Raw genomic sequence first — 57,671 nt, 5'->3', positions numbered from 1 at the left:
TTAAAGGGTTACTATTTACGCATAAAACACAAATAGTGTTAACAATAAGAAGAGTTATGATAGAAAACAAAGACCCAATAAAATCAGATAATTTAACGGCTCGCTTGATAGAAGCGATCGTCAATGGAGAATATCCGCCGGGAAGTAAAATATCTGAACCAGAGTTAGCGCGTGTCTTTGACGTGAGCCGAGGCCCTTTACGTGAAGCAATGATGCGCGTTGAATCATTAAATTTAGTGGAACGCGTTCCTCATGTAGGTGCTCGCGTTGTCACACTGAGCTTAGACAAACTAGTAGAAATTTATGCAGTACGTGAAGCACTAGAGGGAATGGCGGCGAATCTTGCTTGTAAATATATTACCGATGCTGAAATAACAGTATTAGAGGATTTATTAAATCGCCATCAATCACATATAGAACAGGTTGATGGTGCTTCATATTTTTATCAACAAGGCGATTTTGATTTTCACTACTTGATTATTCAAGCCAGTAAGAATCACCAATTGATTGCATTATTATGCGACCAGTTATATCACCTAGTGAGAATGTATCGTTATCAATCGCCTCGTTCGCACGCACGCCCTGAAAAAGCCTTATACGAACATTTTGCTATTTTGAACGCAATCAAAGCACGCGATCCGGAATTAGCGGAAATGTTAATGCGCAGACATATTAAAAACAGTCGACTATTAATTGAAAACGAATTGTTAGAGGAGTAACACCATGAGTCCAGGTAAAAAATTTAGACAAGCCATTAGCAATAATAAACCACTGCAAGTAGTGGGCACCATTAATCCATATTGCGCAATGATGGCAGAGCAACTTGGTCATCAAGCGATTTATCTTTCAGGTGGCGGTGTCGCTAATGCCTCTTACGGCTTGCCTGATTTAGGCATGACCTCTTTAAATGATGTGATTGCAGATGTGCAGCGCATTACGTCAGCCTCTAGTTTGCCTCTATTAGTGGATATTGATACAGGCTGGGGCGGCGCATTTAATATTGCAAAAACTATTCGTGATATGGAAAAAGCAGGTGCAGCAGCGGTTCATATTGAAGACCAAGTAGCTCAAAAACGTTGCGGACATCGTCCTAATAAAGAGATTGTTTCAACGCAAGAGATGGTTGACCGAATTAAATCAGCCGTTGATGCTCGTACTGATAAAGATTTCTTCATCATGGCGCGTACCGATGCGTTCGCTCAAGAAGGGTTAGAAGCAGCCATTACACGAGCACAGGCTTATGTTGCTGCAGGCGCCGATGGCATTTTTGCTGAAGCGATAAAAACTGAAGAACATTACCGTGCATTTGCAGCCGCATTAGATGTGCCTATTCTCGCCAATATTACTGAATTTGGTGAAACTGAATTATGGAATAAACAGCAGTTAGGTGAATGGGGTTGCGCAATGGTGTTGTACCCACTGTCAGCTTTTAGAGCGATGAATAAAGCCGCTGAATTAGTCTATAAAACACTATTAGCAGACGGTGACCAAAAAGCAGTGATCGATACCATGCAAACACGCATGGAGCTTTATGATTATTTAGGTTATCACGATTACGAACAAAAGTTAGATGCCCTCTTTTCTAGTGAAAAGTAGCAATTAATAAGTAGCAAAGAACAAATACGGCGAGTTTATATAGACGCAATAAGTAAGTAATACCAACTATTAAGGAAAATATGATGAGTGATAAAAATATTGGCGGTGCAGGATTACGTGGTCAAAGCGCTGGCGAGACAAAGTTATGTACAGTCGGACAGTCTGGAAGTGGTTTAACTTATTGCGGTTATGATGTGGCTGATCTTGCTGAGAATACTACCTTTGAAGAGGTCGCATATTTATTATTTAATGGCGAACTACCAACCCAAGCGCAACTCGATGAGTATAAAAAAACATTATTTGCAATGCGTGACTTGCCAGATGCATTAAAAACAGTATTAAAGCTGATACCAGCCGATACACACCCGATGGATGTAATGAGAACCGGTTGTTCATTTTTAGGTAACCTAGAGCCTGAACAGGATTTTTCTCAACAGACACATGCCGCTAACCGTTTATTGGCGGCTTTCCCTGCGATCATGTGTTACTGGTATAAATTCTCACATCAAGGGATTGAAATAGATTGTGTCACTGATCAAGACAGCCTGGGTGGACATTTTCTAAAATTGCTTAATGGTGAAACTGCCTCTAAGCAACATCAGCGCGTGATGGATGTTTCCCTCATTTTATATGCTGAGCACGAATTTAATGCATCTACCTTTGCAGCTCGTGTTTGTGCATCAACGTTATCAGATCTATTTTCATGTGTGACAGGTGCTATCGGTACCTTACGTGGCCCCCTTCATGGTGGAGCAAATGAAGCGGCAATGGATATGATTGAAAAATTCAGTTCGCCACAGGACGCTAAAGTAAAAATGGCAGAAATGTTAGCTCGCAAAGAGAAAATTATGGGCTTTGGCCATGCCGTATACAGAACCTCAGATCCACGCAACATCATTATTAAAAAATGGTCTGAAAAACTCGCTCAAGAAAATGGCGACAGTAGCTTATATGATATTTCCGTCGCCTGTGAAGAGTTTATGTGGGATACCAAAAAGCTATTTTGTAATGCCGATTTTTTCCATGCTTCAACTTATAACTATCTCGGCATTCCTACCAAATTATTTACACCTATTTTTGTTTGTTCACGTTTAACAGGATGGGCGGCTCATATTATGGAGCAACGTTCAAATAACCGTATTATCCGCCCAAGTGCAGATTATACGGGCAGTGAACCACGCGTCGTCACTCCTATTGAAACACGTGAAAAAGCAACCGTAATGCAAGGATAAATGTGATGAACAATACTCAATATCGCAAACCGCTAGCAGGCAGCAATATAGACTATTTTGATACGCAACAAGCTGTGGATGAGATTAAACCTGGCGCTTATCAAAAATTACCTTATACCTCACGGGTATTCGCTGAAAATTTAGTTCGCCGTTGTGATCCTAAGGATTTGCATGATTCGCTATTACAGCTAATAGAACGTAAACAAGATTTAGATTTTCCTTGGTACCCAGCGCGTGTTGTTTGCCATGATATTTTAGGTCAAACAGCCTTGGTTGATCTGGCCGGTTTACGCGATGCGATTGCAGCAAAAGGTGGCGATCCCGCTAAGGTTAATCCAGTAGTACCGACTCAACTGATTGTGGATCATTCATTAGCAGTTGAACACGCGGGCTTCGAAAAAGATGCCTTTGAAAAAAACCGAGCGATAGAAGATAGACGAAATGAAGATCGCTTTCATTTTATCAATTGGACCAAAAAAGCCTTTGAAAATATTGATGTGATCCAACCCGGCAACGGCATTATGCATCAAATTAATTTAGAAAAAATGTCGCCGGTTATTCAAAGCCGAGACGGTGTTGCTTTCCCCGACACGCTTGTAGGAACAGACAGTCATACACCACATGTTGATGCACTGGGTGTCATTGCAGTGGGTGTGGGAGGCTTAGAAGCAGAAAGCGTTATGTTAGGTCGCCCTTCTTATATGCGCCTACCTAATATTGTAGGCGTTAATTTATTTGGTAAACGCCAAGAAGGCATTACAGCTACGGACATTGTTTTAGCGATCACTGAGTTTCTTCGCCAACAAAAAGTAGTATCTTGTTATTTAGAGTTTTATGGTGAAGGTGCTGCTGATTTAACGTTAGGTGATCGAGCAACTATTTCCAACATGACCCCTGAATTTGGGGCTTCTGCTGGCATGTTTTATATCGATCAGAAAACTATCGATTACTTACGTTTAACAGGTCGAGAAGAAAAACAGATAAAACTCGTTGAAAACTACGCAAAACAAACAGGCCTTTGGGCTGATGCATTAAAAGAAGCGCAGTATGAACGTGTACTGAACTTTGATTTATCTGCCGTTGGACGCAATATCGCAGGACCTTCTAACCCGCATCGTCGCGTTGCCACTGCAGACCTTGTTAGCAAAGGTATTGCAGGTGTAATGGATAAACATGAGGATGGAAGTACTAAGATGCCCGATGGTGCTTGTATTATCGCGGCCATTACCAGTTGTACTAATACCTCTAACCCACGCAATGTGATTGCGGCAGCGTTGTTAGCAAGAAATGCCAATAAGTTAGGATTAACCCGCAAACCTTGGGTTAAAACCTCTTTAGCACCGGGTTCAAAAGCGGTGCAGTTGTACCTTGAAGAAGCAAATTTATTAACTGAATTAGAGCAGCTTGGTTTTGGCATTGTTGGGTTTGCTTGTACTACTTGTAATGGTATGAGTGGCGCGTTAGATCCTAAAATACAGCAAGAAATTATTGATCGAGACCTGTACAGCACCGCGGTGCTTTCCGGTAATCGTAACTTTGATGGACGTATTCATCCCTATGCTAAACAAGCATTTATCGCTTCCCCTCCCCTTGTAGTGGCTTATGCGATTGCAGGCACGATACGTTTTGATATAGAAAAAGATGCGCTAGGTGTTGACGCTCAAGGTAATAACATCACTTTAAAAGATATTTGGCCAAGTGATGCTGAAATTGATCAAGTGATTAAAGAAAGTGTTAAACCGGAGCAATTTAGAGCCGTCTATGAGCCGATGTTTGATATTAAAGTTGATTACGGTAATGACGTTGCCGCTATTGACCCACTTTATGATTGGCGACCTCAAAGTACCTATATTCGCCGCCCTCCATATTGGGAAGGTGCATTAGCAGGTGAGCGCGCTTTAAAAGGCATGCGCCCATTAGCTGTGCTTGGAGACAATATCACCACGGATCACTTATCGCCTTCTAATGCCATTATGTTAGATAGTGCAGCGGGTGCTTACCTCGATAAAATGGGATTACCTGAAGTAGATTTTAATTCCTATGCAACTCATCGAGGTGACCATTTAACAGCGCAACGTGCCACCTTTGCGAATCCTAAATTATTTAACGAAATGGTCACTAATAATGGTGAAGTAACACAGGGTTCACTGGCACGTGTTGAGCCTGAGGGTGAAGTAAAACGCATGTGGGAAGCGATTGAAACCTATATGCAACGTAAACAACCTTTGATCATTGTCGCCGGTGCAGATTATGGACAAGGTTCTTCTCGCGACTGGGCAGCCAAAGGGGTTCGTCTAGCTGGTGTTGAAGTAATTGTTGCTGAAGGATTTGAGCGTATTCATCGTACCAACTTAGTGGGTATGGGTGTGCTTCCAGTAGAGTTTATTAATAATGAAAATCGCCATACCTATGCCATTGATGGTACTGAAACCTTTGATGTGATTGGCGACCGTAGCCCAGGCGCGCAACTTACTTTAGTGATTAACCGAGTTAACGGTGACGTTGTAAATGTTCTAGTAAAATGTCGTCTTGATACCGCTGAAGAAGTGTCTATTTACGATGCGGGAGGCATTTTACAACGTTTTGCCGAAGATTTTCTGCAATCATCGCAGCAAGGAGCCGAACATGAGTAATACGTTAACAAGCGCTGCAAAAACATTTCAACCTCAGATCAAAATAGCAGCGACTTATATGCGTGGGGGCACCAGTAAAGGATTATTTTTTAACCTGCATGACCTTCCTGAAGTTGCACAGCAAGCAGGACAAGCACGCGATGCATTGTTGTTGCGTGTTATCGGTAGCCCAGATCCCTACGGCAAACAAACAGATGGCTTAGGTGGAGCAACATCTAGTACCAGTAAAACGGTCATTGTTTCTGAAAGTGATAAAGCCGATCACGATGTTGATTACCTATTTGGTCAAGTTGCAATTGATAAAGCCTTTATCGACTGGAGTGGTAATTGCGGCAATTTGTCTGCTGCCGTGGGTGCATTTGCTATCCATGCGGGCCTGATTGAACCGGCTAATATTCCTTACAATGGTTTTGCAGTGGTACGAATATGGCAAGTTAATATCAGTAAAACTATTATTGCGCATATCCCTATTTGTAATGGCCAAGTACAAGAAATTGGTGATTTTGAATTAGATGGCGTGACCTTCCCTGCCGCGGAAATTGTAGTGGAATTTGTCGATCCCTCAGATGCTGATAATGCCATGTTTCCAACCAATAATTTGGTGGATCAATTACATGTTCCTGATATTGGTACTTTTGAGGCGACCATGATTAACGCAGGTATCGCTACGGTATTTTTAGAGGCCAAAGCTTTGGGTTATCTCGGTACTGAAGGACAAGATGCCATTAATTCTGATGCTGATGCATTACAAAAATTTGAAACGATTCGTGCCCATGCGGCTATGAAAATGGGCTTAATTAAGCACTTAGATGAAGCGGCTTCACGTCAACATACGCCAAAAATAGCATTTGTCAGCCCTGCTCATGATTATGTTGCTTCAAGTGGCAAACAGATCAGCAAGGCGCAGATTGACCTCAATGTACGAGCGTTATCAATGGGTAAATTACACCATGCGATGATGGGGACAGCTGCCGTAGCAATTGGTACCGCAGCTGCGATACCTGGCACATTAGTGAATATTGCGGCAGGAGGAGGCGAGCATCAATCAATCACTTTTGGACACCCTTCGGGAACTTTAAAGGTAGGAGCAAAAGCGACTCAACAACAGGGTCAATGGATTGTTGAGAAAGCAACAATGAGTCGTAGTGCTCGAATATTAATGGAAGGTTGGGTAAGAGTGCCTGCATCAACAATATAAAAGGCGCTTTAGCATCAATCGACTGCTAGCCACTATCAATAATGGCTAGCATGCAAAGGAAACGTATCAACAGAAAATTAGGCCAGATAAAAGAGGTCGTTGTCATCGCTATCTGATGTTAATGACTATTGCGTGGTTAATCTCTAGCTATTGAATAGTTATTAAGTAGTTATTGATGATAACGCAATCACAACACCTCTTTATCATGATTAATTAAAAGGAAGATAATTATGTCTGCATATCAAAAAGAATTTGAGCAAGCGAAAAATAATCCAGAAAAATTTTGGGAAGAGCAAGCAAAAGCAATTGAATGGTATAAATTTCCAAAAACTATCTTACAAAAAGATGAAAACGGCATCGACCGTTGGTATGCAGATGGCCAATTAAATACTTGTTTCCTTGCCTTAGATTATCACGTTATTAATGGTCGAGCAGAGCAAACAGCCTTGATCTATGATTCGCCGGTCACTGGGAAAAAGCAACATTACAGCTATCAACAATTAACCGATCAAGTGGCTCGTACCGCAGGTATGCTTGCTGATCTGGGTGTTGTTAAAGGGGATCGCGTTATTATTTATATGCCAATGATCCCAGAAGCAGTAATGGCGATGCTTGCCTGTGCCCGCTTGGGCGCAATACATTCAGTGGTATTTGGTGGTTTTGCTGCAAATGAATTAGCGATTAGACTCGAAGATGCAGAGCCAAAAGTGATTATGACAGCGTCCTGTGGAATCGAAGTACAAAAAATCATTCCTTATATGCCAATGGTCAATAAAGCGATCATGGACAGTCGCTGGAAACCTGAAAAAGTGATCGTATTGCAGCGTGAACAATGCCCTGCTGAGCTTAACAGCAACCCAGGAGTAGAAGATCGTGATTTAGATTGGTCGTTACAATTAGAAAAATCCATGGCACATGATTGCGTGCCCGTGAATGCAAACGATCCGCTTTATGTATTATATACCTCTGGTACAACCGGAAAACCGAAGGGCGTGGTACGTGAACATGGCGGACATGCAGTCTCAATGAAGTACAGTATGTCGACAATTTATAACGCAAAACCAGGTGACGTATTTTGGGCGGCTTCGGATGTTGGTTGGGTAGTAGGACATTCTTATATCGTTTACGCTCCGCTTATTCACGGCTGCACCACCGTATTGTATGAAGGAAAACCAGTTAGAACACCTGATCCAGCGGCTTTCTGGCGAGTGTGTGAAGAACACCATGTTAATATTTTATTTTCTGCTCCGACTGCATTTAGAGCGATTAAAAAAGAAGATCCTGAGGGCGAATTGATTAAGCAATATCCGATGCCTGCATTACGTACCATCTTTATGGCCGGCGAGCGTTTAGACCCACCCACGTTAAAATGGGTAGAGCAAAAAACGCAGCGACCAGTGGTCGATCATTGGTGGCAAACGGAAACGGGTTGGGCTATTTCAGGCAATCCCCTTGGTTTGGAAAAATTTCCATTGAAACCTGGTTCTTCGACTAAACCAACCCCAGGTTTTGATGTGCAAATTTTAGATGAACTAGGTGATCAAGTTCCCGTCAATACACAGGGCATTATTGTTATAAAATTACCCTTACCACCGGGTTGTTTAGCAACGGTTTGGCGTAACCATGATCGCTTTCAAAGTGGTTATTTAACACAGTTTCCTGGTTATTATGTTTCCGGTGACGGTGGCTATATTGATTCCGACGGTTACTTGTTTGTGATGGGCAGAACCGATGATGTAATTAATGTGGCAGGGCATCGTTTATCTACCGGTGAGATGGAAGAAATCTTGAGTGCTCATGATGATGTCGCCGAATGTGCCGTAATTGGTGCGCATGACGAATTAAAAGGACAGATCCCCTTTGGCTTTGTAGTACTCAAAGATGGCCACTATTCAGTAGATGGTAATGTGGAAAAAGAGTTATTACAAAAAATGCGCGATGAAATAGGCGCGGTGGCGAGCTTTAGAAAAGTAGTGATTGTTAATCGCTTGCCTAAAACACGCTCGGGGAAAGTATTACGTCGAACAATTAAACAGGTTGCAGATGGAGAAAAATACGTCACGCCATCAACCATTGACGATCCAACTAGTTTGACTGAAATAGAGAATGTGTTTAATCAAAACAGACAAATTTAGATTCACGTAAATACGAAGAAAAACTAAACAATAAACGCTGTAGTAGTTGCTATTATATTTATTGTTTAGAGCTTATCTTCTTTACCCTTGGTGCCTTCGTGGTTCATTGCCTTTTGACTTTAAAAACTCAAGCAACCACGAAGCGCTTCACGAAGAACACGAAGCAAAAAACTAAAAATAATTCCCTTGTATTTATTGTTTTGCTCTTACTTCTTTACTCTTCGTGCCTTCGTGGTTAATTTGCTTTTTATTTTTGATTTTAAAACACCGAAGAGCATAAGCAACCCAACCACGAAGCGCTGCGCTTCACGAAGAGCACGAAGAAATCCTAAAAAGAGTAAAAATTATTGTTTCGACCTAACCTCCCTTCGTGCCTTCGTGGTTATTTGGCTTTAAAAGTAAAAAATACCGAATATGACCATCAAAAAGTGTCAGTTATTTTTACACTATTACTAATACTTAATATAAAGTTAAATTTAAACTCATAAAATCAGACGCTTAAAAAACAGGAACAATAATTGCATTAGATATTACTATTAGGGTAGAAATTAAAGCCAAGGAATTAAAATATGAATAAAATTATAAGCATGTTTGTTTTGTTATTTGCTAGCATAACTGCTAATGCAGGCATTTTATTAGATACAGGTGCACCAGATGACGACTCTGGTCTATGTGTAGCACAGGGCTGTGGCGCAGAGCAGTGGACGGCAATGTCAGCTTTTACAGCATCTACTGACTGGACTATTACTGGTTTTGAATTTTTTGCAGTTGATAGGGCAGCGGTAGGTAATGCAAATTATCAATCAACAACTTGGAAAATATTTGAAGCACCAAGTACAACCGGTATCGCTGATTTAGGTGCGGCAACTTATGAAGCTACAATTAAAGCATCAACATCTCAATCTCTATTAACGACCCCATTCGGTGACACGGTTAATATCACTTCATTTTTAATTTCAAATTTAGACATCGAATTATCTGCGGGTAATTATTTTTTAGCTCAACATCATGATTTTTCACAAGCAACAAACTTGACTATTGTAGGGCCAGCAACTGCTTCACTTTTTTATAATACTGATTTTGATGGGTCAGTTAATACATCGACTTATGGCATAGCACAAAAAATATTTGGTAAAGTATCGTCGATTCCTGAGCCTGCTTCAATTGCATTATTTGGTATTGGTTTACTTGGTTTAGGCTGGTCTCGTAAAAAAAAAGCAATCTAAATAAAACTGAACTTATTATGCGAATCTAGAAATTAATAATATTATTTAGCCTCGTTAATTAACGGGGCTTTTTTATGTCTACTGTTTAATATAAAAAGCTCTCGCTTTATTCTACTTTATCCACGAGACTGAAAAGGCAACATTTACAGAGTAATTGTTACCTTGGATTCCGCTTATAAGCGCAACCAATTCCGAAATAATAATTTGAAAGTAATAACAATGTAAATTACTCTTTGTATATGATTTAGGTTTAAACTTAAGCTGATTTAAAATCATAACTATATCCCTCGTATCGGTAACATAAAGAACAAAATAAAAAGGAAGTAAACAATGAATGGAGCAGGAGGAAACTCTGGTGGTATCGGGCATTTTTTTATTGGCTTAATCATGATGTGTGGAGGCTTTTATATGTTACTTAATGCAATCACTGTCTCATCAAATTTTGGCTTAAGTTCGCGCATTTATAGCTTACATAGTTTCGGTAGTGGCATTGGCATTACGGGTGGAACGATTATGATCCCTTTTATACTAGGTATTGGCATGATCTTTTATAATGCTAAAAACATCCTAGGCTGGTTACTTGCCATAGGCTCTATCACCGCTTTAATTTTTGGTGTTATTTCATCAATTCGCTTTAGTTTACATAGCATGTCATCTTTTGACCTGATTGTAATTCTAGTGTTAGCGGTCGGCGGTTTAGGCTTGTTTCTTCGTTCTTTAAAATCACTCTCTTAATTTAGATTTCATATCCATATTAATATTCGTAAGCCGGCAACAATCAACTAACAATAATATGGATAGCAATATTCTAAGTTAATACTTTTACCTAGCATTTAGTCCATAGCCCAATTAATAGAGCCCTTCAATATAGGCCGAATAAATATGCACACATTTAATCCTTTATTTGAGTGAAATATTTGCTGGAATTGATTAACGATATTAGTTAAAGGTATCGGTTAATATTATTGGTTAGTGATAGTGGTTAATGATCTTGATTGTCTGGCTTTTTATTTCAAATTACGGATAGTTAGACATAACGACATAGAGGTCTTGTGCAGACCTGTATATAATCATCCCTCCATTAATTACTAAGATAGCCTTTCTATGAGCATGAATACACTGACTGATTTTTTAGAACAAGCCCAATGCCAATATCGAGCGTATGATTTAGGACGTATTGTGCAAAAAATTAATAACAGCGAATTCCAAAAAATAGCTAAAAATGAAATGGCCTACCCTTTCCCGATTCAGCAGCATGCTTTCATTGCATTAACATTTTGGCAAGTCGCGGCTCAAAAAGAACATTTTATTTGGTTTTTAAAAATGCCTTTAGACGAACAAGGGCTAATAAAAATAACCGCGCAGACAAGCTTTATTCGCATGGTCGTTGAAGCGATGGGCGAAGATCTCACGGCAGATGTTAGTGATAAATTACAAGAAAGGCTGGCTAGTAACCCTTTTGTATTTAAACCAAGCGCAGAAAAACTTGCCATTTTCAATGCCAATATAAACAGCGCTTTTATTCGTCCTGCGTCGTCTTTTTATGCACCTATCCAACACTATTTTTCAGGACAAGGTGACTGGCAGGATTGGCAAAACTTAGGTTTACAAGGTTTTGCTGATTTAGCAGCTCGTTTAGATCATGAGAATAACCAGCAGAAAATAATTGATGCCTTGGATTATCTACCTGAGCAACCTCTACAAACTCTATCTTTGTGCCTTGAGAATCAAACACAAATAAGTAATGAACTGGCTACCAGCATTGCACAGCAAGCCAATAAACGTTTGCAACAAGGGCAAGAAACTAGTGCTATCTTATTATTAAGAGCATTAGCAAGCAGCACAGCAAGTAAGCAAGAAAGTGACATAGAAAATAGCTCTGCAAGTAGCTTAGAAAATAAAAATGAGCAGGCGATGATTAAACAGCTTTTAAATGATCAGTTTTCATCGCAATTAGTACATCAAGCAGACTGGTACATCACTATAGCAGGACGCTGTTGGACACAATTAGAAGATGAAACCTTATTAAACCGATACTTTGAATCGTTAGCGAATCACCATAAAGCACTATTTCCACAACTTTTTGCTGATTTGGTCGCTATCCCCTCATTAAGAGATAAAGTATTAAAACAATTACGTTTAACTGCCCGTTCGCCTGCGTTATCAGAGGCTATTGGTTTATTATTTTCAGGCCTAAAAGCAAACACTTAAAAGCGAGTTAAGAATGATTATGTGGGATTTGTTGTTTATTCTTGGCATGGTGTTGATTGGTACCACCGTATGGCGGTTGCGCCAACAATCTGAACTTGCTAAAACGTTAATAGAACAACACTGTAATAAACTTGATTTACAGCTTCTTTCCGTCGCTCGTTCTCGTTTTAATTTCAAATTAGGCAGCGATTTCTTACAAGCGAGTTTCATTTTTGAATTCAGTAGCGATGGAACCGATAGCTACCAAGGTACATTAACATTGAATGGTTTAGTGAAACCGCGCTTTCAACTGCCCGCTTATCGTTTTGTAGACGATGAAAATACATTATATTAAAAAGGTCACTTCATGGATCGCATTATCTTAGTTGCCCAACAACTTGCTAAAGAAGGCAAAACACCTAATACCGCTTTAATTAAAGCGCGTTTACCTAAAAACACCCCCTTGCCTGCAATTATACAAGGTTTAAAGCTATGGCAAGATAACCCTAATAAACAAATAGATATTCCTACTGAGCCTTCCTTAACGGGAGCAACTTCTCAATCCGTAAATGGTAGTATTGATGAGATTATCAATAGTAAAATAGCACTGGCCATTAACCCGCTCAAAGAAGAGATCAATACGTTAAAAGTACAAATTGACACACTTAAAGAGCGTATCAAAAATACTTCTGATATTGCGATGGAAGAATAATAGTGTTTATTAAGGAATTAAGCTTTGAATGTTACCAGGATACACAATATGCAAGCGTTGAACGGGCCATTAATAATTATTTAGACATGTTACGGTATAATGGACAAATTCTCGGTAGGGAGTTTCCTGTTGCTATGCAAGGCGCTATATTTACCACACGATTGGTTTGCCCAGAAGAACAGAGTTTAAGTGCCGGCTTTAATAGCCCGCAGGTTAATCACGCATTAGAGGGACTCACCAAAGCAGGTTTACTTTCACCTAAAATCAAAACTATTGCCGAAGATTTAAACTCGCAACAGTGCGCGACTAACTTTACGCCTAGTTGGCAGATTTTATATACCACTTTTTTAGATACATGCTCACCGATTCGCTGCGGTGAAACATTAGCCCCTATTCCACTTTATCGAACGCCTGAAGAGATTAGTAATGGCGACCGTAAAAGCGCGATAAAGTGGCAAGAAGAGTGGGTGAATTTAGATGAATTACAAATGAATGGCTCCGCAGTTTCTAGTGCAGCCTTAAAAGAATTAGGTGATATTAGTAGTAAATTTTTCCATCGTGGCAGCAATTTATGCAAACGCATTCAATATATAACTAAAGTACCTACTTATTATTATTTGTACCGTGTTGCAGGCGAATCTTTAAAGCAAGAACAAGAAAGACCTTGTCCAAGCTGTGGTGGAGAGTGGCGATTAAAAATACCGTTATTTGATATTTTTGATTTTAAATGCGATCAATGCCAGTTAGTATCTAATCTATCTTGGGATTTCAAAAAATAGGAAATAATATGTTAAAAAAATTAAAATTAGTGGCAATGATACTAGTGCTGATCGTGGTCGGCTTCTTTGTATTAAGAGGCTGCTCGCAAGATGAAGTCGGTGATGTCAGCTTAGGTTTATTCACCACTCAAGATATTAAACTCAATATGTTAAAAGATCCTATTGTCTCTGGTGTGACTTGTCATGTTGCGTCAATAGAAGCGGATCTAAGTTTTTCAGATCCAAGTGATAGTGCAATATCATGTAGACAAACGGGCCCTATCACCTCAGCGATGATCGCTGAAATAGATAAAAGTAAATCGGGTGATGTTGTGTTTAAAAAATCAAAAAGCATCTTTTTCAAAACCATGAAAATTAGACGTGTATATGATCCAGAAAACCAAACCCTAATGTATGTTTCTTACTCTACTAAGGAAACATCAGGCAGTTTCAAACATAGCCTTTCAACTGTGCCGTTATGGGGTACAGATGCTTACCAAATGACAAAAGAAGTGGCGGCAAAACAAGAGCCAACAGAAAAAGCACTATAACAATATACAAGAACAAACCTTAGAAATACAAAAACCTCAATGAGCGATCACTCATTGAGGTTTTTTATTAGTGTATTATTTACGAGTACTTTTATTAATGCAGTGTTTACAACTTAGTGGGTAATTCTTGTTACGATTTAACTTTTTTCATTAACAAACACTTTTTATTTAAACAAATAAATACTAAAAAATAGAGACTAAAGAACTTCTGTTACAGATTTGGTTTTAGTATGTCTAACATTGCTTCGATATGATCATCTCGGTCATTTAAAGCGGCAATATATCGGTATTTTTCACCACCAGCATGTTCAAATATTTCTCTATTTTCACTCTCAATCTCTTCTAATGTTTCTAGGCAATCGGCACTAAAAGCTGGGCTGATAATTGCGATATCTTTAATGCCTTGCTCAGGAAAGCCTTTCAATGTTTCATCAGTGTAAGGTTTTAACCATTCAGCTTTGCCGAAGCGACTTTGGAAAGTACTAATCACCTTGTCTTTATCTAACCCTAACTTTTCAACAACTAAACGTGTCGTTTGTAAACATAAACAATGGTAAGGATCGCCATTGTCTAAAAACAGTTTTGGCATGCCGTGATAAGAAAAGACTAGTTTTTGTGGCATTCCATTTTTCGCTAAATCTTCACTAATGCTATTAGCAAGAGAGTCAATATAAGCTGAGTTTTTATGATAGCCATTTATAAAGTGCAACTCTGGTACCCAACGCCATTCACGTAATACATTGGCGACGGCATCAAATGTGGACCCCGTTGTTGGGCTTGAATATTGAGGGTATAAAGGTAACACGACAATACGAGTAAAACCTTTCTCACGCAGTTCCTCTAAACCCGACTTAATGGAAGGATTACCATAACGCATGCTCATCACTACTTCTGTATTTTCATATCCCTGTTGCTTTAAAAGAGCACTTAACTTATCTCTTTGTAAGCGGGTAATATGTGTTAGCGGCGACCCATTCTCGGTCCAAATACTTTGATACAGCTTTGCTGAACGTTTAGGTCGTATTCGTAAAATAATACCGTGTAAAATCATCATCCAAATTAAGCGTGGAATTTCTACAATTCGACGATCAGATAAAAATTCGTTTAGATAAGTACGCACCGAACTTGTTGTTGGCGCATCGGGACTTCCCAAATTAGTCAGTAAAATACCTGTTTTTTGATGGAAGCGGCCTTCTTGGTGAGGGTTATCGGTAATGCCTGAAAAACGTGACACAAAAAGCTCCTTTTGAGCATATAAATTTTAACGATGACTCGTTTAAACGAATAGATAATGATATTAGATCACTTTCTATTTAAGTTTATGATGATGGTTAATAATAAATCAAATGATATGATAACAAGTATAAAATAAAGCTTTAGATTAAAACATCTATAAAAAACACGTGAGTTAACCCTTAACTATGTTGTAGCTTATTTTGGCTGAGTTATTGAAACTTAATTATTGATAGTTAGTTATTAAGGTTTAGTTATTAAGGTTTAGTTATTAAGGTTTAGTTATTAAGGTTTAGTTATTAAGGTTTAGTTATTAAGATTTAGTTATTAAGATTTAGTCACCGCCATAACATAATTAACAGATAAATCTGAGCCTGATAGTGACCAACGCCATAATACCGGGTTAAAAACAAATCCACTCTTATCATTCAATGACAGACTTGCCACTTTAAACATATCTGCAAGCTCTGGTGGTTTAATAAACTTATGCCATTGATGTGTGCCGATAGGTAGCCAACGCATCACTCTTTCTGCCCCAATAATAGCGACTATATAGCTCTTGGGAGTGCGATTGATAGTAGAGCAAAGCATTATCCCATCCTTTTTCAACAAGGCTGCACAAGCATTAATTAGCATTTGTGGTTGTGCAACATGCTCGATGACTTCCATATTGAGGATCACATCAAACAGTTCGCCTTCATCAACCAACGCTTCAGCCACCGTATTACGATAGTCTATTGTTAAACCTGATTGTTTGGCGTGAGCTTGGGCAACTGGAATATTTTTGGGTGCAACATCTGCTCCTATCACTTCAGCGCCTAAACGGGCCATGGGTTCACTTAACAAACCGCCGCCACACCCAATATCTAATAGTCGTAAGCCTTTGAAAGGCATTAAGCTATTTAAGTCTCGATTAAACTGTGTAGCAATCTGCCCAACGATATATTGCACTCGTAAAGGGTTGAGCATATGCAACGGTTTAAACTTTCCTTTTGGATCCCACCACTCTTCAGCCATTGCTTCAAACTTAACAACTTCCGATGCATCAATCGTATTGTTGGATGTTAATTTACTCATGCTATGCCCTATAATAGAAAGGTTTAGTGGTTAAATTTAAAGCGAATTAAAGAATGTATTGATAAATTTAATCTTCACATCTATTTTTTTAGATTTTTTCTTAGATTGTTAGTTAGATTGTTAATTAAATCGTTGAGATAATCAGAAACTGTCTTTATCAGCTAACATATTAGATATTTTTTTAAAAAATGCTTTCTGTGTGTCTTCGTCCTCATAATCCATATCAAAAGCACCGTGGAATAATAAAGTCACCGTTAAATCTTTAAATGATAACCAGCATGTATAACCATCAAAATCCTGAGATGCTTTTACACCTGATAGCTCATACACTCCGTCTGTCTTTATTCCCTTAGTGGTGACTAAATCAAAAGCCTGTAGTAAGTCTCGTTTTTTTAATTTATTTACGTCCACAACTCGTGCCCCTATGGTTATTGAATACCGACATTATTTAGTTCAGCGATAAAGGCCTTAAAATTAGTAAGTTTATTAACTTTTCTAGCCTTATCTAACTAACATAATAAACATATTTGAGTTAATTAAGCACTATCGTAATTAATACGAATCAACAAAGAAAAAGATCAGCGAGTTAAATTGAAACTTTATACGCAAAAAAAATGCCTCAATGATCGCTCATTAAGGCATTTATTAAATGCTATTGCTTCGATATAAATCGTTCAATCAAAACTTATACAAATCAATTCTTATATAAATTAATACTTACGTATATTAGTCTTCGGAATCATCAACAATAATTCTTTTCTTACGACGCATTGGTGCAGCACCCACATCGATAGACTCATGAAAAACATGTTCTTGCTTTTTAGTACTTACTTTGGCTTTTTTAGCCATTGGTTTTTTCTTATCTTCAAGCACTTTTTTAGCTTTAACAACTTTCTTCTGTACTGGTTTTAAACCTTTAAATTTTGGGTTAATACCTTCTACTTTGTCAAAAGTGATAGTTTGTGCAACAAAGCTTTCTACTTTTTTAAAGTTGTCCCAATCTTTAGGACCAATAATAGAAATGGCATCACCTAATTCACCTGCACGTCCAGTTCGGCCAATACGGTGTATATATTCTTCAGTATGCTTTGGAATATCAAAGTTAAAAACGTGGCTAACATGGATTAAATCTAACCCACGTGAAGCGATATCCGTAGTCACTAATATTTTATTTTTACCGCGTGAGAAAGCATCCATTATTTGGTTACGATTACTCTGGGTAAGATCCCCATGTAAAGCGGCCGCAAGCATACCTTTCTCTATTAAAATAGCACTTAGACGTTCAGTATCAGCACGCGTAGCCGTAAAGATAATTGCTTGATCGATTTTTTCTTCTTTCAGAAAGTGAAACAATAACTTTTCTTTTTGGTTTAGGTTATCAGCCAAATAAAAGCGTTGCGTAATTTCACTGTGCTGCTGGTTTTCTTCACCCACTGCGATACGAATTGGTGACTTTAATAAATGTCCTGCAAATTCATTCACTTCACCATGACCGAGAGTTGCAGAAAACATCAACGTTTGGCGTAGACGATGATTTGCAGCTTCATTAATCGCAGTTAATTGCTCTGCAAAACCTAAATCAAGCATGCGATCCGCTTCATCTAAGATCAGTAATTCTAAGCCGGGTAAATGTAATAACCCTTTTTTAAGGTGATCAACAATACGTCCCGGTGTACCAACAATAAAGTGAGGGTGTTTATCAATCGCTTTCACTTGATCGTTAAAGTTTTCCCCACCCAACACTAGAATAGACTTAATACTGGTATTAGAGACTAACAAACGTAACTGCGAATAAACTTGTTTTGCAAGTTCGCGGGTTGGTGTCAGGATAAGTACACGAGGATCTCGACGAGTTAAAGCGCGTGTTTTTAATACACGCTGCATTGCCGGTAATAAATAAGCTAGCGTTTTACCTGAGCCCGTTTTAGATGATGCTAAAAGATCTTTCCCAGATACAGCAATCGGCACAGCTTCAGCTTGAATTTGTGTTGTTTCAGTAAAACCTAAATGTGAAACAGAAGTGATCAAACGCTGATCAATGGGTAAATCTTTAATTAGCAATGTATGCTCCAAGGAAGTAAAAATAGAAAATAAGTGCGTAGTATAACGATTAAGCGGAAAAACAAGAAATGAAGTTTGTAATAGCGGGTAAAAAAATCCATTAATTTAAGGATTAAATAAAAAAAGGAACAAGCAAACGCTTATTCCTCTCTTAAATTGGGATAATAATGGCTAATTCGGTAATGGAGTTTAATAGAAAAGTTGGAAGGAATTATTTACAAGGTCCTGTACTTCATTGGCCCTACTTATCCTAGTTTTCCAAAATAGCTAGATTGCACTTAAACCCATTTCAAAAATAAGTTTTTCAGCGGTACATTCAAACTGTAGTGAGACTTTGCTTTCAACACCGTCATTAGTTTGTTGAAAATCCACGTCTACTTTTACTGTTGCAAAACGTGCTTTTGCCGCTTTAATATATTTATCTGCTAACTGTTCAACACTGGCTTGATCTGGTCCGCTAAAAGGCAACACAAGTAGTGTGTCATTTTCTGCGATAACACTGCCTAGCTCAACAATAGTACCACATGCTTCGCATACATCGTTTTCTTGAGTTTGGATATTGTCAGACATATTTACCTCTGTGTTTATTATACAAGTGGTCAGATTGTAGCTCGCTTTAAACAAAAAAGGCGACATATAAAATGTCGCCTTTTACCTTTTAATGATTTAAATCATTAAGCTGCAGGAAATTTTTCTAATTTCCAAATTTTGCTTGCATAATCTTCAATTGAGCGGTCAGAGTTAAATTTACCCATTGCGCCTGCATTCAGAATAGCCTTTTCAGCCCAAGCTGACTGGTCACGATAAAGTGTATCGATATCTTGATGAGCAGCAACATAAGATGCGTAATCAGCAAGACATAAATATTCATCGCCCCATTCCAATAAACTACGTTTAATATCAGACAATAAGCCAGCATGCCCAGGTGTAAAGAAGTCAGTATCTAACCAATCAAGTACTGCTTTTAACTCTGGATTTTTGTAGTAATAATCGTATGGATTATAACCACTTGCTTTTAATGCTTTTACTTCATCAACGCTTAAACCGAAGATAAACATATGTTCAGCACCAATCTCTTCAGCCATCTCGATATTTGCACCATCCATGGTACCGACAGTTAACGCACCGTTTAATGCGAACTTCATGTTACCTGTACCCGATGCTTCTAGGCCGGCTGTTGAAATTTGCTCAGAAATATCTGCTGCTGGGAACATTTTTTCTGCCAATGAAATACGATAGTTTGGTAAGAAGACAACTTTTAATTTGCCTTGAATACGCTCATCGTTATTCACTTTGTCTGCAATTTTATTCAATGCAAAAATAATTTCTTTGGCCATGTGGTAACCAGGAGCGGCTTTAGCGCCAAATAGGAATACACGCGGTACCATGTCATAATCAGGATTTTCAAGTAAACGTTTGTATAGCGTTAAAATATGGATCAAATTTAACTGCTGACGTTTGTACTCGTGTAGACGTTTGATTTGCACATCAAAAATAGCATCAACAGAGACTTCAACACCGGTTGTATCTTTGATGATTTTAGCTAGCTCTACTTTATTTTCTTTTTTAATGTCCATAAAGCGTTTTTGGAATGCAACATCTTTAGCTTTTGGCAGAATGCCTTTCAACTTATCTAAGTTAAGCACCCAATCATCACCAATTGTTTCATCTAATAACGTCGCTAAACCTTCATTACAAGCTTTCAACCAACGACGTGGCGTTACACCATTCGTTACATTAACTAATTTACCTGGGAACAATTCATGGAACTCAGGGAATAGATCTGTTTTAACAAGTTCTGAGTGAACCGCGGCAACACCATTGACTTTATACGCAGTGATAACACAAAGGTTAGCCATGCGTACCATGCGCTGTTGCGACTCTTCAATGACAGATAATTTTTCTTTTTTAAGGTCATCCCCAGGCCATTTTTTCTCAACAACATTAGCTAAGAATTGAGAGTTAATTTCATAAATTATCTCTAAGTGGCGCGGTAATACTTTTTCAAACAGTGCAACAGACCATTTCTCTAGTGCTTCTGGTAATAAAGTATGGTTGGTGTAAGCAAAGGTTTCTTGACAGATTTTCCAAGCAGAATCCCAATCTAATCCCTCTTCATCAACTAAGATGCGCATTAATTCAGGAATAGCAATCGTTGGGTGAGTGTCATTTAATTGAATTGCCACTTTTTCAGGTAATAACGATAAATCTTTATTTGCACGTTTAAAACGACGCAAGATATCTTTTACTGAACAAGCACAGAAGAAGTATTGTTGAATTAAACGTAACTCTTTACCTGCATCCGTTGAATCATTTGGATAAAGTACTTTAGACACAGTCTCTGCTTTTGATTTTTCAACTTGTGAGTCGACATAACCACCGGCATTAAATACGTCCCAATCAAAGGCTTCATGGGCACGACTTTCCCATAAACGTAAAATATTAACCGTTTTAGCACCGTATCCTACGATGGGAATATCCCAAGGAACACCTTTTAATTTTTGTCCCGCATGCCAAACTTTACGAGAACCTTCTTTTTGATCAAACACAGTTTCAACATAACCATATAAAGGAATATGTTGAATAGATTCAGGACGGCAAATCTCCCATGGGTTGCCGTATTCACGCCATGTATCAGGACGCTCAATTTGACGACCATCTTGGAATTCTTGTTTAAATAGTCCGTGTTCATAATGGATACCGTAGCCAATCGCAGGGTAACCAAGTGTTGCTAGTGAATCAATAAAACAAGCAGCAAGACGGCCTAAACCACCATTACCTAATGCCATATCCGGCTCTTCATCGCATATTTCATATAGGTCTTTACCTAGACCTTTTAACGCTTCTTCAGTAACTTGGAAAACTTGCAAGTTTTGTAGGTTATTAGACAACAAACGTCCCATTAAAAACTCAAGGGACAAATAGTTCACTGCGCGAGTGTCATGCTCTGAGTGAGTTTGTTGTGTTTTTGTCAGTTTCTCAAAAACTAATTCGTTGACAGCCTGACAGGTTGCATTCCACCACGCTTTATTATTTGCTTTATGTTCATCAGTCCCAAGGCCTTTATGTAGGCGGTCGATGATTGCTTTTTGCATTTCAGCACTGCTAACCGTAGGCACTGCTACAGAATCCTTTGCTGCCGATTTTTTAGATTTTTTAGTCGCCATGTTATACCTATTAGTTAAGTGAGGATAAAGTTTTATTCCATATAAAACTCTTTGAAAATGTGATTGAGAAAGTACTAATATTTAAAATAATACCTTAACACCCCTCTAAAGTAATGCTTTAGAAAGTATGCCCTCAGTTTGGGTCGCAAGTTTAATAAATTGCTATTGAAACTAAGATTCAAAATAAACATTGTGATATATATCACAATAAATGGTCATGTAAAAATAAATTTTATTTTGAAATATAGTTTAAAAAACAAACAAACACTATTTTTTGGCTCGATATGATTATTAAATTCCAAATTAAAATTTTGGAAAATTAAAGGGGATATGTAACTAATCAAGGTAACTAATTGTTCTAATTAAAATAAAATCTGTAGGTATTATTTTTTAAATCAAGAAGCTGATTATTGAAGGGACATAAAAAAGGCAAAGTAAACACTTTGCCTTTTTTATTTGAATCTAAATTATTTTATCAATTCCTAAAATATATTTATATTTTTAATTAAAGACCAGCTTTAGCAAAAGCTTGAGCCACAATCTCTTGTGCTTCTTTTTGAATTAAAGCGATATGATCTTCACCTAAAAAGGATTCAGAATATATTTTATAAATATTCTCTGTACCCGATGGACGTGCTGCAAACCAACCATTTTCAGTGGTTACTTTTAACCCACCAATAGCGGCACCATTACCCGGTGCATGGGTTAATTTAGCAGTTATTTTTTCACCGGCAAGTGTTTCAGCTTCCACCATTTCAGGCGTTAAGTTTGCTAAGACTTGTTTTTGTTCAGGTGAAGCAGGCGCATCAAAACGCTGGTAAACTGGTGCGCCAAATTTTGCAGCAAATTCAGCGTAGTGTTCGCCCGGATCTTTTTTGGTCACGGCAATAATTTCAGCGGCTAATAATGCCAAAATAATACCGTCTTTATCTGTGCTCCAAACGGTACCGTCTTTACGTAAAAAAGAAGCCCCTGCACTTTCTTCACCACCGAAACCAAACTTACCTTCAAAAAGTCCATCTACAAACCATTTGAAGCCAACAGGTACTTCAGACATTTCGCGACCTAATTGATTTACAACACGGTCAATCATTGAACTTGATACTAGGGTTTTACCTACAATCGCTTTATCCGACCATCCAGTTCGATGCGTAAATAGGTAATTGATAGCAACCGCAAGGTAATGATTTGGATTTAACAACCCAGAAGATTTAGTCACAATACCATGACGATCATAATCAGGGTCATTAGCTATCGCCACATCAAAATGGTCTTTCAGTTTGATCAAACCTGCCATGGCATAAGGTGATGAACAATCCATACGGATCTTGCCATCTTTATCTAGTGTCATAAACGAAAAAGTAGGGTCGACACGGTCATTAACAACTTCAATATCAAGACCATAGGTTTTAGCAATCACAGGCCAGTAAGCAACACCTGAGCCACCTAGTGTATCCACACCAATTTTAACACCCGCTTTTGCAATGGCTTCTAAGTCTAAAACATTTTTTAAGTCATCAACATAAGGTTGAATATAATCGTACTCTTCTACTAAGTCAGACTGCATCGCTTCATCAAAGTCAGCTTGTAAAATATCATCATAATTATCATTTAAGATTTCATTGGCACGATCTTGAATAATTTTAGTAACATCACTATCTGCAGGACCGCCATTAGGTGGATTGTATTTGAATCCACCATCTTCAGGTGGATTATGCGAAGGTGTAATAACGATACCATCGGCAAGAGAATCAGGATGCGCTTTATTGTATTGTAGGATTGCATGGGAAATAACAGGTGTTGGTGTATAACCGCCACCTTTTTGTACCACTACTTTAATGCCATTTTCTACCAGCACTTGTACTGCTGAAATAAAAGCGGGTTCAGATAATGCGTGTGTATCTTTACCAATAAACACAGGGCCAGTATACCCCTTTTCCTTACGATACTCGGCCAATGCTTGGGTAATGGCAAGGATATGTAATTCAGTAAATGCATATTTAAAAGAACTACCTCGGTGCCCCGAAGTGCCAAATGCAACTTGCTGCTCTGCCACTTCAACGTCAGGGAGATTAACATAGTATGCAGAGACTAATTTTGGAATATCAACTAAATCACTTGCTTGTGCAGGTTGGCCTGCGCGTGGATGAATTGCCATAAGTACCTCAGATTGTGATGAAAATAAATAAAATTAAATTTCTTCTTTAATGCGTTCGATTAAATGATGCGGGTAACCCATTGAAGCCATCATTTGCGTTAAAATAATTCTTTTACGCCCAGTATTTGCGTTGGTGATCACCCAATAAGGCGTTTGTGGAATCATTCTAGGCTTGCTCGCTTTAAATTGAGCCAGTTCTTCTTCGTTATCGGAATTCAATAAATCCTGTAAATCAGTACCTAAATAGGCACGAGTTCGACCTTTAGTTGTTTCGGCCGCCTCAATAAATGCATCTTTTTTCTCAAAATACATCGTTGTTAGCATCATCATGAACTTATTAGTTATCACGGATTCAGAAGTAAAAGCAGGGTCTGTGAATAATTGCTTCACTCCTTGATGGAAATGTTCATTTTTTTCGGTTACGCTATTTTCACTTAGGTTATGGTCGGTTACATTGCTTTCTGTTCTATTTTTATTGGGTTGAGCAAGTTGTTGCGTCGAATGAGTTCGAGTAGAAGACTTATTTTCAACACTAACTTTTTTCTCAGGAGTGGTTTTCTCGACCGTATTATCTTCAGACAATGCCAGTAAACGACGAAGAATTTGGGAGGGTGTTTCACCGAAGGCTTCAATATTATTCAAAATATATTTATATAGATCATCTTCTATTTCGATCGTTTTCATTATTTCCCCATTACCTTACTTATTTGTACTAGCTGAATGGAATACAGTAAAATCACATAACCATTAATATGGAGGTGTAAATACTTTCAGCTTTAATGCATAATTTGTTATTATTTTTAACTTTATTTATTCTCACTTAAAATGAGCTTTTATGCTACTAAATTACCAACTAAAACAAACCGCTAAACATGAACCAGCTAATAAAAATGAGATTATTTTTATCATTCACGGTTTATTTGGTAGTTTATCTAACCTTTCCGGCTTAGCAAAAGAGTTGCAAGCTAATTTTGATGTCATTTTAGTGGACGTTCGTAATCATGGACAAAGTCCACGTAGTCGAAGCATGACTTACCCTGAAATGGCAGAAGATATATTTGAACTAGCGGACTCATTGGGCATTGAAAAATTTTCAGTTGTTGGTCATTCCATGGGCGGAAAAATCGCGATGACTTGTGCCCTACTACAACCACAACGCATTAAAAACTTAATAGTTGCAGATATAGCTCCAGTTGCTTATGGCGATAGGCACAGCGACGTATTTACTGGTTTACAATCCGTCAGTTTATTGCAGGCAAAAAACCGTACGGAAGCTGAAAAAATATTAGCAGGTTATGTAGAAACGCCGGAAGTAAGACAATTTTTATTAAAGTCTTATCAACGTGGTGATGATGGTTTTGACTTCGTTTATAATGTTGACAATTTACACCACAATTATCACTTGATCAGTGGATGGCCAACGATTGAGGGTGAATACACAGACTCAGCCTTATTCATTAAAGGTGAACGCTCTGATTATATTAATGAAAAAAGTATGGAATCAGTGATGACATTATTTCCCAATGCGCGGCTTAAAATCATTAATGATACTGGTCATTGGCTGCATGCAGAGAAAGCAAAAACCTTTAACCGGTTAGTCGTTAACTTTTTTGCTTAGATGTGAGTAGTGAAACATCGTCATTTGAAAGCACAAGTGAGTAATTAAAACCTGTGTCATGCTGTACAGAGTATTTAGACAAGGTCGACGGTTTGTATTTTACTTACTATTATGTACAAAATCGCCTATTTAATTAGAATAGCCAGACATAATAGGCATCACCTTGTTACAAAAGGTGAATAAATAACAATACAAATGAACACAAAAGATTAATAGAGACTAGGCTTTTACAAACATATTTGCCTATTTTCGATAGCATCTATATGCTATATTCCCTTTTTTAAAAGAAGCTAAAATATGCTGCAAGAATATACTGAGCAAATTGAAACAATTGGTTTATATGGTTTTTACCTTTTACTTTTTTTATTCATCGGTTTAGCCATTCAAGACGTACTAAAAAAAGGTAATGTACCAAAATTTGGACGTCAAGTTGTATGGGCAGTATTATTTTTTGGTTGCATCGGTTTCATCTCAAAAGCAGTTATAGAAATTGTATGGGTTAATTCAGGTATTGGTTAAATAATTCTCTCGGTAATGATGACCAAGTAATGATGGCTAAGTAATGTTACTCGGTCAGGTTGCTAGGCAAGAATTATTAGGTAAGTATTGTTAGGTAACAAAATGGCAAAGGAATCATTTGATCGCATTACTAGCGATCTATTTGCAAACGAGGTACGCCGAGGCAGACCTAAAAGCAATCCTCATTCGCGTCAAGTTCAGCTAAAAATAAATAAGCAAAAACAGACGTTAAGAGATAAGCAAAACGGTTTAAAACGAATCGAATTAAAAGTAGATAGCGAATTATTTGAACAATTAAATAAGCTATCTGACACACTATCAATAAGTCGTGCAGAGTTAATTAATAAACTGCTACATGCACAGTTAAATCAAATAAATTAAGGTATAGAGTATGTCAAGCGTAGGTATTTTCTTTGGTAGCGATACAGGTAACACTGAAGCTGTAGCAAAAATGATACAAAAAGAATTAGGTAAAAAACTAGTTGAAGTAAAAGATATCGCTAAAAGCAGCAAAGAAGATATCGCTGAATTTAGCCTTATTTTATTTGGTATTCCTACCTGGTACTACGGTGAAGCGCAATGTGATTGGGATGATTTTTTCCCAGATTTAGAAGAGATTGATTTCACTGATAAATTAGTTGCTATTTTTGGCTGTGGCGATCAAGAAGATTATGCAGAATACTTTTTAGATGCAATGGGACAGTTAGGCGATATAGTTGAAAGTAAAGGTGCTATTATTGTTGGTAATTGGTCATCTGAAAGCTATGACTTTGAAGCTTCAAAAGCTTCAATTGATGATAAAACGTTCATTGGTTTAGGGATTGATGAAGATCGTCAGCCTGAATTGACTGCATCACGTGTTAAAGCTTGGTCTGAGCAAATTTATAATGAAATGTGTTTAGCGGAATTAGCCGACTAAATCCAATTACAGCAGTTAGGAAATGACATGAGTAATGAAAATTTAGCCCTTAAAGAAGCGGGTTTAAAAGTAACATCACCACGTTTGAAAATTTTAAGCTTATTACAGCTGCCAGAGAATCAACACTTAAGTGCTGAAGATCTTTATAAGAAATTGCTTGAACAAGGCGATGAAGTAGGTGTAGCAACGGTTTACCGTGTATTAAACCAATTTGATGATGCTGGTATTGTTACTCGTCATCATTTTGAAGGCGGCAAATCAGTTTTTGAATTAACCCATCAAGAACATCATGATCATTTAGTTTGTTTAAAATGTGGTGAAGTAATTGAATTTAATGATCCACTTATTGAAGAGCAGCAAAAACTTATCGCTGCAAAATATGGCATTAAATTAACCAACCACAGTTTGTACCTTTACGGTGAACCTGTTGATGGTGAGTGTAAGCATAATACTTAAGTAACTTATGCTTCTTTTGATGCATTTATTTAAATGCTAATACGATAAAAATAGCCTGTTTAATAACGGGCTTTTTTGTGCCTGTTTTTTGCTTATAGCGAATGATAAATATGAGTTTAATTGTTATGGCGATAATCGCAGCCAATAATCGCCAATAAAGTATTGTGAAGGTAAGCTTAAGATTGCTTTATGTTGCTTGGCTTGGGTTTGCTTAGTTAGGTTTACTTAGTCAGATTTTTAGGTAGATTAGTTTTTTACTACCGTACTCGAATCATCTTGAATTAATCCAACCTCTTTATAATACCGTAATGCGCCAGGGTGTAACGGAGCAGATAAATATTGAGTAACCATTGCATGCTTAGTAAGAAATTCAAAAGATGGATGTAACTGTACAAAATCGGTATGGTTTTCAAAGACTGCTTTAACTATTTCATAGGCGATTTTTTCCGGTAAATCTGTTGTGGTCACTACCGTAGCCCCAACGCCAAATGTAGTCGTTTTTTTAGGGCTGCCACGATACATTTTGGCAGATATTGATGCCTTATCGTAATAACTATGTGTCGCTATCAGTTGCGATACTTTTTCACCTTTAACATTCACTAAGTTAGTTTGGCAAGCACTACTCGCTTCTTTAATCGAGCTATTAGGGTGGCCAACAACATATACAATCGCGTCTATTTTATTATCGCATAGCGCCTGTGCTTGTTCGCTAGGTGGTAATGATGTCGCTTCTGCAAAATCAGATTCTTGCCAACCGTAGATATCTAACAGCATTTCCATAGTGCCACGTTGGCCTGAATTGGGAGCACCTATGTTGACGCGCTTACCTTTTAGCTGTTCAAAGCTAGTAATTTTAGCATCTTTCCTTGCTAACACAGTAAAGGGTTCAGAGTGCACTGAAAATAAAGATCTTAACTGAGCAAACTTTCCCTCGTCTTTAAAGATAGAAGTGCCGTTATAAACATGATATTGCCAATCAGATTGCACTACTGCGATATCAAGTTTATGGTCTTTTAATGCATTCAAGTTATAGATAGAACCCGGTGTACTTTTAATTTCACAGCGAATACTATCGATACCTTTTAACTGATTAACTAAAAAACAAATCGCACCGCCGGTTGGATAATAAACACCACTGATGCCACCGGTACCAATGGACACATAGTCTACTTTCGCACTCACATTAGCATGTAAAAAAACCGTACAAAGCGCAACAATAAGAGAGCGTGCAGGTAAATTTAAACCGCGCATAGGATTAGCGTTGGCAATCGCTAAATGGCAGTTTAAAATTCCTTGCTTAAAAACTTCTCTTATTTTATTCATATTTTTTTTATTAATACCTTTGAGTTACGCTTTAAGTTATACATCTCTTTTTTAGCAGCGGGTAATTGGTTAATTTCTGCAAATGCAAATCCCCTCTCTCTAAACCAATGAATACTTTGTGTTGTTAACACAAAAATCGACTCTAACCCTAACTGTCTGGCTTTACGCTCAACGTGTGCAACAAGATTATCAGCACGTGCTGCTCTACGATATTTAGGATGGCTTACTAAACAAGCTAATTCGCCCATGTTATCATCCATAAATGGATATAAAGCCGCACAACCAATAACCATGCCGTCTCGTTCTACAATCAAAAAGTGTTCAATTTCATTCTCTAACAATTCACGAGAACGTTTAACTAAAATACCTTGTTTTTCAAGTGGTTCAATTAATTGTAATAAACCACCAATATCATCGATAGTAGCTGTTCGAATTTTTTCATAACTTTCTTTTACAATCTGCGAACCAGTACCATCGCGCGTGAATAGCTCTTTTAATAATGCACCATCTTGATGATAACTAATGAGGTGACAACGTGTTACATCGGCTTGACAAGCAGCTACAGCGGCACGTAGAAGACGCAATGTACCCGATGCATGCTCTGATTCTTTTTCCATTGCATCAATATGGGCTTGAGCTTCCTCTGGTAATAACTCTGAAATCACTTCGCCATTTTCATCTAACACACCTTGATGAGAACAAAAGCCTATTAACTTATCTGCTTTCATATCAATCGCAACTTGGGTTGCAACTTCTTCTGCAAGTAGATTAAATACTTCACCCGTTACTGAATAACCAATCGGAGAAATAATTGGGATCGCTCCAGAAGAGAGCTGAGCTTTAATGCCATCAACATCAATACGGCGAACCTTGCCAGCATGACAAAAATCTACGCCGTCTTTGACACCAATTGGTTGAGCAGTGACAACGTTACTGATCACCGTACGAATTGCCGCACCTTGCATTGGAGAGTTTGCTAAGCCCATCGATAGCCCAGCTTGTAATTCGATTTGTACTGCACCTACAGCTTGCTTGATGAGAGTCAAACTACGATCATCTGTTATCCTAAGATCATCGTGAAATTGACTACTATGACCGTGCATATCAAGTTGTTTTTGAATTTGAGGACGTACTCCATGTACTAAAATCAACTTCACACCAAGACTGTTAAGTAACGCAATATCATTAATGATATGTTGAAAATTATCTGTTTCTAATGCTTCGCCACCAATCATTAAAACAAAGGTTTTATGTCGATGTGCATTGATATATGGGGCTGAATTACGAAACCAATTTATCAATTGTGTTGAATTTGTTACTGCTTCCATTTGCCTACCTATTGCTCACAATAATCCACTAAACATTTAGGCCGAGTTGATCTTTCAAATTTAATTGTGCAACGAACTGCTGGCTCTTTATATAAGGCTAAGCTTATAAAGCAGAATTATTCCGCATAAATAAGCAAAAAAACAGTATAAATAGTCAGTACACGTTACCCTTTGATTTCACCACAAGATACCTTATGGTGAACAGATTTAAATAGTAAAGATCAACCGCCCCTAGTATAGGGAGTCTACCAAGTACATGTTTGTGTTGGCAAAACAATTGTTTAAACAATGTTAAATCAACGCTCTTTAGTGATTAAGTATTGCCTTTAAATGACAAGATCGCTGGTTATGCTTCTCGATCGTTACTAAATACAGGTAAAGAAAGGTGGTAATAAATAGCGCATAAACGCAATGATAAGGTACCTAACATTGCCACAGCCATAGAGAAAATAGGGCCTAGTTCAATATAATCACACAACACATATAGGGTTGCGCCCAACATAGAAGCTGTTGCATAAATCTCTTTTTGTAACACAAAAGGTATTTGCCCGCTTAATATGTCACGGATCATGCCGCCCACGACTCCGGTAATACATCCCATCACAATAGCAACAGGACCACTAAAGCCTAACATCAAGGCTTTTTGTGCGCCGATAATAGTAAAAATAGCGAGACCAAAAGCATCAAAGATGGGTAGCAAATAAGCAGGAAAACGGTGGATTCGCTGTAACCATATAAGGCTTAATATCGCAGTAACGACAATAACGTAGATATAAGTGTTATCCACAATCCAAAAAACCGGTGTAGCCCCCATCATCATATCTCGCAAGGTGCCGCCGCCAATACCAGTCACGCCAGCTAATACGGTAATACCAAAGGGGTCCATACGTAACCGAGTAGCAACTAATACACCAGAAATAGCACAGGTGATCACACCAATCATATCTGAAACATAAATAAAACTATCTAACATCTGATTAACCATTCCTTATTAGGCTTTAAGCTATATTTTGGTGTCACACTTTATAAAAATAACAGGCATTAAATAATGTTAACTTTTGAGTTAATTCCAATATAGAAATATCTAACTGAACCTCTGTAGTGAACAGTTTATATCTGTAGAGAAGTTACCCATCGTCCTCAAAACTGACAATAATACTATTTGATTAAGTACTAACTCTTTAATATCAAGAGGAAAAAAGGTCATAAAATGCGTCTTCGGCGTTACTTTTTATCATTCAATAAACAGCATAAATAAAAGCACACCTTTAATTTCAGCGCATGTTAAACATCATTCAGCAGAGTTGCAAGTGTTGTCAGCAGTGCTTTTATCTTTACCTTGTAAGCATTTTCTCCACCAAACGCCAACGTTTGCACCGAGCATTAATAAACAAGGCGTTAGAATTAAAGTTAATACCGTTGCAAAGGTTAAGCCACCCGCAATAGCAGTCGCCAATTGTGCCCACCATTGTGTTGATGGAGCGCCAAATTCAATGGTTTGATTAAAAAAGTCTAAGTTTACTTTCATCACCATCGGCATTAACCCTAAGATAGTCGTAAATGTCGTTAATAAAACAGGACGTATACGCTGCGCGCCAGTCATTAAAATAGCTTGTTTAGTCGCAATACCTTGTGCTTTTAATACGTTGTAAGTGTCAATCAAAACAATATTGTTATTTACCACAATCCCAGCTAGGGCGATCACACCGATCCCTGACATAACAATGCCAAAGGCACTTTGACTAATAAACAAACCAATAAACACACCTGCAGTGGAAAAAATAACCGCACTTAAAATTAAAAAGGCTTGATAGAAGGAGTTGAATTGTAATATTAAAATTAATGCCATTGCTGCCAGAGCAACCATAAATGCATTTTTTAGAAAAGCAGCCGCTTCTTCTTCATCTTCATTTTGCCCTCGTATTTTAAGTGAAATACGAGGATCGAGTTGTAAGCTAGGGAGTTGTTTTTCTAATTCAGGTAAGAGTAAGCTCAAGTTATAACCTGCTGCCATATCTGCACCTACCGTCATCACAATACGACTATCTACTTTTTGTATCGCGGACTTTTTAGCGACTGGCGTTAAGGCAACAAAATGGCTCACTGGTATATGACCCAAAGGGGTTTGTAGACGTAAATCGGCGAGTTTTCCTAAACTACGCTCCTGTTCAGGGTAACGCACTCGAATATCTAATTCATCATCAACATCATCGGGGCGATAAGAACCAAGCATTAAACCATTAGTTAAAAACTGCACACTACTACCTAATAATGTCGCATCTGCACCATAACGTGCGGCATCAGCTCGATTAATCTGAAACTGCCATTCCACGCCAGGCTTGGCACTGTCGTCTTCGATATTTACTAAATATGATTTTTGTAATAACGCATCGTGAATTTTGTCTGCAGCTTGCTGTAACAACTCAGGAAAGCGAGAACTAATTTCGATTTGTAAATCTTTACTTGAAGGCGGTCCCGCTTGATCTTTCTTTAACTCAATCTCTACTCCCGGTAAATCCTCAGTTCGGTTTTCAATATCACTTATAATTTGATTAGCCGCACGCCTGTCTTGCCAATCCTTTAAGTTAATACGCATGCTGCCAACGATTCCCTCCGTTGAATCTCCCGTTTTCACATATAACGTTTCTATTTCATCAGCTAGCGGCAGAATACGCTGTTCAATACGCTGCATAATTTGATCTTGTTCATCAATTGAAAAATCACCATAGGAGCGAACTTTGACATTGATACCATTGGGTTCAACTTGAGGAAAAAACTCAACGCCTAAATTAGATTGCTGGAATAAAAAAATGCCCGATGACGCAATTAATATTGCCGCCAATAAGACTAACCAAGGAAAATGAAGTGCTTGGTTTAATGTCTTAACATAACGTCCAGTGAATCCAGAAAGCTTTAATAGTTCGCCTTCTTCTGCCATTTTTGCATTATGCTTTTCTTTTGCCGTTAATAGCCGAGTTTTACCAAAAACGCTGCCTAATACCGGAATAAAAATAAGAGCCATCAATAACGATGCGGTTAATGTTGCCATCAAGGTTAATGGCAAATACATCATGAATTCACCAGTCACACCAGGCCAGAATAATAAGGGTGCAAAAGCGGCTAAAGTGGTGGCAGTGGAAGCAATAATTGGCCATGCCATACGTTGTGCGGCATCAAGATACGCTTTATGCTTAGCCACTCCAGCACTCATTTCACGATCCGCAAATTCAGTGACCACTATCGCACCGTCAACCAACATACCGACAGCCATGATCAAAGCAAAAAGCACCACAATATTAACGGTAATGCCTGACACCCATAACACTAAGATACCGGTTAAAAATGACCCTGGAATAGCAATCCCAACTAGTGCAGCGCTGCGAATACCAAGTACCGCAATAATTACAATAACCACTAGAAGTACAGCACTGAGTACATTATTTTGTAAGTCATTGAGCATTATTTTTACATCTTTAGAACTGTCTCCGGCATAACTGACATGAATATTATTAGGTAATAGCTCTTGGCTCTCAGCCATCGTTTGTTTTACTTTCTCAACCGTTTCAATAATATTTTCGCCAGGTCTTTTAATAACCTCTAACGAAACAGTAGGTAAACCATTCACTCGCACAAATGAACTTGGGTCTTTAAAGGTACGGCGTATTTTAGCGACATCGGCAAACGTGATCACACTATCACCCGTCACTTTTATTGGCATCGACATGACATCTTTTATGGTCGAAAACACAGAAGGTACTTTTATAGGAAAGCGCCCTTTCCCTGTATCCAGCACTCCCGCTGCAACTAAACGATTATTGCGTGAAACTAAATTATAAATGTCGTTCATATTAAGCTGGTAGCTTTCCATTAACAGTGGATCAATAAGAATTTCCACCATGTCTTCTCGGTCACCACCAATATTCACTTCTAAAATTTCAACAAAGCCTTCCAGCTTGTCTTGCATTAACCTAGCAATATTTATTAATGCCCTTTCAGGCACACTCCCCGAGAGTAAAACCGTTAATGCCGGATTTTCTGTTGCAAGCGTTACTTGCTTAATAATCGGCTCTTCACTTTCCTGCGGTAGTTTTCCCTTTGCTTGATCAACTTTTTCGCGCACATCTATCAACGCCGCTTTTATATCAATATCGATATAAAACTCAAGTACAACGGAAGCATGCCCCGAGCTGGCGGTTGATTTCATCTCTTTAACACCTTCTAAACTCCGTAACTCTTGCTCTAGAGGTCTTAAAATAAGGCGTTCACCATCCTCAGGGGAAATTCCTTCATGCGTAATGGAAACATATATAACAGGGATTTTAACGTCGGGATCAGCTTCTTTGGGAATATTAATATAAGCATAAAGCCCGGATATCAGTAAGAATACAAGCAACATTAATACCGCACGTTTTCTAGATAATGCACCGTGAATAATTGTTTTCATGGTGATTACTCCTGACTGCTAATAGACGTATTCTCGAGCGAAGATTTACTTTCTGACTTATTTTTCTCAAATTCAGCTTGATCCACCGCATCAACCTGATCGCCAACTTTAACAAAACCTTGCCCTAAGGTAATAATATCAACGTCGCCCTTAAAGCCTGATAACCAAACACCATCGTTATCAGTTTCTACTAAAGTAATACCTTGAAATCTAACTACACCATCTTGCACCAGTTTTACACCGAGGTTACCTTGTTCATCTAACGCCAATGCGGAAGGAGAAACATAGATTGCCTCAACTTGATATAAAGGAATGGCTAACTTAGCACTAATACCCGACAGTATTTTTTGCTCTGGATTAGGGAATTCAATTTCTACTCTAAAGGTACTACTATTACTATCTGCCATAGCGGCAATAAAAGAAATTTCCCCTTCTATTATCTCACCAGACAATAAGGTTGCCGTTACTGTTTTCCCTAACTTTAAATCATCCATATGATGCTCAGTGGCATCACCTCTAATCACAATCGGATCCACATTTTCAAGGCGAAATATTGGGTCACCTACTTGTAAATAATCACCTAAATCAGAAAATTGTTGTTGCAAAATACCGTTAAAGGGAGCGACTACATTGGTACGTTTCAATGATAACTGTAATTGTGCGAGGTCCGTTTGCGCAGATAAAAACAGACTATTTTCTTCCGCAAGGCGAACACGCCCTTGCAAGCCTTTGTCATTTAATGATTTTACCGCTTTATAGGTGAGTTCTCGTTCAATCAAACTCGCTTTAGCTTGTTTTAATTTTGCCGGTAACTCACTCTGTTCAATATTAACAATACTTTTATTACGGTCTACATAATCACCTTTACGGCTGTTCATTCTGATTATTTTACCCGCGACTTCAGCGCGAATAATAGCACCACTATTAGCTTCGCTTTTTCCATAAAGCGTCAGGAATTTAGTAATTTTTTTAGTCTTAAAATGTGTTGTTTGCACTTTAGGCAGTGTTTTTTCTTGCTCATCAACCGTGGCTTGATTGCTGATAGGGGCATGATCTTCGCTATCTTCAGTTTTTGTATAAGCAGGCAGTAGCATCCAAACTAACAATATCAATACAATCGCTAGCGCAATCAGGTAGGGTCTTAAGGTAATAAAAGTAATAATGCGTGAGAACATAAGTTGCCCTAAAAAATAAATGACCGTATTAGGTTATCGCCAAGGCATTATGTTTACGCAGTAGATTTAAGTCATCAGCAATGAGTCCAATAAAAATAAGACTTTAGCACTTACTTTGATTAAATAGTCTGAGCTTGTACACAACAATTACAATACACAGAATTTAATAAAGAATGACGTATAGAGGATTGGTCTAAGAAGTTGAGGGGTTGATCTAGAGTTGGGAGTTTATATAGAGATATTAATGTTCACTAATAACAATAAAAGGATTTAATGCCCACAAATAACAATAAAGTGAGCATTGGCATTTTCAACGGTAGCGCTTGGCACCGAATAGTAGACCCGTAAAGAATTTAGATAGAGAATGAAGATCCACAACCACAAGTTGCTGTAGCATTCGGGTTATTAACTAAAAAACGAGAACCTTCTAAACCATCAACAAAATCCACTGTACCTCCAACAAGATATTGCAAGCTCATAGGGTCAACAGATAAGGTCACACCACTGTTTTCAATTAAAGTATCGTCATCATTTACTTTTTCATCAAAAGTGAAACCATACGAAAAACCAGAACAACCGCCGCCTGTGACATAAACACGTAATTTCAGATCAGGATTTTCCTCTTCTGCAATCAACGTTTTAACTCGATTTGCTGCGTTATCACTGAAATAAATCGGTAACGCTATTTCCACTTCGCTTGTCATTATAATTTTTAGTCCTATTAGTTTGCCCGAACCTATTATCTAATACCTGACTAATTTGTTCAAGTATAAGCGGAATGATTTATTCACTCTCTTCTTGAGTTTCTAATTCTTTAAGCGATGAACCACCATTTTCGATAAAATCTTTCCAGTCATAAATTTTTTCTACACGTTGAGAGCGACTCCAACGAGAACCTTTTGCATCAGCAGATACAAATATTTGCTCCACTTTTGCCTTTTTAGGTAACACAAACTCGCCCTTTAGCGTTTGGAAATATTTAAACTTAAATGCACCACTAAAGTCTTTATCAAGCTCGCTCAACTTAATTGGTTTTGCAGTACCCTCACTGTCATCGGCGCCAGCAAAAGTAATATCTACATTTCCCGTTAAAACATGTCGCCCAGTTTGAGTTTGCATTAACACTAACTCATATGACCAATGATTTTTTTCTGCAGCCTGAGTGACGGTAAATGAATAGACATTTAATCCGCTTACAGAAAGACCAGGTGCAACCACTTGCTCATAAAAATATAACTTATTATTACTCGCATCTAGCGCTTGGTTCAGCGTTTTATTTTCAACAACTAATGTTTCATTAACTTGCTTTTCAGCGATAAAATCGGCTTGAATTAAACTTAACTGTTGGGTTAGCTCTTGATTTTCTGCATTTAGGCTGGCGGCATCTAACTCTAATAAATGAATACTATTGTATAAAATATCTTGTTTAAATTTGCCTACCATAAAACCAAAATATGCAAACAATAAGCTGATAATTAACCATTTAAAAAAGCTCTTTCTATAACCGCGCATACACGTCCTTCTTACTTATATTTGTCATTAATACGGAACATCGCTTTATCCGTTGTTTGTTGACGTTTGGCACGCATTGATAATTTCAATGTTCTTTCTAATAATTGAGTATAAATAGGACGTCCCCCTAACGTTTGAGCAACCATAGTGGCGCCTAAACAAGTAACAATTAAAGGTAAAATCATTTCATAATTACTGGTCATTTCTATTACCAATAAAATGCCAGTGATCGGCGCACGTACTGTTGCCGCAAATAACCCGCCCATTCCAGCAATTGCAAAAGCGCCAGGGTCAGTTATCAAGTCAGGAAATAATGCCTGTGCAATAACGCCAAATAACATGCCAAATAAAGTACCTAACGCAAGCGTTGGTGCAAACACGCCGCCGGGAGCACCTGATCCAAAACTGATTAGGGTGGTAAATGTACGTAAAATAAATAAAATCAACAACCCACCAGCAAGGTATTGCCCGCCTTCAACATGCGGAATTAATTCAAGACCGCTGAATGCAATATCAGGTTCAACTACTGATAACGCACCAAATAATGCACCTAAAAACAAACCAATCGCCACAAAACGCCAACGCTGACTTTTATGAATAGATAAAAACATATCCTGTGTCGCTAAGATCATTTTATTAAAAAAGATACCAATTACACCAAAACAAAAACCTAAAATAAGGTAAAAACCTAGTGTATATAAATCAGGGTGAGAGTATTGAGTAACCGTTACAACGGCATCTTGATCAGTGAACAAGCGCATCACAATAGTCGCCATAACCGCACTCATGAATACACTCTTAGTAGAAGTTAGACTGTAATTGAATTGTGACCGCATCTCTTCAATAACAAACATGATGCCTGCTAAGGGGGCATTAAACGCGGCGGCTAAACCACCGGCAGCACCGGCAGCTAATAAAGCTTGAGCATCCACTTTATCCACTTTGAATAAATCTGAAATCATTCGACCAACATTAGCACCAAGCTGAACAGAAGGTCCTTCACGTCCTAATGCCATGCCACTACCTAAGGCCAGCAAACCGCCAAAAAACTTAACCGGTATGACACGCTTCCAACGTACTGGTCGCATCCCTTCCATCGCCCCTTCAATTTCAGGAATACCACTACCGCCGGCTTCAGGTGCAAAACGATGTGTGATGTAAAAAGCAGTTCCAGCCATTAAAGATGAGACAGGAATAGCAATCAACCATAATGGTAGACCGCTGTCACCATAGGTATGAATGAACTCAAGACGCATTTCTGACACCCAAACAATACCATGGTCAAACAATGCAGAGACAGTCCCCGCTATGATCCCAATAAAAATAGAAAGCCAAATTAATAGAGCGCTGCTTTTTCTAGTGAAAAAACGGTCAATAAAACTTTTTAAGCCATTAATAAACAACGAGGGCAATGCTATTTTCATAAATGCAGTACAACCTAAAACGATAAAGTGAAGGAAAACTAATATAATAAAAAATAATGATTAAAATTACTTGATTGGTATCATGTTAACAAACATTTAGCCGATAAACCTCTGTTAAAAATCATTATCTACTCTGCTTTGCCAGTTGCATCTTCATTTATGATGGGTATATTGCAGTTTCTCTCAACTTAAAAATAATTAATGGGATGCTTATGAGCAAATCAACAGAACTATTTAACCGTGCACAATCTATTATTCCTGGTGGCGTTAATTCACCAGTTCGCGCATTTAATGGCGTTGGTGGCGGCCCGTTATTCATACAAAAAGCACAAGATGCTTACATCTATGATGTAGATGACAAACAATATATCGATTACGTGGGTTCATGGGGTCCAATGATTCTAGGACATAATCACCCAGCGATTAAAAAAGCCGTGATTGATGCCGCTGAAAATGGACTTAGTTTTGGCGCGCCAACTGAAATTGAAATCACCATGGCAGAAAAAGTACAGCAGCTAGTACCATCTATGCAACAAGTTCGCATGGTAAGTTCTGGTACTGAAGCGACGATGAGTGCAATTCGTTTAGCTCGCGGATTTACAGGCCGAGATAAAATATTAAAATTTGAGGGTTGTTATCACGGCCATGCTGATTCTTTATTAGTCAAAGCCGGTTCTGGTGCATTAACTTTGGGTCAACCAAGCTCACCAGGCATTCCTGCTGATTTTGCTAAACATACTTTAACGGCTACCTTTAACGATCTCGCTTCTGTTGAAGCATTATTTACAGAATATAAAGATCAAATATCTTGTATTATCGTTGAGCCAGTTGCAGGCAACATGAACTGTATTCCACCAGTACCAGGTTTCTTACAAGGGTTACGAGATATTTGTGACCAGCACAAAGCATTGTTGATTTTTGATGAAGTGATGACCGGCTTTCGTGTTGCTTTAGGTGGCGCTCAAGCGCTTTATAACATCAAACCAGATTTAACAACCTTAGGTAAAGTGATTGGCGGCGGCATGCCTGTCGGCGCATTTGGTGGTAGCCGTGAAGTGATGCAATTTATCGCACCTACTGGCCCTGTTTACCAAGCGGGTACATTATCAGGCAACCCAATAGCAATGCATGCAGGTTTAGCGTCATTAACGGCTTTAGATACTCCTGAATACGATCAATTAGCCATTAAAACTAAGCAACTTGCAGAAGGCATAAAGCAAGCGGCGGATGAAGAAGGTGTTGCACTTAGTATCAACTATGTTGGTGGTATGTATGGTTTATTCTTTACAGATGAGCCTAAAGTGACTAATTTCCAACAAGCTTGTGCATGTGATATTGAAAAATTCAAAAAATTCTTCCACTTGATGTTAGATCAAGGTATTTATCTTGCGCCTTCTGCATTTGAAGCAGGATTTTTATCATTAGCGCATACCGAGCAAGATATTAACAATACGATATTAGCGGCTAAAAAAGCATTTTCACAAATGTAAACATTACTACCTTCTTAAGAAGAGAAGGTTAAAGTGTATTACCGGCATAAGATTGCAAGCTAGACAGTCACTGTGATAGTGATTGTTTAGCTTTTAACTTATTTCGCTTTACCTTGTTTCGCTTTTATTTTGATGCATACACCTTTTGATATTGCCCTTGTTATATGTATCCTACTACACCGAACCTTTATCAAATCACAGCACAACTTTCCTGCTATTTAATCTTTATTTTTAGCACCAAAACAATCCATTAAAGCTAACTGATTGTAATTTAGCCCTATAAGCGCAATTTTTTCCCACTTAATTCGCACAAATTCATTTCTATTTCAGTCTTAGAATGCAAGTGCTGTATACTCTCGCTTTATTTATTCAATATCAATGATAGGACCGTACAATATGAGTGATGTGTTAGACATGAGTTTAGAAGGCGTGGAGCAATTATCGCTCGCTAAATTTACTGAAGATGCTTATCTCAACTATTCCATGTATGTGATCATGGATCGTGCACTTCCGCATATCAGCGATGGTTTAAAACCCGTACAACGTCGTATTGTTTTCGCGATGTCTGAATTAGGTTTATCGGCTTTAGCAAAATATAAAAAATCAGCTCGTACCGTCGGTGACGTATTAGGTAAGTATCATCCCCATGGTGATAGTGCTTGTTATGAAGCAATGGTATTAATGGCACAACCCTTCTCTTATCGTTATCCGCTAATTGATGGCCAAGGTAACTGGGGAGCACCCGACGACCCTAAATCATTTGCAGCAATGCGTTATACCGAATCCCGTTTGTCTGCTTTTTCTGAGTTATTACTATCAGAAATTGGCCAAGGTACTACCGATTGGAAACCTAACTTTGATGGCACCTTAAAAGAACCAGAGTTATTACCCGCTCGTTTACCGCATATTCTATTAAATGGCATCACAGGTATTGCCGTCGGTATGGCGACAGATATTCCGCCGCATAATGCACGAGAAGTGGCCGACGCTTGTTTACATTTGATTGATAATCCTAAAGCGTCTTTAGAAGATTTAATGCAATTTGTGCAAGGCCCTGATTATCCTACTGAAGCAGAAATCATTACACCGCGCAGTGAAATCGTCAATATTTATAAAACAGGACGAGGCAGTTTTAAAAGCCGAGCTGTGTACGTAGTAGAAAGTGGTGAAATAGTAGTCACTGCTTTACCGCACCGAGTATCCGGCGGAAAAATATTAAAAGACATCGCTAAACAGATGCAGGATAAAAAGCTACCGATGGTCGCTGATTTACGCGATGAATCAGACCATGAAAATCCAACGCGCTTAGTGATCATTCCGCGCTCCAACAGAATCGATATTGAAGCCTTAATGAATCATCTTTTTGCTTCTACGGATTTAGAGGTCAGCCACAAAGTAAACCTTAACATGCTTGGATTAAACCAACGCCCAAGTGTTAAAGGCTTAGTCACGATTTTAAGTGAGTGGTTAGTGTATCGTCGCAATACGGTTCGTCGTCGCTTACAACACCGTTTAGATAAAATACTTGCGCGTGTGCATATATTAGAAGGTTTATTAATTGCTTATCTTAATATTGATGAAGTGATTGAAATTATTCGTACCTATGATGATGCCAAAGCTGAGTTAATGTCTCGATACCAATTATCAGACACACAAGCGCATGCTATTTTAGAAATTAAATTACGCCAACTAGCCAAACTTGAAGAGATTCAAATTCGCGCTGAAATGGCCGAGCTATCTGAAGAGCAAAAGAAATTAGAGCAACTACTTAGCTCAGACAGACGTTTAAATACGCTAGTGAAAAAAGAGATCAAAGCGGATGCTGAGAAATACGGTGATGATCGACGCTCACCAATGGTTGAAAGGTTAGAAGCAAAAGCATTAACTGAAAAAGAATTAATGCCAAGTGAATCCGTCACCGTTGTATTATCAACACAGGGTTGGGTACGCAGTGCAAAAGGACATGATGTTGATCCACAAGCCCTAAGTTTCAAAGCCGGTGACGAATATTTAACAAGTTGTCAGGGTAAAAGCAATCAAAGCTGTTTATTCATTGATACCACAGGGCGAGTTTACTCTTTAGATGCGCACTCATTACCGTCAGCTCGATCTCAGGGTGAACCATTAACGGGGCGTTTTAATCAAAATGAAAATGTACCTTTTGCCTGTGTATTAATGGGCGATGATTCCGACCGCTATATTATCAGCAGTGACCATGGTTATGGATTTGTCGCTAATTTAAGTGATATCAATAGCCGTAATAAAAACGGTAAAGCATTAATCAACTTAACCACTAATGCTCATTTACTTGCGCCACAGAAATTATCAAATAACAAATTCGATTTATGCTTAACCATCAGTAATGAAGGTCGTATGTTAATTTTCCCAGTTGCAAGCTTACCAAGCTTGAGTAAGGGTAAAGGTAACAAGATGATAAACATCATGACAGCTAAAGCGACTAAACGAGAAGAGTTTGTTACTATGCTGAAAATTATCTCGCCAGAAAGTGCAGTCACCTTGCACGCAGGTAAACGTAAGCTTACTTTAAAGCCAAATGATTTAGCGCATTATCAAGGTGAACGTGGTCGTCGTGGTAATAAATTACCACGAGGTCTGCAACGCGTTGATAATGTTGAAGTCATTACATCTGAAGTTGAACAAGAAGAGAACCAATAAACTATGTTATTTATTATCAGAGCAATTTTAATTATTGTTGCCGTTATTTTAATGAGTGTGTACTCACTCTTTTATTGTATTTTGAGTCCACGCAACCCTAAAAACACCTATCATTTTGCAATGTTATTTAGCAAAATGTCACGTTTAGTCGGATTAAAAGTGACTATTCGAGTGCCTGAAAGTGCTAAAAATAATGGTTCGGTTGTGTATATTGCAAATCATCAAAATAATTACGATATGGTGACAACAACAGGCGCAGTACAACCTGGATCTGTAACCATCGGTAAAAAAAGTCTGGTATTGATTCCATTCTTTGGCATTATTTATTGGTTAACAGGTAATATCTTAATTGACCGTGACAATAAGGATAAATCTAAAAATACGATCACTGATGTAGTAGATCAAATGCGCGATAAAAATTTAGGCGTTTGGATTTTTCCAGAAGGCACTCGTAGTCGTGGCCGTGGTTTAATGCCATTTAAAATGGGGGCATTCCATACGGCGTTACAAGCCGGTGTAAATGTAGTACCAACGGTTGTCTCTAATACACATCAACAAGTTAACTTAAATCGTTGGGATAATGGCGAAGTGATTGTTGAAATGTTAGAGCCGATTGATATTACCCAATACAAAAAGCGTGAAATTCGTCGTCTCATGAATGATTCATACGACATCATGTTAGCAAAATACAAACAACTTAATAAAGAAGTGAATCGTCCAGATTCTAATAGTAACTGTTGTGATTAATTAAACTGTCTCTATTCATTGAAAAGCACCATGAATAGAGGTTGTAAACCTTGATATAGAAGAGATAAAAATGTCAGAAGAACTTACACACGAAGAATTATTAGCAGAATTAGCTGAAGAAACAGCAGACATTGTTGAAGCTATTTTAGAAGATGGCAGTAACCCTGATGCTGTTTATATGATAGAACATCACTTATCTTGTGATAACTTTGACGTATTAGAAAAAGCAGCGATTGCTTGTTTCAAAAAAGGTTATGAGGTAACTGACCCTGAGGAGCTAGAGTTAGAAGATGGCTCAATTATTCTTAGCTTTGATGTGGTTGTTGAAATGAATTTAGATGAAGAAGCTATTTTTGAAGACGTAGAAAAACTAGTCGCATTAGCTGAGTCATTTGATATTGATTATGATGGTTGGGGCACTTACCCTGAAGAATAAGGTTTAACTACCTTATTAAAATTGATAAAAAAACCAAGCGACGAGCTTGGTTTTTTATATTTTAGCCATTTATTTCAAAAAACAATCATTTTACAAAACACAATCTCTGCACAAAGAAACAATCGTTCTCAAAATCAAACTGCTTCTGTTGCTTCAGGTTCTACTTCAACGTCTGCATCATCAACTTGAAATTTTTCAATTAATGCATTTTTTAAGACCATTGCTTCAATCTCTAAACCACACAACTCTTCATCCCAGTTAACGCCCGCAAAAACTTGCTGTTTTTGCATGCCGTCTAACCATGATTCAAAGAAAACCTCTAAAGCAATAGGTTCAACTTTGTAGTTTGCCCACTCTTCTGATTTTAACTTCTCAGCCAAAGCGGCATCAGACCAAAATAAATAAACAGCAGTGGCATCTTTGTTGTCATGTGCATGGCAATTTGCCCAGCCTAGCGTTTCATCAAATAAACCAAATAATTCATTGTTTGCAGCGACTTGTTCTACAAATAGTTCTGCACGTTTTAAATATTGTTCTTTCATTTGATTCCTACTTACGCTTGTTCGTTGTTTTGTGAAACATTTTTTGAAAGGTTTGTTGAATTCTTTTCTGATTGACTTTCTGTTTCGCTTTGTGGCTGACTTTGAGCTGCATTAGGTGCTTTATTCTGCTCTAACTTAGCTTCTAATTGTGCAAATTTCTCTTCCATTTGGTTGAGTTTTTCACGAGTGCGCAATAGTACATGTGTTTGCACATCAAACTCTTCGCGGCTAACCATGTCTAACTTGCCTAGTTGAGCTTGTAATACTTGCTTCACTTTTCGGTCAATTTCATTACCAAAGCTTTTTACACCTTCAGGCATTGCATCACTGACTTGCTTTGCTATTTCTTCTAATTTCTGTGGATTAAACATAAAAAGCTCCTTAATATTTAACCGCTATTGTAAACCCCAGTCCATTTAATTTCTATGGGAATATCCGGCATTGCTTATTTTTTGACAAGTAGAGGAGCAATAATCAATTGCCACAATCTATAAATTTGATGCTCTCTGTTTAACTTTCAACACAATTCAAAAAAGCATCAATCAAGGGTTCAGATAAACGAGTTTTGTAACAGCAAACACCCAAATTAAAAGACGCGATTTCCCCAATCCCAGACAAGCTTTGTACACGGTATCGGACAGGACTATTTTCCACAACAACATCCGGGACAATTCCCACTCCACAACCTAAAGCCACCATGCTGATCAAGGCTTCATGGCCTGCTACTTTTGCATATATTTGTGGTTTACCTGATTTTAGTGATCGGAACCAAGTATCGAAACGACGACGTATTGGGCCATGCTCAGGTAAAATAAAGGGGATATTTTTCCAGTCCATCGGTAATTGTTTGATCATTTGAGTCACTGCGCAAGGTATGGTCGGAGCGACAATCGATAAGGGAATTTCAGCTAATTGGCTAAAGTGTAAACGAGCGGGAAAGTTATCTGGAAAAGCCGTGATAGCAAAATCGACTTGGTGCTGCATTACTTGCTCAATCGCGACGGCACTATCACCCGTAGATAGTTTAATATCGACATTAGGATGAATACGCCTAAATCGTTCTAGAATAGGAGGAAGATGGCTATAGGCAGCGGTAACCGAGCAGTATAAATTAATTTCACCTTCTAATTCATTCGTACCTTTAGTGATTGAATGCTTAAGCAGTTCCCATTGCTCTATTTGTTGAGTGGCAAACTGTTTAAAAGCCACGCCCGCTTCAGTTAATAACACTGATCGATTATCGCGTATTAACAAGCTACAACCAAGTTCGTCTTCCAAACGTTGAATAAGTCGGCTTAAAGTAGACGGACTCACGTGCATGGCTAACGCGGTTTTTGAAAAATGTAAGCTTTGACTTAAATGGACAAACGTTTGCAATGACTTAATATCCATTTAACGTGCCCCATTTATTTTATTTAACATTCTTTTATTTGGTATTATGATCTTCACACTATGATCTTCATATTATGGTTTTACTCTGTTGCGTGACTTTTTAAAAAAGCTAATCCGTCACTTTTTGCACAACAGGTAAATTATCATTTGCGCCCCACTCACTCCATGATCCGTCATAAACACTTAATGCATCATAACCTGCAATTTTAGCGGCTAAAGCAAGAATACAAGCAGTCACACCGGAGCCACAACTGAATACCAAGCGTTGTTTTTGCGGCATTAAAGCCTCAAATACTTGCGCCAATTGGTAAGCACTTTTCATGGTTTTATTATTCAATATTTCTTCAATCGGTAAATTTATCGCTGATGGCATATGCCCTGAACGTAATCCAGGTCTAAATTCAAGCTCTTCGCCTAAAAAGCGGGCTTTAGGTCTGGCATCAATAATCGATACCCCTTGTTTATCAATAGCATCATGTACCTGTTCTTTATTGCTGATTAATTCAGGTTGATAGATTGCTTTAAAATCACCTTGTTGATACCCATCAGTACAAGGAGGTTGAGTATCTACGGTCAATCCTGCTTCTTTCCAAGCTGGCAAACCACCATCTAATACAGCAATATTATTAAACCCCATCGCTTTAAACATCCACCACACTCTTGGACTGGAGAAAATACCAACACTGTCATACACCACAATCGCATGGTCATTATTAATACCCAATAATTGTGCTGACAATTCAAAATGCTGTGCAGTCGGCATCATATGAGGTAATGCACTTTTTTTATCACACACTTCGCGGTCAAAATCGAAAAAACGAGAATTATCAATACGTTCAGTCAACCACTCTTGATAACCGTTGCGCATTGTCATCGGCATATGCCAGCTTGCATCTAACAAAATCAAGTTTGTATGGTGTAAGTGTTCAGCCAACCATTCGATCGATACCAAGTCACTCGGCAATACCAGTGAAGACATAAAAATTCCTTTTAAGACAACAAGATAAGAAAATGTAAACGTTAACAATTACTAATTATAAAGCAACCTATTCAAATCAACAATAACCCTACAAGGGTTCAACATACAGTATTGTTAAATGGGGTGTGATAAAAAAGTAATGCTTTTTCTATAAATGCAATAATAACGGCAGTATATTTCATTTATTGCAACATGACATTGCTAATATATCATTTTGCGCAATATTACTTATACGTTATAGTGACCACCGAAATGTAAACAACGTTCAATATTAAACGTTATATATAATTGTATTAAGTATTAGATCTAAGTTTTCAGTAAAAATAGAACACTTAAAGATTACAATTAATTTACCCCTATTAATTTATTTTGGAGCTCAGCTAAATGGCTAACTACTTTAACACTCTTCCTCTACGTGAGAAGTTACATCAACTAGGTCAATGTCGTTTTATGGATCGCAGCGAATTTGCTGAAGGAAGTGAAGCATTAAAAGGTAAAAAAGTAGTTATCATCGGTTGTGGTGCACAAGGTTTAAACCAAGGTTTAAACATGCGTGATTCAGGCCTTGACGTTTCTTACACTTTACGTGCTGCAGCTATCGCTGAAAAACGTCAATCATGGAAAAATGCTACGGAAAATGGTTTCACAGTAGGTACTTACGAAGAACTCATTCCACAAGCTGACTTACTATGTAACTTAACACCTGACAAACAGCATACAGCGGTAGTCGGTGCGGTTATGCCTCTTATGAAAGAAGGCGCTACACTAGCTTACTCACACGGTTTTAATATTGTTGAAGAAGGTATGCAAGTACGTGAAGATATCACTGTCATCATGTGTGCACCTAAATGTCCTGGTTCTGAAGTACGTGAAGAATACAAACGTGGTTTCGGTGTTCCAACACTAATCGCTGTTCACCCAGCAAATGATCCACAGGGTCACGGCCTTGCATGGGCTAAAGCATACGCATCTGCTACAGGTGGTGATCGTGCTGGTGTTCTTATGTCTTCTTTTGTTGCTGAAGTTAAATCTGACCTGATGGGTGAGCAAACTATCCTTTGTGGTATGTTACAAACTGGCGCAATCCTAGGTTACGAAAAAATGGTTGCTGATGGTCTTGAGCCAGCATACGCTTCTAAACTAATTCAATACGGTTGGGAAACAGTAACTGAAGGTCTTAAATACGGCGGCATCACTAACATGATGGATCGTCTATCTAATCCAGCTAAAATCAAAGCGTTTGATATGTCTTTACAACTTAAAGATATCCTACGTCCACTATTCAACAAGCACATGGATGACATCATTGAAGGCGAATTCTCTGCAACTATGATGGCTGACTGGGCTAACGATGACGTTAATCTACTTAAATGGCGTGCAGCAACAGCTGAAACTGGTTTCGAAAAACAACCAGCTGGTGACATGGAAATCGGCGAACAAGAGTTCTACGACCACGGTATCTTCTTAGTTGCAATGATCAAAGCAGGTGTTGAGCTAGCATTTGAAGCGATGACTGCATCAGGTATCATCGAAGAGTCTGCATACTACGAGTCTCTACATGAAACACCACTTATTGCTAACACTATCGCTCGTAAGAAACTTTACGAAATGAACGTTGTTATCTCTGATACAGCGGAATACGGTTGTTACCTGTTTGACCACGCTGCAAAACCACTACTTGCAGACTTCGTTAAAGCAATGAGCCCACAATACCTAGGTTCAGCACTTGAAGTTAAGTCTAACTCTGTTGATAACGCGCGTTTAATCGAAATCAATGAAGAAATTCGTAGCCATCCAGTAGAAATCGTAGGTAAGAAACTACGTGGTTACATGAAAGACATGAAAACAATCGTTGAAGCTTCTTAATTATTAGTTAAGAATTAACTAAATAAGTTTTCTATTTAAGCCAAGCATTTGCTTGGCTTTTTTATGTCTTTTGAAAAGTAAGAAACTACGTGGCGTTATGAAAACACGAAACACATGAAAACTATCGTAGAAGCTTCTCTTAATTATTAGGTGATAGTTAAGAATTAACTAAATAAGTTTTCTATTTAAGCCAAGCATTTGCTTGGCTTTTTTGTACCTTCTGAAAAATAAGAAACTAAGTGACGTTATGAAAACACGAAAGACATGAAAACTATCGTAGAAGCTTCTCTTAATTGTGAGGTGATAATTAGTTAATAGTTAACTAAATAAGTTTTCTATTTAAGCCAAGCATTTGCTTGGCTTTTTTATGTTTTCTGAAAAGTAAGAAACTACGTGGCGTTATGAAAACACGAAAGACATGAAAAAAATCGTTGAAGCGTCTCTTAATTGTGAGGTGATAATTAGTTAATAGTTAACTAAATAAGTTTTCTATTTAAGCCAAGCATTTGCTTGGCTTTTTTATGTCTTCTGAAAAGTAAGAAACTACGTGGCGTTATGAAAACACGAAACACATGAAAAAAATCGTTGAAGCTTTTTAATGTTTAAGTTCGTTACGTCTTAAAAAGAAACGAGGATGTGTTATGCGAATGTCGGTAATAACGAGCGTATACCATCAATAAACATCTGTACTGACATGATCAGTAGTAACATGCCCATTAACCTTTCTAACGCTTTTAGGCCTTTGGTTTTTAGAATCTTATAAAGTTGTGTCGAGAATAATAAAACCATGGCCGATAACAACCAAGCTAATAATAATGAAGCAAATAATTCACTGGTATGCTCTGCATTAGTTTTAGCTAATACTAACAATGTTGCTAATGCGGCAGGTCCGGCAATCATTGGCATTGCAATCGGAACGACTAAGGGTTCATCTCCTTTTGTCGTAGCAAATAGATCTGAGCCATCGGAATTAGGAAAAATCATTTTCAAAGCAATTACAAAGAAAATAATTCCACCAGCAATCGTTATTGCCTCTGTTTGAAGGTGAAATAAACTTAAAAAGTGCTCTCCAAAAAACAGGAAAATAAGTAATATAACTAAACCAATCACCATCTCTCTAACAATTATTGTTGCATGCCTTTTCTTATCTATATTTTTTAAAATACTTAATAATAAAGGCACATTGCCTAATGGATCGAGTATAAAAAATAATAAAATAGCTGTAGAAAAAATCGGAAATGAATTTTCCATAGAAAAGCACCTTATGCATTAATAAATGAGAGAATTAAATGCTGGTTATTGTAGGGGGTTAAATATAGAGAGCAATGTGTTTATAGTGTTTACTAGTCAATAAGCAATTAACTAATCATCAGTAAATAAGTAAACCAAGTAATGAGCCTTCGCATTATGTATTGTTAATAGCGCATACAAGCCATATAATTTATTCAATACGCTTACCCATAATGTAAAATACAAGGTTATCAATGAATCCAATTATTACAATTTTAAAAGAACACAACGTAAGTGATGAAAAAGTAAAATCACTTTTTGAAGCATTAACTCAAAATCCTATGATGGCACTAAGCCTTGTGCAGGAACTAGGTATTCCTCCTGAACAATTAAAGCAGTTGATGGGGACAATAATGACTCAACCTCATTTAATTAAAGAAGCAACAGATGAACTAGGTTTAGACTTTGCAAAAGTACAAGAAGCAAAAGACAAATTAAATAATCCAGTTTAATTTAATCCAGTTTAATTTAATCCAGTTTAATTATCAGCTAAAAGATAGGCGCCTGTCATTAGAGTGTTTCAAAGCATTGTTACTTAAAAGCTAAAAAATGCCGTTCAACTTGTGTGAGCGGCATTAAATAAGACCCTGTAAATAATTAAGAGGATAAACTCGCTAGTAAATTAAAAACCGAATTTTCCGTTATTATTTTTCCATTCTGATTCAGTGGGGATATTTTCAATGGTATCCCAATGCTCTACAATTTTACCGTTTTCTACACGAAATAAATCATAGAATGAAACGTGCTTATTCATAAAAGTACCTTCATTGATCGATAGAACAAAGTTACCTTCCCCTAAAATCAGATGATTTTTAGTCACAATCATTGGCATATTCATTTTCGCAAGTTCGCTTAACGCGTTACCTAGTCCACTTAAATCATCAGCAATTGCAGAATTATGTTGAATATATCCCCCTTTTTTAGGGCTAATAAAATCACCAATTTTAGCCATATCACCATTAATTAAAATTGTATTAACAAAATTACTCACTAGCACTTTATTTTCTGCTGTTTTATCTATATCAGTTACTTTAGTGGGGCCATCAAGTTGCGAGCGACCACTAGGATTGATAGGAGCAATGGCTTGTAAGTTATCCCAATGCTCGACAATTCTTCCATCTTCAAATTTGAATATATCAAATCCAACTTTAGGACCAAAAAAATCATATTCGGTATGTGTGACGGTGTAAGCACCATCGGTAAATGCACGTTTAACTTGTGCTTTTGCACTGCCTTTAGGCAATTGATGAAGCACTTCACCAAAACATGCTAAGCCATCTTTTACCGCTAAGTTATGTTGAACATATTTATTAGGATTAATGTAATTAATCGCTTTGACATCGCCAGTTTCTATACTTGAAATAACCGCAATGGCTTTTTCTTTATTGCTCAGTGTCGCGTCTGTATCAAGCGAATTATTTACTGCTGCACAGGCACTTAAGCTAAGTACTGCAGCGGCTAATATGCCGCGTGAAAGTATTGAAATTTTATTATTGTTTAGCATAGTCATTATGAACGCCCTTTTGTGGTCAATGCTTTAAATTATTCACTACTAATGAATAATGCTTGTTGGTTATATTTGTTGGTGATACTGAATATGACAACATTCTAAGGGGGATGGTGAAAAGGCAATAGAGTGTAGGTGAGCTTTTAAATGGTAAAAATCGAACCTATACCCAAAATAGAATGTGCAATTAAAACCTATAGGACAGGTATTTTATACTGCTTCTGAAATTGACTCGGTGTCGAGCCTACATGTTTCTTAAAATATTTTACAAAATTACTAACATCATCAAAACCAAAGTCATAAGCTAATTTTTGAGTGCTTAAGTTAGCAATGACTAAACGACGTTTCATCTCAATTAGAGTGAAAGCATCAATCATATTCTTAGCGGTTAAACCGGTACTAAGCTTACAAATAATATTAAGTGTTTTATAAGTAATATTGAGCTTATTTGCATACCAGTTTGCATCACGAGTTGTTAAAAAATGTGCTTGCAACAAACTAAAAAAATCCCCCAGTTTAATACTTTGCCCTGTACTTAGGTTATCGTGACGCGATTGCGGGCGCAGTCTGTGTAGCATCAGTGCTAATGTGGAAAATAAATACATGACGATTAACGGGTCAGATGCTACATGCTTAATTTCGTGGCACATTTCATTTATAAACGTGTTGATACGAGAGTGATTTTCAGTATCAAGCATAAGCAGTGCACTATGTTGCTGGTTTAAATGTGTAGGCGTGTAATTAGGTAGGCGCATGTTGGCATGTACACGGTCTAAGAATTTTTGTGTAAATAAAACAATATGCCCTTGTGGCTGAGCACTAAAGTCAAAGGCATGCACTTGTTCTGGTTGTACAAAGATAAGCGAACCAGGAGAGAAATTAACCGTTTTAAAGTCAACCATATGCTTCCCCTCCCCTTGATCGATACAAATTAATATAAAAAAAGAAACACGATGCGGTAGCTGGGGATTGTGTGAATTAATGTCTGTTAAATATAAGCGACTTAAAGGAATAACTTCCAACTCAGCTTGTTCACTTTTATTATGATTAAAACTTATATGTGGAATGTTCATGTTAGCTCAATGCAAATGCGGTCAATTATCTAAAGGGTATCAAGTTTAGGTATAAGTACTATTACAGGCTAAAGGAATACTAACCATCTTATGTATAGAGTGCTAATAATGACATATTTGGCTTATGATAATTACCATTTTTATTGGTAACGAATAAACAAATTAATACCGTATCATGATCCTATTTTAGTCAAACAAAAATTGAAGCTTGTCCCTTTACCTATTTGGCTTTTTACCTTAATTTCAGACTGTAATAAACGTAATAACTTTTGTGTGATAGCTAATCCCAAACCACCGTGTTCTTTACTGTCACAAATAGCATTACTAGCACGGTAACGAGCATCAAAAATATACGCTAATTCATTTTCATTAATTCCAGTACCATTATCGATAACCGATAGATTAAGTTGGTTATTTGTCTTTTCATCAACCTGTATTGTAATTTTTCCACCTGTTGCGGTATGCCTAATCGCATTATCAATTAAGTTACTTAATATCCTTTCTAATTTACCGATATCTGTATAAACCAAAAACTCACATTGCTCGGGAGATATATTCAGGGTTAACCCTTTTTCTTGTAAGCGATGTTGAAATTTAGCGGCAATGTCATGTAATAACTCAGCCAAAGGAAAGGTCTCTAAATCTAAAGTGACTTGTCCACCATCTAGATGTGCTAATTCAAAAATTTGATCTACTAGTTTTTTTAGTTGATTCGCATTTTTAAAAGCAATATCGATAAATCGCTGATGTTGTTCGCTACTGAGTTGAGCCCCTTTTAATTGAATCGTTTCAAGGTATCCCTGTAAAGCAGCAAGCGGTGTACGTAAGTCATGAGAGAGATCCGTTAACATCTCTCGTCGTTTTTTGTCGTTTGCCTGTAATTGCACAAATTGATAATTAATTTGCTCAGCCATTTCATTAAACGCACTGCCTAGCTCATGAATTTCATTATGCTTAGCCGCTGGCCATTGCTGTAATATGACCTTGTTTTTTTCAAATCCAGCTTGTTTAAAGGCACGAATGTTTTCGGTCAACTTTTTTAAGGGATGAGTCAAAAAACGCAATAACGCCATCAATACTAAAAAAAAGAAAACCATCACACTAAATAAAAAAACCAACGATTGTGAGAGATGTTGTTCTGACAAAACGTCGGCAAAAATCGAATCATACTTTTCACCACCAATGATGATATATAGATAACCTTGTAAATTATCACCATTATAAATAGGTGCCGCTGAGAATATTTTTTGCGCACAACTTCCACCCGTACATTGATTCCGCGGATCGTCTCCATAGATAGGTAAAGGTTTTTTATGAGCTATAAAATCAACTAAAGGCGTAATGCTAACTTGTTCACGCTTTACTTTACCTGGCTCAGCTGAATAACTGAGAATACTGCCACTCGGGGCAATAAAATAAAACTCAAAGCTTGGTCCCAGGATCATTAAACTATGGAACAGGTTTTTTAATTCACGATAATCATAAACGCCTTCTTTTAATAAAGGGTTATCGTTGCCTAAGTGCTCGGCTAATTGAAGGTGCAAACGCTGCTCAGCTTCATGACGAGAGCTGACTTCAAGTTTTGCAGACCACCATGCAAATGTGCAGGCAATAGCAATAAAAAGGAGTACTAACGCAATAGTAATGCGCTGATAAAGAGAAAGTATCATCAAGCAACACCTTCAGGGCTAAACTTATAACCCACGCCAAAAACGGTTTGAATGATCGCTGGCATTGTCTTATTAGTCACTTCAGGTTGCCCTATCACTAATTTATTACGTAGGCGATTAATATGTGAATTAACCGTATGTTCATAACCACTATGTTGATAGCCCCATACTTTATCTAATAGCTGAGCACGAGAAAAAACTTGGCTAGGGTGTTGCGCCATGAAACACAGTAGGTCAAATTCTGTTGAGGTCAAATCAATGCTTGTTTCACGCAGAACGACTTCATGTGTGCGACGATTAATCATTAATTCACCATGGCAAATGATGCTATTTTGTTCACCATCAGTAGATGTGTGGGTGGTCTGAGCTTGGTTATTTTGCAATAAATGCACTCGACGCAAAAGCGCATGCACCCGTGCTTGCAACTCTCTAACACTAAATGGTTTAGACATGTAATCATCGGCCCCTAATTCAAGGCCAACGACTCTATCAATTTCAGAGGTACGTGCAGTTAACATTAAAATTGCTTGCTCTTGCTTTACTTCTCTGACTTTTCTACACACATCTAAACCACTACAACCAGGTAAAGTGATGTCTAGTATCAAGATAGAGAAATCATTACTTAAGGCTTGTATAATCGCCTCTTCACCATTATCACAGTGAGTAACTTGTAAACCTAAATCTTGCATATGCACTTTAACCAATTCCGCGATATCTTGGTCATCTTCAACGATTAAAATGCTATCTGCCATGATTCATCTCACTATCAATTTTGCCTATTCACTATCCTAACAACTTAGCTACAACAAATAGGCTTTAATGGTTTATTTAATGCGTGTAATAGTAACAGACATCACAGGGTTATCGAACTTCTGCTGATAAGTGAGAACGGAGGTACTCAAACCATCATCACCACTGATAATACCAGCATGCATCGCTACAAAGTTGTTTCTATCATCGCGATCAGGATTATAAGCCTCCCCACCAGCTGCGGGGCCAGGAACAGTTTCTGCACTTTCGCTGTTCGCTTCTGTGCCAGCGTCGTAAGCCAATGTGCGATAAGTCACTGAATCATTAACAGCAAAGCTTTCTAACGCTATTTTATTAAGACCTGTAAACGCATCATTTGAATTACCTAACATACTCGCAAATGACAAATAACTCACCGTGTTAGTATAAGAAACAGTTACCGTTGTTGTCTCGCCGGGTAATACAGGTCCAGTACTCTGTGCAGAGCTTGTGACTATGCTGCTACTTTGTAACTGGCTACTATCGCCCGATTCAGCCAATAGTTCTAAGGCATCGGAAGCTGTCTCTCCAACACGCCATAGTTCACCGTTATTATGTAAGATCAACGCTGGTGGTGAAATAGGCTGACCATTGGTTAAATTACTTAGGGTTACTTGATACGTTACAGGCGTTGTAGTTACTGTAGCGGAATTCGTATTGTCATCACAGGCCACTAATATGAGAGCGGCCGTTGTCGCCAACGCGACTTTAGTCAATTTAATCATTAAAGCCTCCTTATTCGACAACAACGGTCAACTTTGCGACAGGATTTAACCAACGATGTACACGGCTGTCAAAGTCACTGATACCGGCATCAGAGTCAGAATCACCAATCACTCCAGGATGGATATGGACATTGCTATTACCTATTTCAGCGGTCACACCCGATGCGCCCGTTGACGTTATCCCAATAGGATTGGGTACATTACTAATAATTTCATCATTTGCTTCTGTGCCTGCGTCGTAGGCATTTAATAGCACAGTATAAGTACCCGCTTGAGTGGGTATCTTCCAGCTATCTAAACCAACAAAACCATCATTAGTTGGCAGCATCATGGCCGCTAAAGAAAGGTAATCATTACCGTCACTATTAGTTAAAGTGAACTCAGTGTTAGCACCCGATCCTAATAAACCACCAGCGGGATTAGTAACAATATCCGCACCGTAACCACTTAATAATACGTTCACTCCGCCGATACTTCCGCCCTCAGCTAATGCTTGTAGTTCATCAGAGGCAGCTTCAGCTGAATGAAAAATAGCAGCTTGTGAATCATGTGCTGCGGCAATAACAGGTGTAAAGCTAATACCTTGGGTTAAATTAACCAGTGTGATAGTTAAGTCTTGCGCTTGGCTTGCTACACTAAATAAACCTGCAAAGCCTGCGGCAATAAGATGCTTGTTTGACATGAAAAAACTCCCTTTAATCGTAAATGAATTATTTATATTTAAATATGTTTTGAATATTGTTTTGAATATTGTTTTGAATATTGTTTACTGGGTTGATGGAGAGAGTATGCCCATGAGATATCACGCGGTTATCACGAAGGCTTCACTATTTAGTGTTGAATTGTTCGCATTGTTATTACAACTATTGTCGAGGTTAATGGTTAAATAATGACGCGTGTTTTTTTGCATATTCATTAACAGTACGTATAATCCGCCTTTCAAAAATCAATAAGAGCGAACCATGAACGAACAATACGAGAACCGCTTTGGTGGGATAAAACGTCTATATGGCACCACTGCACTACAAAAATTCCAAAACAGTCATATCTGTGTGATTGGAATTGGTGGCGTTGGCTCTTGGGTTGTTGAATCATTAGCCCGTTCAGGTATTGGAAAAATCACATTAATCGATATGGATGACCTGTGTGTCACGAATACTAATCGCCAAGTACATGCATTGGCGGAAACCGTTGGCCAGCAAAAAATTGAAGTGATGGCAGCGCGCTGCAAACAAATTAATCCAGATATTATTGTTAATTGTATTGATGACTTTATTGATAAAGAAAACTGTTTTGAATATTTGTCTAAGGACATGGATTACATCTTTGATGCCATTGATAGTATTCATGCCAAAGTCGCTTTGGTGGCGCATTGCAAACGTAATAAATATCCTTTGCTCACCTGTGGCGGTGCCGGTGGCCAGTTAGATCCAACACAAATCCAAGTAACCGATTTAGCCAGGACAATCCAAGATCCGCTGGCGGCAAAAGTGCGCTCAGAGTTACGTCGACACTTCAACTTTACCACCAACCCCAAACGTAAATTTCGTATCAACTGTGTCTTCTCAACGGAGCAATTAAGTTACCCAGATATGAATGGGGAAGTATGCAAAGAAAAAGCAGAGTCAGACGGTAATATGAAGATGGATTGTGCCAGTGGTTTTGGCGCATCAACCATGGTCACAGCAAGCTTCGCTTTTGTGGGTAGCGCGTTTATCCTTAAGAAAATAGCTGAAAAAGCTAAAAGTGAATAAAGCACAAAATAAAAGCATTTAACCACGAAGCGCTACGCTTCACGAAGAACACGAAGTAAGAAAAACAGGAAGTTTAAAAGCTAACAAAAC

General features: G+C 37.9%; 51 protein-coding genes and 1 pseudogene. 25 read left to right on the top strand and 27 right to left on the bottom strand.

Annotated elements, in window-relative coordinates; genetic code table 11:
• Positions 1-56: 56 nt before the first annotated feature.
• The 13 genes from MT390_RS15830 (at position 57) to MT390_RS15770 (ending at position 14,231) form a co-directional block, all read left to right on the top strand.
• A complete protein-coding gene (locus tag MT390_RS15830) occupies positions 57-719 on the top strand; it encodes a GntR family transcriptional regulator (RefSeq protein ID WP_166372158.1) in 663 nt (220 codons plus the stop codon).
• 4 nt (positions 720-723) lie between these two features.
• Positions 724-1,596, top strand: a complete 873-nt coding sequence (prpB, locus tag MT390_RS15825) for a methylisocitrate lyase (RefSeq protein WP_166372157.1) — start codon at positions 724-726, stop codon at positions 1,594-1,596.
• Between the two features lie 80 nt (positions 1,597-1,676).
• Positions 1,677-2,828, top strand: coding sequence for a bifunctional 2-methylcitrate synthase/citrate synthase (gene prpC / locus MT390_RS15820; protein WP_499442078.1), 1,152 nt, complete (start codon positions 1,677-1,679; stop codon positions 2,826-2,828).
• 5 nt (positions 2,829-2,833) lie between these two features.
• Positions 2,834-5,461, top strand: coding sequence for a Fe/S-dependent 2-methylisocitrate dehydratase AcnD (acnD, locus tag MT390_RS15815; RefSeq protein ID WP_499442076.1), 2,628 nt, complete (start codon positions 2,834-2,836; stop codon positions 5,459-5,461).
• A complete protein-coding gene (gene prpF, locus MT390_RS15810; protein ID WP_499442075.1) occupies positions 5,454-6,659 on the top strand; it encodes a 2-methylaconitate cis-trans isomerase PrpF in 1,206 nt (401 codons plus the stop codon). The genes acnD and prpF overlap by 8 nt, the downstream gene beginning before the upstream one ends.
• A gap of 230 nt (positions 6,660-6,889) precedes the next feature.
• Positions 6,890-8,794, top strand: coding sequence for a propionyl-CoA synthetase (locus MT390_RS15805; RefSeq protein WP_166372154.1), 1,905 nt, complete (start codon positions 6,890-6,892; stop codon positions 8,792-8,794).
• Positions 8,795-9,363: 569 nt separating this feature from the next.
• Positions 9,364-10,020: a PEP-CTERM sorting domain-containing protein gene (locus MT390_RS15800; RefSeq protein ID WP_499442074.1), complete on the top strand. Its 657-nt coding sequence runs from the start codon at positions 9,364-9,366 to the stop codon at positions 10,018-10,020.
• 330 nt (positions 10,021-10,350) lie between these two features.
• The gene (locus tag MT390_RS15795; RefSeq protein ID WP_166372152.1) at positions 10,351-10,755 is read left to right on the top strand and encodes a hypothetical protein; all 405 of its coding nucleotides are present in this window, start codon (positions 10,351-10,353) and stop codon (positions 10,753-10,755) included.
• 369 nt (positions 10,756-11,124) lie between these two features.
• Positions 11,125-12,231, top strand: coding sequence for a DUF3549 family protein (locus tag MT390_RS15790; RefSeq protein ID WP_499442073.1), 1,107 nt, complete (start codon positions 11,125-11,127; stop codon positions 12,229-12,231).
• Between the two features lie 13 nt (positions 12,232-12,244).
• A complete protein-coding gene (locus MT390_RS15785) occupies positions 12,245-12,565 on the top strand; it encodes a DUF3301 domain-containing protein (protein WP_240923653.1) in 321 nt (106 codons plus the stop codon).
• 12 nt (positions 12,566-12,577) lie between these two features.
• Entirely contained in the window at positions 12,578-12,922 is a 345-nt protein-coding gene (locus tag MT390_RS15780; protein ID WP_166372150.1) for a hypothetical protein, read from the top strand.
• Positions 12,923-12,924: 2 nt separating this feature from the next.
• Positions 12,925-13,701: a Zn-ribbon-containing protein gene (locus MT390_RS15775; RefSeq protein ID WP_499442072.1), complete on the top strand. Its 777-nt coding sequence runs from the start codon at positions 12,925-12,927 to the stop codon at positions 13,699-13,701.
• Between the two features lie 35 nt (positions 13,702-13,736).
• Positions 13,737-14,231, top strand: coding sequence for a CreA family protein (locus MT390_RS15770; protein ID WP_499442111.1), 495 nt, complete (start codon positions 13,737-13,739; stop codon positions 14,229-14,231).
• Positions 14,232-14,442: 211 nt separating this feature from the next.
• On the opposite strand, the gene hemH is transcribed toward MT390_RS15770, so the two are convergent.
• The 8 genes from hemH to MT390_RS15730 form a co-directional block, all read right to left on the bottom strand.
• A complete protein-coding gene (gene hemH, locus MT390_RS15765; protein WP_499442071.1) occupies positions 14,443-15,465 on the bottom strand; it encodes a ferrochelatase in 1,023 nt (340 codons plus the stop codon).
• A gap of 326 nt (positions 15,466-15,791) precedes the next feature.
• Complete coding sequence (ubiG, locus tag MT390_RS15760) at positions 15,792-16,541, bottom strand: bifunctional 2-polyprenyl-6-hydroxyphenol methylase/3-demethylubiquinol 3-O-methyltransferase UbiG (protein ID WP_499442070.1); 750 nt, start codon at positions 16,539-16,541, stop codon at positions 15,792-15,794.
• Between the two features lie 141 nt (positions 16,542-16,682).
• The gene (locus tag MT390_RS15755; protein ID WP_166372970.1) at positions 16,683-16,952 is read right to left on the bottom strand and encodes a DUF3081 family protein; all 270 of its coding nucleotides are present in this window, start codon (positions 16,950-16,952) and stop codon (positions 16,683-16,685) included.
• Between the two features lie 315 nt (positions 16,953-17,267).
• The gene (locus MT390_RS15750; protein ID WP_166372971.1) at positions 17,268-18,602 is read right to left on the bottom strand and encodes a DEAD/DEAH box helicase; all 1,335 of its coding nucleotides are present in this window, start codon (positions 18,600-18,602) and stop codon (positions 17,268-17,270) included.
• 267 nt (positions 18,603-18,869) lie between these two features.
• The gene (locus tag MT390_RS15745) at positions 18,870-19,172 is read right to left on the bottom strand and encodes a DUF406 family protein (RefSeq protein ID WP_499442069.1); all 303 of its coding nucleotides are present in this window, start codon (positions 19,170-19,172) and stop codon (positions 18,870-18,872) included.
• A 104-nt stretch (positions 19,173-19,276) separates the two neighbouring features.
• Positions 19,277-21,697 (bottom strand): glycogen/starch/alpha-glucan phosphorylase, encoded by a 2,421-nt coding sequence (locus MT390_RS15740; RefSeq protein ID WP_499442110.1) that lies wholly within the window; start codon positions 21,695-21,697, stop codon positions 19,277-19,279.
• Positions 21,698-22,274: 577 nt separating this feature from the next.
• Positions 22,275-23,927, bottom strand: coding sequence for a phosphoglucomutase (alpha-D-glucose-1,6-bisphosphate-dependent) (gene pgm / locus MT390_RS15735; protein ID WP_166372974.1), 1,653 nt, complete (start codon positions 23,925-23,927; stop codon positions 22,275-22,277).
• Between the two features lie 33 nt (positions 23,928-23,960).
• Positions 23,961-24,611: a replication initiation regulator SeqA gene (locus MT390_RS15730; RefSeq protein ID WP_166372975.1), complete on the bottom strand. Its 651-nt coding sequence runs from the start codon at positions 24,609-24,611 to the stop codon at positions 23,961-23,963.
• A gap of 151 nt (positions 24,612-24,762) precedes the next feature.
• Here MT390_RS15730 and MT390_RS15725 point away from each other — a divergent pair, with 151 nt between their 5' ends.
• The 5 genes from MT390_RS15725 (at position 24,763) to fur (ending at position 27,439) form a co-directional block, all read left to right on the top strand.
• Positions 24,763-25,545, top strand: a complete 783-nt coding sequence (locus MT390_RS15725) for an alpha/beta fold hydrolase (protein ID WP_499442067.1) — start codon at positions 24,763-24,765, stop codon at positions 25,543-25,545.
• Positions 25,546-25,842: 297 nt separating this feature from the next.
• A complete protein-coding gene (locus tag MT390_RS15720) occupies positions 25,843-26,064 on the top strand; it encodes a DUF2788 domain-containing protein (protein ID WP_166372977.1) in 222 nt (73 codons plus the stop codon).
• 102 nt (positions 26,065-26,166) lie between these two features.
• On the top strand, positions 26,167-26,445 hold the full coding sequence (gene ybfE / locus MT390_RS15715; RefSeq protein ID WP_166372978.1) for a LexA regulated protein: 279 nt from the start codon (positions 26,167-26,169) through the stop codon (positions 26,443-26,445).
• 10 nt (positions 26,446-26,455) lie between these two features.
• On the top strand, positions 26,456-26,983 hold the full coding sequence (gene fldA, locus MT390_RS15710; RefSeq protein ID WP_166372979.1) for a flavodoxin FldA: 528 nt from the start codon (positions 26,456-26,458) through the stop codon (positions 26,981-26,983).
• 27 nt (positions 26,984-27,010) lie between these two features.
• Positions 27,011-27,439 carry a ferric iron uptake transcriptional regulator gene (gene fur / locus MT390_RS15705; RefSeq protein ID WP_166372980.1) on the top strand — a complete coding sequence of 143 codons (429 nt, stop codon included), beginning with the start codon at positions 27,011-27,013 and terminating at the stop codon, positions 27,437-27,439.
• A gap of 246 nt (positions 27,440-27,685) precedes the next feature.
• On the opposite strand, the gene MT390_RS15700 is transcribed toward fur, so the two are convergent.
• The 8 genes from MT390_RS15700 to clcA form a co-directional block, all read right to left on the bottom strand.
• Positions 27,686-28,690 (bottom strand): TAXI family TRAP transporter solute-binding subunit, encoded by a 1,005-nt coding sequence (locus MT390_RS15700; protein WP_499442109.1) that lies wholly within the window; start codon positions 28,688-28,690, stop codon positions 27,686-27,688.
• Positions 28,691-28,758: 68 nt separating this feature from the next.
• Positions 28,759-30,090: an amino-acid N-acetyltransferase gene (gene argA / locus MT390_RS15695; RefSeq protein ID WP_166372981.1), complete on the bottom strand. Its 1,332-nt coding sequence runs from the start codon at positions 30,088-30,090 to the stop codon at positions 28,759-28,761.
• A 346-nt stretch (positions 30,091-30,436) separates the two neighbouring features.
• Positions 30,437-31,063 carry a trimeric intracellular cation channel family protein gene (locus MT390_RS15690; protein ID WP_166372982.1) on the bottom strand — a complete coding sequence of 209 codons (627 nt, stop codon included), beginning with the start codon at positions 31,061-31,063 and terminating at the stop codon, positions 30,437-30,439.
• A 318-nt stretch (positions 31,064-31,381) separates the two neighbouring features.
• A complete protein-coding gene (locus MT390_RS15685) occupies positions 31,382-34,534 on the bottom strand; it encodes an efflux RND transporter permease subunit (protein WP_166372983.1) in 3,153 nt (1,050 codons plus the stop codon).
• A gap of 5 nt (positions 34,535-34,539) precedes the next feature.
• Positions 34,540-35,709 (bottom strand): efflux RND transporter periplasmic adaptor subunit, encoded by a 1,170-nt coding sequence (locus MT390_RS15680; protein ID WP_499442065.1) that lies wholly within the window; start codon positions 35,707-35,709, stop codon positions 34,540-34,542.
• A gap of 353 nt (positions 35,710-36,062) precedes the next feature.
• On the bottom strand, positions 36,063-36,413 hold the full coding sequence (gene erpA / locus MT390_RS15675; protein WP_028868371.1) for an iron-sulfur cluster insertion protein ErpA: 351 nt from the start codon (positions 36,411-36,413) through the stop codon (positions 36,063-36,065).
• Between the two features lie 79 nt (positions 36,414-36,492).
• Entirely contained in the window at positions 36,493-37,221 is a 729-nt protein-coding gene (locus MT390_RS15670; RefSeq protein ID WP_166372985.1) for a DUF6776 family protein, read from the bottom strand.
• A gap of 11 nt (positions 37,222-37,232) precedes the next feature.
• Positions 37,233-38,645 (bottom strand): H(+)/Cl(-) exchange transporter ClcA, encoded by a 1,413-nt coding sequence (clcA, locus tag MT390_RS15665; RefSeq protein WP_499442064.1) that lies wholly within the window; start codon positions 38,643-38,645, stop codon positions 37,233-37,235.
• A 212-nt stretch (positions 38,646-38,857) separates the two neighbouring features.
• Between clcA and hemL the strand changes: the two genes are divergently transcribed.
• From hemL to rraB, 4 genes are all read left to right on the top strand, one after another.
• On the top strand, positions 38,858-40,135 hold the full coding sequence (hemL, locus tag MT390_RS15660) for a glutamate-1-semialdehyde 2,1-aminomutase (protein WP_499442063.1): 1,278 nt from the start codon (positions 38,858-38,860) through the stop codon (positions 40,133-40,135).
• A gap of 396 nt (positions 40,136-40,531) precedes the next feature.
• On the top strand, positions 40,532-42,811 hold the full coding sequence (gene parC, locus MT390_RS15655) for a DNA topoisomerase IV subunit A (RefSeq protein WP_499442062.1): 2,280 nt from the start codon (positions 40,532-40,534) through the stop codon (positions 42,809-42,811).
• Between the two features lie 3 nt (positions 42,812-42,814).
• Entirely contained in the window at positions 42,815-43,558 is a 744-nt protein-coding gene (locus MT390_RS15650) for a 1-acylglycerol-3-phosphate O-acyltransferase (protein WP_166372989.1), read from the top strand.
• 70 nt (positions 43,559-43,628) lie between these two features.
• Positions 43,629-43,994 (top strand): ribonuclease E inhibitor RraB, encoded by a 366-nt coding sequence (gene rraB, locus MT390_RS15645; protein ID WP_166372990.1) that lies wholly within the window; start codon positions 43,629-43,631, stop codon positions 43,992-43,994.
• A gap of 134 nt (positions 43,995-44,128) precedes the next feature.
• On the opposite strand, the gene MT390_RS15640 is transcribed toward rraB, so the two are convergent.
• From MT390_RS15640 to MT390_RS15625, 4 genes and pseudogenes are all read right to left on the bottom strand, one after another.
• Entirely contained in the window at positions 44,129-44,536 is a 408-nt protein-coding gene (locus MT390_RS15640; RefSeq protein ID WP_166372991.1) for a DUF2750 domain-containing protein, read from the bottom strand.
• Between the two features lie 119 nt (positions 44,537-44,655).
• A pseudogene (ubiK, locus tag MT390_RS15635) lies at positions 44,656-44,907 on the bottom strand (ubiquinone biosynthesis accessory factor UbiK); the annotation flags it as partial.
• A gap of 139 nt (positions 44,908-45,046) precedes the next feature.
• A complete protein-coding gene (gene ilvY, locus MT390_RS15630) occupies positions 45,047-45,928 on the bottom strand; it encodes an HTH-type transcriptional activator IlvY (RefSeq protein WP_166372993.1) in 882 nt (293 codons plus the stop codon).
• A 109-nt stretch (positions 45,929-46,037) separates the two neighbouring features.
• Positions 46,038-46,907, bottom strand: a complete 870-nt coding sequence (locus tag MT390_RS15625; protein WP_499442061.1) for a sulfurtransferase — start codon at positions 46,905-46,907, stop codon at positions 46,038-46,040.
• 384 nt (positions 46,908-47,291) lie between these two features.
• Between MT390_RS15625 and ilvC the strand changes: the two genes are divergently transcribed.
• Entirely contained in the window at positions 47,292-48,773 is a 1,482-nt protein-coding gene (ilvC, locus tag MT390_RS15620) for a ketol-acid reductoisomerase (protein WP_028868380.1), read from the top strand.
• 639 nt (positions 48,774-49,412) lie between these two features.
• Here the strand turns inward: ilvC and MT390_RS15615 are convergent.
• Positions 49,413-50,024, bottom strand: a complete 612-nt coding sequence (locus MT390_RS15615) for a YhgN family NAAT transporter (protein WP_299669071.1) — start codon at positions 50,022-50,024, stop codon at positions 49,413-49,415.
• 233 nt (positions 50,025-50,257) lie between these two features.
• Here MT390_RS15615 and MT390_RS15610 point away from each other — a divergent pair, with 233 nt between their 5' ends.
• Positions 50,258-50,515 (top strand): DUF2999 family protein, encoded by a 258-nt coding sequence (locus MT390_RS15610; protein WP_299669068.1) that lies wholly within the window; start codon positions 50,258-50,260, stop codon positions 50,513-50,515.
• Positions 50,516-50,685: 170 nt separating this feature from the next.
• On the opposite strand, the gene MT390_RS15605 is transcribed toward MT390_RS15610, so the two are convergent.
• The 6 genes from MT390_RS15605 to MT390_RS15580 all read right to left on the bottom strand — a co-directional run bounded on the left by MT390_RS15605 (position 50,686) and on the right by MT390_RS15580 (position 56,509).
• A complete protein-coding gene (locus tag MT390_RS15605) occupies positions 50,686-51,573 on the bottom strand; it encodes a nuclear transport factor 2 family protein (protein WP_499442060.1) in 888 nt (295 codons plus the stop codon).
• Between the two features lie 191 nt (positions 51,574-51,764).
• Complete coding sequence (locus tag MT390_RS15600) at positions 51,765-52,643, bottom strand: AraC family transcriptional regulator (protein ID WP_499442059.1); 879 nt, start codon at positions 52,641-52,643, stop codon at positions 51,765-51,767.
• Between the two features lie 173 nt (positions 52,644-52,816).
• Complete coding sequence (locus MT390_RS15595; RefSeq protein WP_499442058.1) at positions 52,817-54,313, bottom strand: sensor histidine kinase; 1,497 nt, start codon at positions 54,311-54,313, stop codon at positions 52,817-52,819.
• A complete protein-coding gene (locus MT390_RS15590) occupies positions 54,313-55,065 on the bottom strand; it encodes a response regulator transcription factor (protein ID WP_499442057.1) in 753 nt (250 codons plus the stop codon). The genes MT390_RS15595 and MT390_RS15590 overlap by 1 nt, the downstream gene beginning before the upstream one ends.
• A gap of 72 nt (positions 55,066-55,137) precedes the next feature.
• Positions 55,138-55,827 carry a spondin domain-containing protein gene (locus MT390_RS15585; RefSeq protein WP_499442056.1) on the bottom strand — a complete coding sequence of 230 codons (690 nt, stop codon included), beginning with the start codon at positions 55,825-55,827 and terminating at the stop codon, positions 55,138-55,140.
• 10 nt (positions 55,828-55,837) lie between these two features.
• Positions 55,838-56,509, bottom strand: a complete 672-nt coding sequence (locus MT390_RS15580; protein WP_499442055.1) for a spondin domain-containing protein — start codon at positions 56,507-56,509, stop codon at positions 55,838-55,840.
• Positions 56,510-56,789: 280 nt separating this feature from the next.
• Here MT390_RS15580 and tcdA point away from each other — a divergent pair, with 280 nt between their 5' ends.
• Entirely contained in the window at positions 56,790-57,581 is a 792-nt protein-coding gene (tcdA, locus tag MT390_RS15575) for a tRNA cyclic N6-threonylcarbamoyladenosine(37) synthase TcdA (RefSeq protein WP_166373003.1), read from the top strand.
• Positions 57,582-57,671: the final 90 nt, after the last annotated feature.

Source organism: Vibrio sp. 2-Bac 85, from assembly GCF_037546705.1.
Taxonomy (GTDB): domain Bacteria; phylum Pseudomonadota; class Gammaproteobacteria; order Enterobacterales; family Psychromonadaceae; genus Psychromonas.
This window is presented reverse-complemented; position numbering and strand designations above follow the sequence as displayed.

Bases quoted from the DNA above. Each gene is read 5' to 3' on its own strand.
- ilvY (WP_166372993.1), bottom strand. From the start codon at position 45,928: ATGGATATTAAGTCATTGCAAACGTTTGTCCATTTAAGTCAAAGCTTA.
- MT390_RS15720 (WP_166372977.1), top strand. From the start codon at position 25,843: ATGCTGCAAGAATATACTGAGCAAATTGAAACAATTGGTTTATATGGT.
- MT390_RS15625 (WP_499442061.1), bottom strand. From the start codon at position 46,907: ATGTCTTCACTGGTATTGCCGAGTGACTTGGTATCGATCGAATGGTTG.
- MT390_RS15605 (WP_499442060.1), bottom strand. From the start codon at position 51,573: ATGACTATGCTAAACAATAATAAAATTTCAATACTTTCACGCGGCATA.
- parC (WP_499442062.1), top strand. From the start codon at position 40,532: ATGAGTGATGTGTTAGACATGAGTTTAGAAGGCGTGGAGCAATTATCG.
- ubiG (WP_499442070.1), bottom strand. From the start codon at position 16,541: ATGAGTAAATTAACATCCAACAATACGATTGATGCATCGGAAGTTGTT.
- MT390_RS15790 (WP_499442073.1), top strand. From the start codon at position 11,125: ATGAGCATGAATACACTGACTGATTTTTTAGAACAAGCCCAATGCCAA.
- acnD (WP_499442076.1), top strand. From the start codon at position 2,834: ATGAACAATACTCAATATCGCAAACCGCTAGCAGGCAGCAATATAGAC.
- MT390_RS15730 (WP_166372975.1), bottom strand. From the start codon at position 24,611: ATGAAAACGATCGAAATAGAAGATGATCTATATAAATATATTTTGAAT.
- MT390_RS15680 (WP_499442065.1), bottom strand. From the start codon at position 35,709: ATGTTCTCACGCATTATTACTTTTATTACCTTAAGACCCTACCTGATT.
- MT390_RS15600 (WP_499442059.1), bottom strand. From the start codon at position 52,643: ATGAACATTCCACATATAAGTTTTAATCATAATAAAAGTGAACAAGCT.
- MT390_RS15690 (WP_166372982.1), bottom strand. From the start codon at position 31,063: ATGTTAGATAGTTTTATTTATGTTTCAGATATGATTGGTGTGATCACC.
- MT390_RS15770 (WP_499442111.1), top strand. From the start codon at position 13,737: ATGATACTAGTGCTGATCGTGGTCGGCTTCTTTGTATTAAGAGGCTGC.
- MT390_RS15595 (WP_499442058.1), bottom strand. From the start codon at position 54,313: ATGATACTTTCTCTTTATCAGCGCATTACTATTGCGTTAGTACTCCTT.
- MT390_RS15580 (WP_499442055.1), bottom strand. From the start codon at position 56,509: ATGTCAAACAAGCATCTTATTGCCGCAGGCTTTGCAGGTTTATTTAGT.
- MT390_RS15725 (WP_499442067.1), top strand. From the start codon at position 24,763: ATGCTACTAAATTACCAACTAAAACAAACCGCTAAACATGAACCAGCT.
- MT390_RS15795 (WP_166372152.1), top strand. From the start codon at position 10,351: ATGAATGGAGCAGGAGGAAACTCTGGTGGTATCGGGCATTTTTTTATT.
- MT390_RS15610 (WP_299669068.1), top strand. From the start codon at position 50,258: ATGAATCCAATTATTACAATTTTAAAAGAACACAACGTAAGTGATGAA.
- pgm (WP_166372974.1), bottom strand. From the start codon at position 23,927: ATGGCAATTCATCCACGCGCAGGCCAACCTGCACAAGCAAGTGATTTA.
- prpC (WP_499442078.1), top strand. From the start codon at position 1,677: ATGATGAGTGATAAAAATATTGGCGGTGCAGGATTACGTGGTCAAAGC.
- MT390_RS15615 (WP_299669071.1), bottom strand. From the start codon at position 50,024: ATGGAAAATTCATTTCCGATTTTTTCTACAGCTATTTTATTATTTTTT.
- MT390_RS15785 (WP_240923653.1), top strand. From the start codon at position 12,245: ATGATTATGTGGGATTTGTTGTTTATTCTTGGCATGGTGTTGATTGGT.
- clcA (WP_499442064.1), bottom strand. From the start codon at position 38,645: ATGAAAATAGCATTGCCCTCGTTGTTTATTAATGGCTTAAAAAGTTTT.
- MT390_RS15685 (WP_166372983.1), bottom strand. From the start codon at position 34,534: ATGAAAACAATTATTCACGGTGCATTATCTAGAAAACGTGCGGTATTA.
- MT390_RS15700 (WP_499442109.1), bottom strand. From the start codon at position 28,690: ATGCGCGGTTTAAATTTACCTGCACGCTCTCTTATTGTTGCGCTTTGT.
- MT390_RS15590 (WP_499442057.1), bottom strand. From the start codon at position 55,065: ATGGCAGATAGCATTTTAATCGTTGAAGATGACCAAGATATCGCGGAA.
- rraB (WP_166372990.1), top strand. From the start codon at position 43,629: ATGTCAGAAGAACTTACACACGAAGAATTATTAGCAGAATTAGCTGAA.
- MT390_RS15640 (WP_166372991.1), bottom strand. From the start codon at position 44,536: ATGAAAGAACAATATTTAAAACGTGCAGAACTATTTGTAGAACAAGTC.
- MT390_RS15745 (WP_499442069.1), bottom strand. From the start codon at position 19,172: ATGTCTGACAATATCCAAACTCAAGAAAACGATGTATGCGAAGCATGT.
- prpF (WP_499442075.1), top strand. From the start codon at position 5,454: ATGAGTAATACGTTAACAAGCGCTGCAAAAACATTTCAACCTCAGATC.
- erpA (WP_028868371.1), bottom strand. From the start codon at position 36,413: ATGACAAGCGAAGTGGAAATAGCGTTACCGATTTATTTCAGTGATAAC.
- MT390_RS15780 (WP_166372150.1), top strand. From the start codon at position 12,578: ATGGATCGCATTATCTTAGTTGCCCAACAACTTGCTAAAGAAGGCAAA.
- fldA (WP_166372979.1), top strand. From the start codon at position 26,456: ATGTCAAGCGTAGGTATTTTCTTTGGTAGCGATACAGGTAACACTGAA.
- ybfE (WP_166372978.1), top strand. From the start codon at position 26,167: ATGGCAAAGGAATCATTTGATCGCATTACTAGCGATCTATTTGCAAAC.
- fur (WP_166372980.1), top strand. From the start codon at position 27,011: ATGAGTAATGAAAATTTAGCCCTTAAAGAAGCGGGTTTAAAAGTAACA.
- MT390_RS15585 (WP_499442056.1), bottom strand. From the start codon at position 55,827: ATGATTAAATTGACTAAAGTCGCGTTGGCGACAACGGCCGCTCTCATA.
- MT390_RS15670 (WP_166372985.1), bottom strand. From the start codon at position 37,221: ATGCGCGGTTATAGAAAGAGCTTTTTTAAATGGTTAATTATCAGCTTA.
- MT390_RS15740 (WP_499442110.1), bottom strand. From the start codon at position 21,697: ATGCAAAAAGCAATCATCGACCGCCTACATAAAGGCCTTGGGACTGAT.
- MT390_RS15805 (WP_166372154.1), top strand. From the start codon at position 6,890: ATGTCTGCATATCAAAAAGAATTTGAGCAAGCGAAAAATAATCCAGAA.
- hemL (WP_499442063.1), top strand. From the start codon at position 38,858: ATGAGCAAATCAACAGAACTATTTAACCGTGCACAATCTATTATTCCT.
- argA (WP_166372981.1), bottom strand. From the start codon at position 30,090: ATGGAAGCAGTAACAAATTCAACACAATTGATAAATTGGTTTCGTAAT.
- MT390_RS15650 (WP_166372989.1), top strand. From the start codon at position 42,815: ATGTTATTTATTATCAGAGCAATTTTAATTATTGTTGCCGTTATTTTA.
- ilvC (WP_028868380.1), top strand. From the start codon at position 47,292: ATGGCTAACTACTTTAACACTCTTCCTCTACGTGAGAAGTTACATCAA.
- MT390_RS15830 (WP_166372158.1), top strand. From the start codon at position 57: ATGATAGAAAACAAAGACCCAATAAAATCAGATAATTTAACGGCTCGC.
- tcdA (WP_166373003.1), top strand. From the start codon at position 56,790: ATGAACGAACAATACGAGAACCGCTTTGGTGGGATAAAACGTCTATAT.
- prpB (WP_166372157.1), top strand. From the start codon at position 724: ATGAGTCCAGGTAAAAAATTTAGACAAGCCATTAGCAATAATAAACCA.
- MT390_RS15800 (WP_499442074.1), top strand. From the start codon at position 9,364: ATGAATAAAATTATAAGCATGTTTGTTTTGTTATTTGCTAGCATAACT.